Source organism: Collinsella sp. OM07-12 (assembly GCF_003438275.1).
In the GTDB taxonomy this organism is placed as follows: Bacteria; Actinomycetota; Coriobacteriia; order Coriobacteriales; family Coriobacteriaceae; genus Collinsella.
The window spans coordinates 1-56,202 of sequence record NZ_QSTQ01000016.1; the positions used below are offsets into that span (position 1 = coordinate 1).

Below are 56,202 nucleotides of genomic sequence, written 5' to 3' on the forward strand. Positions count from 1 at the left end.
ATGACGGGGCAGAATGTCAATCCTGGTCTAACAGAGCCTTATTTATTCGAGGAGTATCCATTATGTTCAATGCGGTTGGCGGGAGTCGAAGGGCGCCAAGTGCCAGGTGCGTCACTTCTTTGCAAATTAGCTGCATGGACCCGCGCACGGTGGGGGATGTGCAAAACTAGCGGTTGATAAATCGCTTTAGCGATATGGCGCATTGCTTTGGGCGCTTGTTTTGGTATTTGGAGAAAGGGGACGGTTCCATGGCTCTTTGGGGCGGTCGTTTTGAGGCAGGCGTGGCCGAGGTCACGCAGGAGTTTGGCGCGTCGCTGCCGGTCGACAAACATCTTTATAAGCAGGATATCGCCGGCTCTAAGGCACATGCCAAGATGCTGGCCGCCCAGGGCATCATCACTGCCGAGGACGAGCAGGCGATCTCCGAGGGCCTGATCGGAATTGAGCAGGATATCGATGCCGGTAACTTCACCTTCGATATCAACGACGAGGACATTCATATGTCCATCGAGAGCGAGCTGACGCGCCGCATCGGCGAGGCCGGTAAGCGCCTGCATACCGGGCGTTCGCGCAACGACCAGGTTGCGACCGATACGCGCCTGGGCGTCAAGGCGCTCGCCAAGGAGCTCATGGAGGCCAATCTTTCGCTTCGCCATGTGCTGGTGGATGCCGCTAAGAAGTACGACAAAGTGATTCTACCTGGCTACACGCACATGCAGCATGCTCAGCCCGTGCTGCTGTCGCATCATCTGCTGGCGTATTCCTGGATGTTCGCGCGCGACTTTACGCGCCTGAAGGCCGCCTTTGATGCCGCTGACAACTGCCCGCTGGGTGCTGCCGCTCTTGCCGGTACGAGCTATCCGCTCGATCGCCAGATGACGGCTGCCGAGCTTGGCTTTGCGGGTGTGATTCCCAACTCGCTCGATGCGGTTTCCGACCGTGATTTCCTGCTCGATCTGCATTACGCCGGCTCCGTCATGGCCATGCACCTGTCGCGTCTTTCCGAGGAGATTGTGCTGTGGTCGAGCTCCGAATTCGGCTTTATCACGCTTTCCGACTCCTATTCCACCGGCTCGTCCATCATGCCGCAGAAGAAGAACCCCGACTTTGCCGAGCTTATCCGCGGCAAGAGTGGCCGAGTCTATGGCAACCTGGTGCAGCTGCTTGTAACCATGAAGGGCCTGCCGCTTGCTTATAACAAGGACTTGCAGGAGGACAAGGAGGGTGCGCTCGATACCGCTCACACGCTCATGCAGTGCCTGTCCGTTATGGCCGGCATGATTTCGACTTGGACCGTCAACGAGGATGCCATGGCGCGCGAGTGCGGCGTGGGGCACCTTGCCGCCACCGACGTTGCCGACTACCTGGCTAAGCGCGGCTTGCCATTCCGCGAGGCGCACGCTGTGGTGGGGCACCTGGTCCTGATGTGTGAGAAGCGCGGCTGCAATCTTGAGGACCTGCCGTTTGAGGTGTTCCAGGAGGCGAGCCCGCTTTTTGAGCGCGATATTACCGAGGCGCTCGACATCCCGTCGATCGTTGCCGCGCGCACGACCGAGGGCGGCACCGCTCCTGCCGCCGTTGCCGTGCAGCTGCAGCGTGCCGAGGCGCAGCTCGTGGCCGATGAGGACGTGGTTGGATCGCTGACCAAGGTCGTCGAGATGGGCCACGGAGCTAATTAGATTATTGGATGCGTCTGTCTGGTGTGTTCATCATATCTTGCCTTTACGGGTGCCCGCTACGGTGGGCACCCGTTTTGTTATAGAGAAGGAAGGGGCTTGTCGAGAACTTCTGTAGGACCTTTGGGCAGGTTGTGAAGGGGGGTACGTTCACAGGCGGCAACCGGCCGTCCGCTCGGTTCGGTGCGGTTGATGGGCAGTCGGATGGTACTCTAGTCGGGCTTCGAAACAGAAGTGACACATATGGAACGCTTCAATTAATTGCAGCGATTCAATAAACATCTTTTTGTTTAACTGCAGCTAAAACTCTGTTACGATGCAGTCCAGGCGAGTGCCGGAATGGGACTTGGGCACGCGCGAACCTACTTGAAAGGCTACCTTATGGCTATCGAGAAGACCTTCATCATGATTAAGCCCGACGCCGTGCGCGATCGCAAGATCGGCGAGATCGTTGCTCGCATTGAGCGCAGCGGCCTTGTCATCGAGCGCATGGAGATGACCACGCTCGAGCGCGCTACCGTCGAGGAGCACTACGCTCATCTGGCCGACAAGCCTTTCTTTGGCGGTCTCTGCGACTTTATGACAAGCGGTCCGGTCGTCAAGATGGTCGTTTCCGGTCTTTCTGCTGTCTCCAAGATGCGCACTCTTATGGGCGCTACCAACCCGCTTGATGCTGCCCCCGGCACCATCCGCGGCGACTTCGCTGTCGATGTCAACGCCAACGTGATTCACGGCTCCGACTGCCTGGAGAACGCCGAGATCGAGATCAAGCGCTTCTTTGGCTAAACCAGCTTTGACTCCTTAAAGCTGTTAGCGTGTGGCTTAGGCGCCGCGGAACTCCATCCGCGGCGCCCTTTTTATCCCAGTAGATTTTTGGGACATGGCTAGAAATCTACCTTTTGTCGCACATGGACTGCGAAAGGTAGATTTCTAGGCATGCACCAAAAATCTAATAAAGAGCCCCCGCCCGGATTGCGTTCCGGACGGGGGTTTTCGTTGGCGTATGGCGTTGTAGGTCTTTAAGCTTCGTCGACGACCTTGAGGCCGCGGGTCTGGTCGATCTCGTTGAGGAGATTGACGCGACGCTCGTGACGGCCGCCCTCGAACTCGGCATCGAGCCACTCGTCGACGATCATCTTGGCGAGCTCGGAGCCCACGACGCGGGCGCCAAAGGCGAGCACGTTGGTGTTGTTGTGCATGCGCGAGAGCTTGGCGCTGAAGGGCTCGGAGCACACGACGGCACGAACGCCCTCGACCTTGTTGGCGGCCAAGCTAATCCCGACACCGGTGCCGCAGATCAGGATGCCCAGATCGACGTCGCCGTTGGCTACGGCTTTGCCCACCTTGTAGCCGGCGATGGGGTAATCAAAGCTCTCGGAGGTGTCGGTGCCAAAGTTCACGACCTCGCAGCCGCGCTCCTTCAGGTGCTCGGAAATGATGTTCTTGAGCTCGACGGCGGCGTGGTCGTTGCCGATACCGATCTTCATGAGTGGTTCCTCTCTGGTCCGTGCGGCGGAATTGCTAAAGGTTTTACCGCGTTCGACTGCATGATAGCGCGTCTTTTGCCTAAACACTCGGGCGTTTTTTGGTCAAACGCTTTAGCGGACGCGAACATCAGCCCATCACGAAAAATGCCGCCAATTTGCTTCTGGCGGCCGTCTGCCGGAACTCGACTTGCGGTTTTTGGTGCCTTGTTATCAAATGGAGAAGTTGATACTTGCGAGAGCAACCCGTTATACATGTAGGAGATACCTATGCCTACCGATTCCATCCGTGATACCGCGTTTTGTGATGTTTTGAACCGCGAGCTTGTCTGTGCGCTCGGCTGCACCGAGCCCATTGCCGTTGCCTATGCGGCGGCGCTGGCGAGCCAGACGCTCGGTTGCGAACCCGAACATATGGATGTTGCCTGCTCAGGCAACATCATCAAGAACGTAAAGAGCGTGACCGTGCCCAACTCGGGCGGTATGCACGGTATTGAGGCCGCGGCCGTGCTGGGTGCCGTGGGCGGTGACGCCAAGAGCGCGCTCGAGGTGCTCGAGAGTGTTGGCGATGCAGACCGTGCTCGCGTGACCGAGCTGCTCTCCGATGCCGACTACTGCGATGTGTCGCTTGTCGAGGGTGTGCCCAACCTCTACATTAAGGTGACTGCCACGGCCGGAGGTCATACTGCGGTCGTCGAGATCACCGACCATCACACCAATGTTACGTGCCATACACTCGATGGCATTCCGATGTGTGGCAAGTCGGCGGGGGAGTGTGCCGCCTGCGCCGAGCGCGTCGTGGCCGAGCGTGCCGCCGATACGCCCATGTCGATTGAGTCTATCATTGACTTTATCGAGGACGGCGACATCGAGGGCGCCCGCGCTGCCGTTGAGCGTCAGATTGAGCTGAACGGCGCTATTAGCGCCGAGGGCTTGGTGAACGCTTGGGGCGCCGAGGTGGGCCGTACGCTGCTGGGCGCTCGCGCCGACGATGTCGCCTGCCGTGCGCGTGCGCGTGCGGCCGCCGGGTCTGACGCCCGTATGAACGGCTGTGCGCTACCGGTCGCCATTGTGTGCGGCTCGGGCAACCAGGGTATTACCTGTGCGTTGCCCGTTATGGAATATGCCGATTACCTGCGCTGCGACCACGAGCGCCTGGTGCGCGCCGTGATGCTGTCTGATCTTATTGCCGTGCATATCAAGAGCTATATTGGTGCGCTCTCGGCGTTTTGCGGTGCTATTTGCGCTGCGTGCGGTGCCGGCGCGGCGATTACCTGGCTGTGCGGTGGCACGCGCGAGCAGATCGGCGCGACGGTCTCCAATACGCTCGGTAACGTGGGCGGCATCGTGTGCGATGGCGCCAAGGCAAGCTGCGCCGCTAAGATTTCCGCTGCCGTTGATGCGGCGATTCTGGGCCACGATATGGCCATGCAGGGCCGCGGCTTCCGTGCCGGCGAGGGCCTGATTCAGGATACGGTGGAAGAGACGATCGCCAGCATGGGCTATGTGGGCCGCGTTGGCATGAAGGATACCGACGTCGAGATCCTCAACATCATGATCGGCAAGACCATCGTCGACTGCTAGGGGCTCTGGGGCACTGCATCTTGTTGTTGAAACTATCGCGCTTGTGGCTGTAAAGCACCTGTCTGCATTGCGGACAGCGAGGATCTCGCGGTATGTCACCAGGTCGTTCTCGCGCTTGATGCGCTCGAGGACGGTTGCGACAACAAGCGCCGCTATCGCCGGCAGGAACGTCGCAGCCGCGGCGACGCCGGCGCCCCAGGTGCCTTCCATCCAGTTAAACGCCGGCGACAGTATCAGCGCGAACGCCACCGCCAGCAACGCAAGCATCAGCACGGCCAGCCATAGCATCCGCGTTCCCATGCGCTTGCGATCTCTTTCGACTGCCTCTTCCATAACGGTCACGTCTCCCTTCACGAGCGTGTCTATGGAGGTGTCGAATAGGATGCTCAGCATGAGCAGGCTCTGGACGTCCGGATACGTCTTGTCCCGCTCCCAGTTCGAGATCGTCTGACGCGACACGTAGAGTTTCTCGGCGAGCTGTTCTTGGGAGAGCCCCATCGCCTCGCGCCTCGTCTTGATCTGGTTGCTGATGTCCATTGTCACCTCCCGGTCGTGAAGGAGCGTCCCGCGAACACGCCGGGTGCGCTATCGAATCTGTTGTACATCATATGCGGCAAGGCTTGCCGGGCGCTGCAAAAACTGTTTTGCACGGGGTTTACCTGCATGATTGTTGCTGCGATGCGTGCCATCGCCGCGGGGAGATTTGGCTTGTGGAGGCTTGCGGGGCGATGGCTTAGCGATGTTGTCGAGCAATCGTCCAAGTGCGCAGGCCCATGGCGGCGTAGCCGATTGCGGTATAGGCAACCCCATGGAACGCAAGGTCCCGGCTGCCCTCGACCGCGAGGGGAAACAGGAGCGCGGATCCGATTCCGAGCGCCGCGGGTATCCAGAAGAGCGTCCTCGCGGAGTTCGCGGCGAGCAGGCCGAGGGCGATCGCAGTTACGGGGAGCACGAGGTAGATCAGCGTCATCATGGCGATCATGCCGGCATCGGATGGGACGATGCTCACCAGGAGGACGGGGATTGCCCAGCAGGCGCCAACGATTGCGATCAATGCGATGAGGGACGCGCGTACGGTGACGTTCATGGGGCACCTCCTAACGGGAATCGCCCCCATTCTGGCATACATCTTCAGAATGGGGGCAAAGGGGGATACCATTTCGGGGAACGGGTGCGTACCCGCGCTTTTAACTCAACATCTTGGCGAGCATGCCGATGCCAACACCCACGAGGCCGCCGGCGATCGCGCCGAGGACGATCTGCACCGCGTTGCGGGTCCCCTTCACCCAAGGGTTCATCTCGCGCTCACGGCGCCCCTCGAGCGTGTCGCGATCGACCTGCTCGCCGCGGCTAAACGCCAACACCTCGCGGTACGTGACGAGGTCGTGCTGCTTCTTCATGCGTTCCATATACACGAACGCCACGAGCATCACGACGAGCGCCACGGCGGCAAACGCCGCGGTGGGCGCGATGTGCATGCCCCAGCCCCATTCGAACTGGAACGCCGCCCACGCGCTCAGCACCAAAAACACGACCGCGCTCACGACCGTGATTGTGGAGAGGGCGTTGTACTTCTTGACCGCTTCGTTCATTACCTGTGCCATGGTTTCCACATCTCCTTTGATGAGGGAGTCCACGGTCACCCCGAACACGTTGGAAAGCAGCAGCAGGCTCTGGACATCCGGATACGTACGGCCGCACTCCCAGTTGCTGATGGTCTGGCGCGACACGTAGATGCGCTCCGCCAGATCGTCTTGGGACAGTCCGAGCTCCGTGCGATGCTCCTTGATGTGCGAGCCCAGCTCCATGCGTTTGCTCCCTAGAGGGTCGGGGTGACCCCTGTCGAGAGCCACCATGTCATTGACGCGAGCATCGTACCATCAAAGGTCTTTATATTTGACCCCCACGGGGCAAAATCGAGCTGTCAAAAGGCTTTATATACGACATCTAGCTGGGAAAAGAACGGTCCCCAAAGGCGGATGCCTCCGGGGACCGGTTGGTGCGTATAGAGGGGGCGAGCTTGCTTTGGGTTGGTGTTGGCCCCACCGCTCGGCTCGACTTTGGAGCGGCGGGGCTCAGCTCTGCCTCGACCGCGGCGCGGGGCGCGGCTTTGTCCCGACGTCGGCAGCGGCCGAGCCCTGTCTTCCCAGCTTAGCCCTCCTCGCCTTTGGGCGCGTCCTTGGATGAGGGCTCTTTCTTCGGCAGCCTTCCCGCGCGTTTGAGGGCGTCTCGCAAGATCCATTCCACCTGACCGTTGGCGCTGCGCATCTCATCGTCCGCCCAGCGTTGGACGGCCTCCCAGATAGCGGGGTCTATACGGAGTGGATACTGCTTGCGTGCCATGACGTGCCTTCTTGTCGAATGTGCAATTTTGCACCCGTCCCCAAATTACTCATTGGTGTTGGGGTTAGTACAGCGAGCCTGCGTTGAGCACCGGGTGCGCCTCGGATTCACCGCAGAGCACCACCATGAGGTTGCTGGCCATCTGCGCCTTGCGCTCGTCGTCGAGCTCGATGGTGCCGCCGGCAGCCATCTCCTTCACGGCCATGTCGACCATGGAGACCGCGCCCTCGACGATCTTCTTGCGTGCGGCGATGACGGCCTCGGCCTGCTGGCGGCGCAGCATCGCCTGGGCGATCTCGGGGGAGTAGGCGAGGTGCGTGAGACGTGCATCGTCGACCTCGACGCCGGCGGGCGCCAGGCGCATCGCGAGCTCGCGGCGCAGGGCTTCGGAGACCTCTTCCACATTGGCGCGCAGCGTGATGGCGCCGGCGGCATCGGACTCGTCCTCCAGGTGGTCGTAGGCGTACACGCTCGCCACGTGGCGCAGCGCCGTCTCGGCCTGCATGGCGACATAGCTCTGGTAGTCGTCGACGTCGAAGAGCGCCTTGGCGGTATCGGCGACGTGCCACACCACGACGGTTGCGATCTCGATGGGGTTGCCCATTTTGTCGTTGACCTTCAGGCGCTCGCCATTCAGGGTGCGCACGCGGGTGGAGATGGTGGTGGGGTTGCCCTTGGCGGCCTTCTGCGCCGCGGCCTTGGCGGCCTTGGAATCGCTCATCTCGAGCTCGATCATCTCGCCGATCCCGGCCGATCCGCCCATGCTCTTGCTAAAGAACGGGTTGGCCCAGAAGAAGCCCTCGTCGCGGACGGTGCCCACGTACTTGCCGAACAGGATGCACACGCGCGCCTGGCCGGGCTGCAGCGAGAAGAATCCGTTGAGTGGGATGAACCACAGGCAAAACGCGAGGATGCTGAGGCCGAGCCCCCATCCGTAGACTGCGGGCGCGTCGACGCCGTCGGGCGTGCTCGCGAGCCCGATGGTGCTCCAGATAAAGAGGCCGATGATGGCGATGAGCGCCACCGCCACGGCGACGAGCATGCCGTAGCCCGACTTGGCCTTGAGTTGCTTTTCCACGCTCATTGTGAGTTCCTTTCACGACTGCGCCGGCGTTTGCGTGACGTCCCCGGCGCCGCGCTCCAGATTGCGATGGGGAGGAGGCGAGTCCCCGAGCAGTCCGTGCGACTGCTGATTGCATTGTGATATCACATTGAGACCAAGTCAAGGAGAATCGGATGCCGTCTCTCATGGCATAAGTGGTTCGGGGCGCCCGGCATCTACGCTCCGTAGAGGTCTTCCTGTTGCATCTTGGCTCGCAAGTCCCTATAATAGCCCCACTCACGGCTGAAGGTTTACCTCGAGATTTGGAAAGGGGAGCTGCACCATGCTTGCTTCCATGAGGATTTGGCTCTAGCCACGGTCGCGTGAGCGACCGGTACTTCGCTGCATACCACCGATCGCATCAAAGGATTATTCCATGACACAACCGAATCCCTGCGCTTCTTGGAAGCGCTCGCTCGCCATCGTCTGGATCGGCGAGTTCTTCTCCGTGCTCACGAGCTCCATTCTGCAGATGGGTCTCATCTGGCACGTCACCCTCACCACCGGCTCCGCGAGCGCCCTGTCGTTCGTGAGCCTGGCGGCCTTCTTGCCCATGGCGCTCCTCGGCGCCTTCGCGGGCACCATCGTGGACCGCACGTCCATCAAGCGTCTCATGATCGGCGCCGATCTCTTCATCGCGGCCGTGAGCCTCACGCTTGTCTTCGGCTCGCTTCGGGGCGACCTCTCTGTCGCCGTTGTGGCGGCGGTGCTGTTCGTCCGTGCGCTGGGCAGCACGCTCCATACGCCCGCCTTCAACGCGCTCACACCGCTCATCGCCCCGCCCGAGGTGCTCGGCAAGCTGGCGGGCATGCTGCAGTTCATGCAGTCGGGTAGCTATATCATCGGCAACGCCATCGCCGCGGTGGTCTACCCGGCGTTTGGTCTGACCTTCATGATCGCGCTCGATGTCGCCGGCGCGGTGCTCGCGAGCATCGCGGTGGCGACCTCCGGCATCAAGACGCCGGCGCCCGAGCGCCATACGCCCGAGGAGAACGCCGAGGCGTCGCACCACGCGGTGCGGGCCTTCCTATTGGAGACGGCCAACGGGTACCGCGAGCTCAAACGCCATCACGGTCTGTTCGCCATGCTCTGGATCGGCTTCGCCTTCTCGGTCCTGTTCTCGCCCATATCCGCGCTGTTCCCGCTCATGGTGTTCGACCATTTTGGGGGTACCACTACGCAGTCGGCTATCGCGGAGATCGCGTTCTCGGTCGGCATGATCGCGGCGAGCGGCTGGATCGGGGCGACGGGTGGCCTTAAGAACCGCGCGCTTTCGTGCACGCTGGCCATCGGCCTCTTCGGAGCGGGCACGCTCGCGGGCGGCCTCGTGCCCCCTTCCGCGCTCGTTGTGTTTCTGGGGCTTACGTTCGCGATGGGGGTCTCGAGTCCGCTGTACAGCGCGCCGCAGATGGCGCTCATGCAGGAGCGCGTCGATCCCGAGTGCATGGGCCGCGTCTTCGGCCTGTACGGAGCGGTCTGCAGCTGGGCCATGCCCGTGGGGCTCGTCGCATCGACCTTGTTCGCGGACGCCATCGGCGTAAGCGCGTGTTTCGTGCTCATCGGTGCTGCAATGGTGATCCTAGCAGGCATCACCTGGGCGATCCCGAGCATCCGCAAGATTGGGTAGCGCTCTGGCGGAGTGCGTTTCGTTTCGGACGGCTCGTAGGGTCGCTGCGACGTGAAGGGTGGTCGACGGTGCGCCTGCGAGGGCGTCGTCGACCACCCTTTTGTTTAATTCGTCTGGCCCGGCGCCGATCATCATCTGTTCGCCGGGCGATTGCGATGCCGCCGCTTGCCGATACGCGGCTCCTTACGTTGTGCGCATCCCATCGTTCTGGCAGCGTTTCCTGCAGTTAATCTCCAGAGCCCAAGGCGGTGGCCCCTATGAGTAATCTGCTCGAATCCATTCTGCGCGTCGGTATGACCGTGTTCATTGTCGGCCCGCTCACTGCATGGGTCGCCCGCCGCGGCGCGCGCGAGCGCAGCGAGGCAACGGACAGCCTCGATTGCTTCACGGTGCGCATGCCCGCAGCCATCCGCACGATCATCGCCTGCTGCGCCGTCGCGTTCGAACTGCTCATGCTGGGTGTCTACGTCTGGCAGGGCGTCTCGCTGGGCGAGTGGGACCACGAACTTGTGTGGTTCGGTCATGCCATGGCGCTCGCGGGTATGGCTATCTGGGCCTTGCTGAGCATCCCGCGTATCGACGTGGACGGTGGGCGCATTCTCTCGCGTAACGCCTTCGGCATCCGCAAGGAGACGACGTTTGGCAACATCACCCGTGCAACGCTTCACGCGCAGATGATGAGGATCGACCTGTTCGAGGGCGACCGGAAGTTCTGCTCGATAAGCCTCGAGGGGGTGTGCTCGCTCAACCTCCTCGCCCGTCTGGAGGAAGAGGGCATCGAAGTCTCGGACGCCGTCGACGGTCCCATGACCAAGGCGGGCCTGTGTTGGTCTGCCATCAAGCCGTTGACGATTGTTTTCAACGGCATGGCCCTCGTCTTCTCGCTCGTCCTCGCCTTCATGGCGGTCTTCACCGACGAGGGTGCGCGCCTGCTCGTGCTCATCCCGTTCCTGTTCCTGTTCATAGGGGGGTTCCTGCCCCTGCTCATGCTCGGCATGCCGGCCCGCGGCATCCTCGAGATCGGCAGGCAGGAGCGCGCGCTCGGTTTCTCCTTCTCCGAGGAGATGGCAAGCCGAGGTGCCACGGGTACTTCGCTTGTCGATGACGATTGGTTCATCGAGATCAGCAACGCCCGCGTCGTGGCGTTTCGCCGCGATTACCTCAAGAAGATCACGGCGCACGAGAACAGCGAGAGCGGCGACCGCTGCACGGTGACCACGAGGGGTGGTCGCAAAATCAAGGTGTATGCAGCGGGCAGCACGCTCGAGGACCTGCGCACGTGGTTCAAACAGAGTGCCAAGGTCAGAAGCACACTCGACCGCGCGGGGGACGCACTCGAGGCGACCGTTTGATTGGGTTGCCTGCCAAGGATCCAAAACGGGAAGGGGCGCTGTCGGCGCCCCTTGTCATACCAGGCCCGCTGGCCAGCGAGAGGCCTGCAGGTCGACATGTCCGTTGGCGAGGAAGGCAACGCCTTCGTCCTCGAGCAGTGTGCGCTGCGCCTCGGGCCCACCGAAGGCGAACCCCTCCGCGAGGCGTCCGTCGGCGAATACGATGCGATGACAGGGGATGGTGCCGGGTTCCGGATTGACGTGCAGGGCGTATCCCACGTATCGGGCTCGACGGGGCTCACCAACGAGCTTGGCGATCTGACCATATGTGGCAACCATGCCGCAGGGCACCTGGCGTACCATGTCGTATACGCGGTTGAAGAATCCGTCGGTGTCCCTGTCTGCCATGCCGCCCTCACTTTCAATCGATATCGCCATTGTAGTCAAGAAAGGCGCCCCACATGTGCGGGGCGCCTTTCCAAAGAGGTGTTGCGCGAGGGGAGGGAAGGCGCAACGTTCGTGTCGAAGGTCTTTAATTCGCCTGTGCCTTCATTAAGTTAACTATAGCTAATTCTCTGAGACCCAAGTCGTAGACCGACGAGCACACAGCCTCTCCATAAGTTAATCAAGGGTTACAAATAGAAAGACACAGTGACATGTGGTCGTTAGGGTTCAAGGAATCGCTCGATGAGTTCGGAGAACGCACCCTCAGTCCCAGCCGTTTCAAGGACGACATCGCAATACGGCCGCACGTCGTCGGTGACATTCGCCACGCCGACGCCCAGTCCCGCCGCCTTGATCATGGAGAGGTCGTTTGCGGAATCACCAACGGCGATGACCTCGGACATCGGAATTCCCAGCATATCGGCAAGGCGCGTGAGCCCCGTCCCTTTGTCAACGCCTGCGGGCATGAGTTCGAGGTAGCGCTTGGAGGAGAAGGTGATGTCAACGCCGAGTCGCTCGGCCATCGGCGCGAGCTTGCGGCCCAATTCCTGCAGCTCATCGAAGTCCCAGTCGACGTACAGGATCTTCACGATGCCACGGCCTTCAAGGAATGAGAGGTCGGGATGGTCAGATCCGCGAAAATGAGTGACCCCGGTGATCGATTCCAGATAGTCGCGCTCCCGTGTGGGTGCGTCATTCACGAACACGTGGCCGTCGGCGACGTTGACGTGCATGCAGAGTCCGAGTTCGAGCCCCTTTGCATAGATCGCGTTCGCGCATTCGTTGGAAAGGCCGCAGGTGGTGAGCGGGGTGGGGTCTCCCACGCGGTTGATGAAGCCGCCGTTATAGGAGAGCACATAGCCGTCTTCGATCAGCTCGCGGGCCTCCCCCGAGAAGTTGTCCATGATAGAGGAATACCATCGCCCGCTCGAAGGGACGAACAGCACACCGAGCTCCCTCATGCGTTTGAGTGCTCGGAGATTGGACGCCGGGATGGCGTGGTCGGCATCGAGAAACGTCTCATCCATATCGCTGGCAACAAGTCGGTACATGCAATCCCCCATACAACGTAAAAAACGAGGCGGGCTTATTATCGCCCACCTCGTAAGACCTTGGCTATGTCGAAGGCGTGGACACGTGAAGATGGCCCATTCGCGTGTCGCGGCGCGTTTCCGCGAGCCGGATGGCTTAGTACACCATGCCCATGGCCTCGCGCACCTCGGCGAGCGTGGCCTCGGCGACCTCGTTAGCGCGGCGGTTGCCCTCGTGCAGGACGTCCTTGACGTAGTCCATATCCTGCACGAGCTCCTCGCGGCGCGCGCGGATGGGGGCGAAGTGCTCGTTCACGCTTTCGGTGACGTACTTCTTGAGCTGGCCGGAGCCGCCCATGCCGATCTCTTCGGCGATCTCGACCTCGGAGCGGCCGGTGCAGATCGCGGCGGTGGAGAGCAGGCCGGATACGCCAGGGCGCGCCTCGGGATCGAACGTGATCATACGCTCGCCGTCGGTCTGGCTCTTCTTGATGCACTTGGCCGTCTCCTCGGCGGTCATCGAAATATTGATGGCGTTGCCGTAGCTCTTGCTCATCTTTCGACCATCCAAGCCGGGCAGCAGCGGCGTGTCGGACAGCAGCGCGTCGACCTCGGGGAACACCTTGCAGTAGCGGTTGTTAAAGCGGCGGGCGATGGTGCGGGTGAGCTCGATGTGCGGCAGCTGGTCGCGCCCGACCGGCACCACGTTGCCCTTGCAGAACAAGATGTCGCACGCCTGGTGCACGGGGTAGGTGAGCAAAAGGCCGGTGAGCTCATGGCCGCTGGCCTCCATCTCGGCCTTGACGGTGGGGTTGCGCTGCAGCAGGGCCTCGGAGACGAGCGACAAGAACGGCAGCATGAGCTGGTTTGCCGCGGGCACGGCGGAGTGCGTGTAGATCATCGTCTTGTCGGGGTCCAGGCCGCAGGCCAGGTAGTCGATGACCATGTTGTAGACGTTGTCCTGGATGTTGTCGGTGCTGTCGCGGTCGGTGATGACCTGGTAGTCGGCGATGAGCACGTTGGTGTGCACGCCCATGTCCTGCAGCTCGACACGGCCCTTGAGGGTACCGAAGTAGTGGCCCAGGTGCAGGCGGCCGGTGGGGCGGTCGCCGGTGAGCATGGTGTACTTCTCGGGGTGCTGCGGCAGGTCGGCGCGGATCTGGTTGCTGCGCTCGAGGCTGACCTCATAGCTGAGCTCGTTGGGCATGCTGTCTCCTTTTGGGTTGAGTGCCTGGCCGGCATTGTCGGTCTTGGTTGAAGATGAAGCTACCAGAGAAACGGCGTCTCTTGCCGGAATCAACGAATGTTTTCGCCGTGTTGTCCCGCAGGGTCGTTTCCCTTCTTGGGAAGGAGCCCCTCGATATGCTCGAGCCGCTCCTCATGGGCCACGTGCGCCGCGCGCTCCTCGGCGGCGAAAGCGGGGTCTTCGGGCGTGACGATCTCATCTCGCTGTCGACTCCGGTACCACCGCGACGGCGCTCCTGAGCCTGCTCGTCGACAAGCCGGTGACTATCTACACCACCAACGGCTATGCATGTCGGTTTACGGGCGAGCTTGCTGCTAAGGTGGTGGTAATTGGCGGCGACTTCAACCCCGTTACCTGCTCGCTCACCGGTCTTATGGTTGAGAGCGCGCTGCGCGAGCTGTACTTTGACCGGGCGTTTATAGGTGTCAACGCGGTGGACGAGGACCGCGGCATCATGACGCCAGGTTATCCCGAGGCTATCAAAAAACGTATCGTGATGCAAAATTCCCAGGCGAGTTACGTACTCGCCGATAGCTCCAAGTTCCACGTGTTTTCAAATGTAAAGGTGTGCGACCTGGAGGGCTTTACTGTTATTTCCGACAGGCGCGACGCCAAAATCGGCGAACGCGTCAAAATGATCACGGCCTAGGACACTGGGGCATCGCATCTTGCCCTCAAGCCGTTGCCCACGTAACGAAGCGTGGGGCAAACGTGCGCCCCATTCCGGATTTGGGGACTAGCTTAGTTCGTCGGCTATTTGGTGCTCGTAGAAGGCTTCTACTACGGCGTTAAAGTCGCGGGCGAAGTCTTCCATAGTTCCGCGCCAGGTGGCTCGGCCGGGCTTTCCTTGGCCCACATAGGCGGTTTGAATGCCGCAGGCGGGGCTGGGGAAATCGCGCTTGGGGTCGTTGCCCACCATGAGAACCTCATGTGGCTCGAGCCCCATGACCTGCAGCTGCTCTAGATAATATGTGGCATCGGGCTTGCAGCGCGTAGCGTTGCCCATGTGCGTTACGAGCTCGAAGGGCGCGTCTGTCAGCTCGCCCCAGCCCATGCGGCACTCGATGGCGCCTTGAGGAAAGCTGGGGTTGGTGAAGAGCGCGCAGCGCAGCCCTGCGTCCTGTACGGCTTGAAGCGCGGCGTGCGCACCCGGCATGGCTTTTGCGTTGATGGCGTCGTCATTCTTATATGGAAGAACTTCGCGGTCGTAGTAGGTAAACGCCTCGTAGATGAGGGGGTCGGAGAGGCAGATGCCACACCGGCGCTCAACCTCTTCCTGGTAGAACTCAAGATTGGTGCGATTGTCCGTGCTGCTGCGGCGATTGGCGTTGAGGTCGACCAGGATGGTGCCGAGGCGTGCCATCGTGCCCCCGCGGCTGCGACGTCCGATATCCGCGAGCATCGACGAGACATCCTTAAAATAACGAAGGATGAACGCATTGAGGTTGATGCTAAGAAGCGTCTCGTCCATATCGAAAACGACTGCTTTGAGCACGCGGGCACCTTTCTCGAAAAATCGTTCCAGAATCGTATGTCTGGGATACTTTACCCCAAAGCAGTGTGCCTAGCTGCTCATCGTCAACTTGTGGAGACAGTCGTTCACAAGATTGCGAAAAAGTCTCCATACGAGTAAAAAATCGCAGTTCACGCTTGAAATCGAAGCGATTTCCCCGTAATCTATACAGACGTGATTGCATAAGCGTCACATCAGTATCTGTCGGCTCCCGAGTGTTCCTAAACGTTGTGTGCTTGTCGCACCCATCTGTAGGTCCTAGCAATCGGGGCCCCGTAGTTCGAAAGGGGTCCACCTTTGAGTGAGATTCAGAACTCGTCCATTTTCTCTCTTGACGATGTCAACGAGGAGGAGATGAACAACCTCATCGACGGTACGATTACCGACTTTGATGAGGGCGATCTCGTTAACGGCACTGTCGTTAAGATCGAGCATGACGAGGTGCTCGTTGACATCGGATTCAAGTCCGAGGGCGTTATCCCGGTCCGCGAGCTGTCCATCCGCAAGGACGCTAACCCTGCAGACATCGTTGCACTCGGTGATCCCATCGAGGCCCTGGTTCTCCAGAAGGAGGACAAGGACGGTCGTCTGGTCCTGTCCAAGAAGCGTGCCGAGTACGAGCGTGCTTGGAACCGCATCGAGGAGAAGTTCAACTCCGGCGAGAACGTCGAGGGCGAGGTTATCGAGGTTGTCAAGGGCGGCCTGATCCTCGACATCGGCCTGCGCGGCTTCCTGCCCGCTTCCCTCGTCGACCTCCGTCGCGTCAAGGACCTCACCTCTTACATGGGCACCCGCATCGAGGCCCGCGTCATCGAGATGGACCGCAACCGCAACAACGTCGTCCTCTCCCGTCGCGTCGTGCTCGAGGAGTCCCGTAAGGCCGAGCGCTCCGAGATCCTGTCCAAGCTCAAGTCTGGCATGCGTCTCCAGGGCACCGTTTCCTCCATCGTCGACTTCGGCGCCTTCGTCGACCTCGGCGGTATCGACGGCCTCATCCACATCTCCGAGCTCTCTTGGAACCACGTCAACCATCCTTCCGAGGTTGTCAAGGTCGGCCAGGAGGTCGAGGTCGAGGTTCTCGACGTCGATCTCAACCGCGAGCGCATCTCCCTGGGTCTCAAGCAGACCACCGAGGATCCGTGGCGCGCACTGGTCAAGAAGTACCCCGTCGGCGCTATCGTCGAGGGCACGGTGACCAAGCTTGTCCCGTTTGGCGCTTTCGTCGACCTGGGCGAGGGCATCGAGGGCCTGGTGCACATCTCCGAGATGGCCAACAAGCACGTCGATCAGCCTTCTCAGGTCACCCACGTGGGCGACAAGGTTCAGGTCAAGGTCATGGAGATCGACCTCGACCGTCGTCGTATCTCCCTGTCCATGAAGTCCGCTGCTGAGACTCTGGGCGTCGAGATCGAGGTTACCCCGCTGCCTTCCGAGAAGAAGGACGAGGAGACCGACGCCGAGTAAATCGGTTTGACGATCACTTGTTTTAAGGGATCCGTCCGTAATGGACGGGTCCCTTTTTGCATTTACTGCCGAGATGTTCGGTAGTGCCTGCGCGTAACGCTGCTTGGGCTGTTCGTTTGCTATTGGGTTGTCGGTGCATGAAAAATTGCCGACATCCCGCCTCGGGGAGGAGGCGGGAACGCACCGAGTAGACGGAGGGGTGCGGAGCGCGGTCGCGTCTCGACTGACGACGTTGCCCATCGGCGTTCCTATTGTACTGCATGACATGGTTCTTGGTTTATCGTGTCGAGCGCTTGTGTTGTGCCGCTGCCTATGCTGACGGTGTGCTACACTCTTGCACTGCTGAGTGGGCCAGACGGTCGCGCGATGTGCTGCTTGCAGCACGCGTGAGGAAAGTCCGGGCTCCAGAGGGCGGGATGCCGGCTAACGGCCGGGCGGAGTGATCCGACGGAAAGCGCCGCAGAAAAGAAGACTCCCACCTGCGCCGCAAGGCGTAAAGGGAAAAGCTGAAACGGTGGTGTAAGAGACCACCAGCGTCGTGGCAACACGGCGGCTTGGCAAGCCCCATCCGGAGCAAGCGCGAATAGGAACGCTATGGGCCGGCCCGGTCCGCGTTCGGGTAGCGTGCGTGGAGCTGCACGGTAACGTGCAGGCAAGATAAATGACCGTTCACGACAGAACCCGGCTTACAGGCCCACTTGGCATTTTTGTTACCCTGACAATCGGTACGGTCTTTGCCGTATTATTGAGGCTGTTTGTTGCTTTGCTTGTTGTTGAGGGGCTTTGTTGGACAGCTATTTTACTCTGCAATCGAATATTGAGGCTTCGGGTGAGTTTGTGGACCGCAAGAGCCGGTTTATTGCCCAGCTGGTCCATATTGAGTCTGAGGATGAGGCGAATACCTTTATCGAGATGGTCCGCAAGCGTCATTACGATGCTCGACACAATGTTCCCGCTTGGATTTTGGTCGATGGACGCGAGCGTCAGAGCGACGACGGTGAACCGAGTCGAACCAGCGGCATGCCGACGCTCGAGGTGCTTCGCGGTGCTGGGCTCAAAAATGTTTGCTGCGTGGTAACGCGCTATTTTGGTGGCACGCTGCTGGGGCCTGGTGGCTTGGTGCGCGCCTATACCGCGGCGACGCAGGCGGCGGTGGCGGCGGCTCAGGAGTCCGGGCAGATCGTCGAGATGACGAGCGTCGTGCCTGTTGACGTGCGTGTGGCCTATCCGCAGTATGAGCAGGTGCTTCGCTTGGCGCAGGATTCGGGTGCCAAGGTTTCGGATACCGATTACGCGGATGCCGTGACGATTCATTTGGTGTTTAAGGCGGGGGAGCAGGAGTCGTTTTGCGCCAAGATGCGCGAGCTTATGGCCGGTCGCGAGGAGATCGAGGTCGGCGCTCCCGAATTTGCTGAGTTCTAACGGCGACGGCCGGCGTGCTTTTGGATGGATCCCAAGCGTGCCGGCCGTCGTTTTCTGTTGCTGCCGTTTACTCGGCGAGCTGCTTTAGCATATCGCAGGCGATCTCGACGGCATCGTCGATGCAGCCGGGGCAGCTGCGGAGCGGACCCTTATCCGATCCGATGCCCTTGAGCGTGCCGCAGACAGTCGTCGTGTTCTTCTCGCCAAAACGCTTGGCGATCTCGCGCGACAGCTTGTAGGTCTTGCCCTTGGACTTGGGGTTTTCCATGCCGTCGCTCATTACAAAGCCCATGATTGCCACGGCGCCCGAGATGGCGCCGCAGGTTTCGGTCATACCGCCCATGCCGGCGCCAAAGCCCTCGGTGAGGGTAAAGGCGACCTGGGGGTCGAGTCCGACGGCAGGCGCGAGCGTGCAGGCGACGGCCTGTGCGCAGTTAAAACCGCGGGCGTGGTATTCGGCAGCCTGAGCTTGGCAGGCGGCGGCGTCGAGCTGGGCAGTATCGATTTGCTTCATCGTTGTCTCCTTGATCACGGTGTACCCGCCTATGGTACCCTTGCTGGCGCACTCACTCATCGAGACCCAGCGCATATCTTATTGTTTTTCGCCATCGAACACTTTCTTAAGATTTGGGACAAATAAACCTGATTAATTTGTCCCATAACCTATTGGCGGGATGGGTTGAGAGGGGTGCGGGGTAGCGGTATCGTGAACCGAATAAAACAAAACCCAAGTAAGGGAGTTGGATATGAGCGAGCAGACCATCGGTACGACGTGTGTTCAGGGCGGTTATCGCCCGGGTGATGCAGAGCCGCGTCAGGTGCCTATCTACCAGTCAACCACGTGGAAGTACGACACGTCCGAGCACATGGGCAAGCTGTTCGACCTGGAGGAGTCGGGCTACTTCTACAGCCGTCTGCAGAACCCCACGTGTGATCTGGTTGCCGCCAAGATCTGCGAGATGGAGGGCGGTACCGCTGCGATGCTCACGAGCTCGGGCATGGCTGCGAACTTCCTCGCGATTTTTAACGTGGCCGGCTCCGGCGATCACGTGGTCGCGAGCTCTGCTATTTACGGCGGTACGTATAACCTGCTCGCCCATACCATGGGCCGCATGGGTCTGACCTGCACGTTCGTTGCCCCCGACTGCACCGATGAGGAGTTGGAGGCAGCGTTTGAGCCCAACACCAAGCTCGTCTTTGGCGAGACCATCGCCAATCCCGCCCTCGCCGTGCTCGATATTGAGCGCTTTGCCAAGGCCGCGCATGACCATGGCGTGCCGCTGATGGTCGACAACACCTTCCCGACGCCCGTGATGTGCCGTCCCTTTGAGTGGGGCGCCGACATCGTTACGCACTCTACCACCAAGTACATGGATGGACACGCTGCCTACCTGGGCGGCGTGATCGTCGACCACGGCCAGTTTGACTGGATGGCCCATGCGGACAAGTTCCCGGGTCTCACCACGCCCGACGAGAGTTACCACGGCGTGACGTATGCCGAGAAGTTCGGTCGCGAGGGTGCCTTCATTACCAAGGCAACCGCTCAGCTCATGCGCGACCTTGGCCCCATGCAGAACCCGCAGGCGGCGTTCTTCTTGAACAGCTCGCTCGAGAGCCTGCATGTGCGCATGCCGCGTCATTGCGAGAACGGCCTAGCGGTCGCTAAGTTCCTGCAGAGCCATCCCAAGGTGCGCTTTGTGAGCTATCCGGGTCTGGAGGGCGACAAGTACTATGACCTGGCTCAGAAGTACATGCCCAACGGTACTTGTGGCGTCGTGAGCTTTGGCTTTAACGGTGGTCGTGCGGCGGCCGAGACCTTTATGAAGAGCCTTAAGCTCGCCCAGATCGCTACGCACGTGGCCGATGCGCGCACCTGCTGCTTGCATCCGGCAAACGCCACCCATCGCCAGATGAACGATGAGGAGCTCATCGCCTGTGGCATCTCCGCCGACATGGTGCGTCTGTCGTGCGGCCTCGAGGACACGGCCGATCTGATTGCCGACCTTGAGCAGGCGCTTGAGCAGTGCTAGGCTAGCGTTCGCACAAGGCGCCGATGCTGGCAGAAAGCTTCGGTGACCTTTCGTTCCGATTCCGTAGGCGGGACCCCAATCGCGACTGTTTGCAGACGATTGGGGCCCCGTTTTTGCGTTGGGCCACTCGAAAGGATGGATATGGAGAAAACTGCAGAGCAGCTGCGCCGCGAGCACATTGCCCTAGAGGGCGACACCCATGGCAAGAACAAATGGGCGATTCTGTTTACCGTGCTCATCATGACGTTTATGTCGTGTCTGGATTCGACCGTCGTGACCGTGGCGTTGCCCGTGATGCAAAAGGAGCTGGGCGTGGGCCTCGACCACATCCAGTTGGTGAGCTCGGTGTACCTGCTTGCGACATGCGTGGCTATGCTGCCGTTTGGCCGCTTGGGCGACGTGCGCGGCAAGGTGGGCGTATTCCAGCTGGGTGTAATCGTCTTTACGGTCGGATCGTTGCTGTGCGGGCTGTCGGCCTCGCTCGAGGTTCTTATTCTGGCTCGCATTGTCCAGGGCGCCGGTTGCGCGGCGGCCATGGCCAACAACATGGGCATTATTACCGAGTCGTTTCCGGCGCGCGAGCGCGGCCGCGCCATGGGCATTCTCGCGACCTTCGTGGCCCTCGGCATGATGTGTGGCCCCGTGCTGGGCGGCATGCTGGTGGCAAGCTTTCCCTGGGAGAGTATCTTCCTCATCAACCTGCCCATTGGCGTCATCTCGTTTATCGTGGGGCTCTACACGCTGCCGCATGTTAAGCCGGAGGCTGGCGAGCGCCCCATGTCCCTGATCGAGGCCGCTCGTCGTTGCTTTGCAAATTCGGCCTTCACCATCAACCTCGCCTGCATGCTCATCGTGTTCGTTGGTATTGGCGCATCAGAGTTTATCCTGCCGTTCTATTTTCAGGATGCCCACGGCTTTGGTTCCGACATTTCCGGATTGCTCTTTTTGGCGCTGCCGATGGTGAATGCCTTTATCGGCCCGCTTTCGGGAACGGTTTCGGACCGTGTTGGCTGCGAGGGTCCCACGGCGGTCGGCCTAGGCGTGTACGTATGCGGTCTTTTTGCGGTAAGCACGCTCGACGAGCACTCTTCCATCCCTGTGATCGTGTGTTGCGTCGCGTTTATGTCGTGCGGTACGTCGATTTTCCAGAGCCCCAATAACTCGCTGTATATGGGCTCGGCTCCGCGCGAAGCGCTCGGCTTTGCGGGCAGCCTGGGTAGCCTGGCGCGCTATGCGGGTATGGCAGTGGGCATTACAGCGGCATCGCATATCCTGTATGGGCAGATGAGCGTGGCGATGGGCGAGGCCGTGACCAGTATTGTTGCAGGTCGTCCGGATGTGTTCCTGTTTGGTTTTCGCTCGGTATTCTACGTGCTCATGGCTGTGGCGGCAGCGGGCTTTGCGCTCGCCATGGTGCGTTTGGTGAGGATGCGCGCCCGCCATTAGCTTGCGAAGGCGGCTATCGGCCCATTGAAAGTAGCTAAAAGAGCCCCGTCCCAAATCAGCTGGTCTTGCGGCTTTATGGTGCGCAGGGGCTTGTGGGGCGGGCGGGGGTCGGTCCGTGGTAGACTACCGAACAACGTTTATTAATCGCGCGGCATCCTTGCCGCGAGAAGGGGTTGCGTCATGCAGGAGCTTGAGGATCGTATTCGCCATGACGGCATCGTAAAGGCCGGTAACGTCCTTAAGGTTGATGCCTTCCTCAACCACCAGTGCGACGTTGAGCTGTTTGACCACATGGGCGCCGAGTGGGCCCGTCTGTTCGAGGGCGTCGAGATCAACAAGATCCTGACGATTGAGACTTCGGGCATTGGCATGGCCTGCATCGCGGCTCAGCATTTTGGCGGTGTGCCGGTGGTCTTTGCCAAGAAGGCACAGTCCATCAACCTCGACGGCGAGCAGTATGCCACGACCATCTACTCCTTTACCAAGCAAAAGGAGTACCCGGTCATCGTTGGTAAGCGTTTCCTGTCCGAGGCCGACAAGGTCCTGATCATCGACGACTTCTTGGCCAACGGCTGCGCGCTCGAGGGTCTTATCAAGATCTGCGAGGCTGCGGGTGCCGAGGTATCCGGCATTGGCATTGCGGTGGAGAAGGGCTTCCAGGGCGGTGGTGATAAGCTCCGCGAGCGTGGCTTTCGCGTTGAGAGCCTGGCCCGTATCGCCGATATGGACTGCGAGACCGGCGAGATCACCTTCGCCTAAGCGCGCAACACAAGCGATTGGTATGCGATGTGACAAAGGGACTGTCCCTTTGTCACATTTTTTGTATGAGGGGAGGCGTTGATATGGATGAGAACAAGATGGGATGGCGCGAGTATGCGCGCTATGCCGCGATGTCGGCTGAGGAGTTGGCGCGCGATTGCGAGGTGCAGGTGTTTCGCGCGACAGGTCCGGGCGGTCAGGGCGTGAACACGACGGACTCGGCGGTGCGCATGAAGCATGTGCCCACAGGGATTACCGTGACGGCGCGCGAAAGCCGTAGTCAGTTCCACAATCGCGCGAGCTGCCTGCGCAAGCTGCGCGCCGAGCTTGAGCGTCGCGGGCGTCCACCGTGCCGACGCGTAAAGACCAAGGTGCCCCAGCGCTCTCGCCAGCGCAGGCTCAACGATAAGCACTTCAATGCCATTAAAAAGGCCAACCGACGCAAGCCGGGCAGGGACGAGTAGTCGCTTGTTCCACTGGTCTTGCTAGCGGGTGGGGTGCCAAACTTGGAGGGCGCCGCCGAGGACGTCGACCTCGATGCGCGAGGCGACAACGGGCTCGCCATCGGCTTGGATGGGGTAATCGGGCTGCTCGAAGGTGAGCTCGGCATGGCAGCAACGGCGCATACGAACCGGCGGCAGCTTGGTGTGGTGGCCGTCCTTGGCCGAAAGAAACATGGGTAGGGCAACCGCGCGGGGGACGGGGCCGCAGGCGTAGCATACGTCGAGTATGCCGTCGCAGGGGTCGGCATCGGGGCAGATGCGATAGCCCGAGCCGTAGGTGGGGCCCAGCTGAATCGCCATGATAATCGCCCGCACGCGCTCGGCGGGGGCGCCGTCAAAGGTGACCGTCATGGGGTAGTTACGATAGCGCAGGCCAAACTGTTCAAGCCCTGAGAGAGTGTAGAGCGGAGCACCCGTCAAGCCGGTCTTCTTGCGCAACTCGGTGGTGCCCAGGCCGATGGCGGCATCGATGCCGACCGAGAGCGTCTGGTCGTAGTACTTCACCGAGGCCTCGCCGCTTCCGCTTGCGGGATTCCATGAGCGAATGCGCCCGATGTCCTGACGTTGCAGCTCGCAGGTGAGCAGCGCGCCAAAATCCCTACCTGAGAAATCGTCGATCCCGAGCGTCTGGGCAAAATCGTTGCCGGAGCCCACGGGCAGGACGGCAAGGGCGGGACGGACGGCCTCTTCCTGCGTCATGAGCCCATTGACAACCTCGTGGATCACGCCGTCGCCGCCGAGTGCGATAACCGTGCGGTAGCCCTGGGCCTGTGCGGCAAGTTCCTTGGCATGCCCCATGCGCTCTGTCAGCACCAAGTCAAACTGGGACGCGCGCGCCGTCATGTCCAAAAAGCGTTGCAGGCGCTCGGCAACCTCGCGCGCCGCGCCCGACTGGGCAGCGGGGTTGGCGATGATGAGCGTGCGACCAAAATCAGTTGCGTGCATGGGGCGACTCCCGGCGTGTGGCATGACGGTGCGGTCGCGCTCAGGTCGAATTGCCCCCGATTGTGGCTGCACGGCGAATACTAACGTCTACTCTATCAGGTCGTTGTGGCGCTCGATAGCCTCTGCCACCGTGTGACCCTCGTCCACGATAAGCGAGCGGCACTTAGGGGACACAATGCGCTGGGCGGGATACACGCCACGGTGGCCGCCGGTTAGGTAGCTGATAAAGGCCACGATGACAAAGAAGCCCGCGGCCGTTCCATGGAACAGGTCGATAGCCATCATGCAGGTGGTGATGGGCACGTTGAGGCCGGCGCAGAAGACGCCGAGCATGCCGAGGGCCGCCATAAAGCTCGGGTCGAGTCCGGCGAGGCAGCCAATCCATCCGCCGAGCGCCGCACCGATGCCAAACAGGGGCGTGACCTCGCCGCCTTGGAAGCCGGCACCCAGGGTGAGCGCCGTCACGACGAGTTTGATGGCCGCATCGGCAAGGGTCGTGTTGCCGGCGAAACCGGCGCCCGAGAGCCAGGTGGCAAGGCCGGCATACTTCCAGGCGTCGAGTATCGCGTAGGCCGCGAGCACCACGAGCGCGCCCACGAGTGCGCGAGCAAGGTAGTTGGTGATAAAGCGACCGTACAGGCTCTTGACGGTTCGAACCGACCAGGCAAAGAGACGTGCCGTCAGGCCAAAGATTATGCCTCCGATAACGACGATGGCAACCGTTCTGGGCGTCATGTCGGGAACGCTGGCGATGACGTTGCTCTCGTACTGGGTGCCCATAGCGAGTGACGTAAAGTAGCCGGTAAACGAGGCGACCAGGCAGTAGATGCCCGCGGTGTAGTCGATCTTGCCGATAAAGCACATCTCCATGCCAAAGAAAGCTCCGGCAAGGGGCGAACCGAATACGGCGCCAAAGGCCGATGAGATGCCGGCGAGCATGAGGTCATGGTGGTCATGCTTTTTGAGGTGGGCGAGGCTCGAGATGTTGCTGGCGATGGTGCCGCCAATCTGCACTGCGGCTCCCTCGCGACCGGCCGATCCGCCCGTTAGGTGCGTGAGCGTGGAGCAGACGAAGGTGAGGACGGCCATGCGCATATGGATGAGGCGTGTGCCCAGAGCGGAGTCGATGACCAGGTTGTTGCCACGCTTGGCGGCAAGACCGTGGTTCTTGTAGACCCACGCGGTGGCCACGCCCACGACGGGGAGCAGGGCGTAGACCCACGCATGGTGCTCTCGATAATCGGTCGCGATATCCAGCGAGGCCAAAAACGCCCAGGCGGCAACGCCCATGGCGAGCGAAACGACAACGACGAGCGCGAGCAACTTGGCACTCGCGAGCATGTTACGGGCATTGCGGCGCGTGTCGGCGGCCAAGATCTGCTCAGAGCGGGTGAGCTGGTTGCGACCGCTGATGATCAAGTCGGCCGGAGAGAAGGTTCTGCCGTCTTTGTCCTGACGGGCGTCATCAGACGGGTCGAGTGTATTTTCACGTTTATCGATAAAAGCCATAACGTCCTCTTATTTGTTGTGATGCATGCATTATAGGACGGCGCCCTCAGTCTCAAGGCGATTGGCAGGTTTCGGATCTGTTGCGAGAGGTGCGTAGCCGACAGGTGTATTTGCCGTTGCGGGCCATGTCTTGAGCGGGCAGCGGGGGATTATACTGAACCAAACATAAAGAATCGGCGCTGCCGTTGCGCGCCGTGGCATGTAAGATCGCATCTCGATGCGTCCCGGCAAGGCCATCACGTTTGGCCTGCTTGGGGACAAGCCGTTTTTGGGCTTTCGGGCAATCCCGCGGCGGCGTATGCGGGCTTTGAGATGCTCGCCCGCCCCGCGATCCGCAAGATGCGCGGCTTTGCCGAGGGTACGCGTCCCGTGCAGCAGGCGATATTGACGCACGGCGTGAAGAAGCGCCAGGACCGACGCTTCTTCGATCGCGCCACGGTTTTGCGCGACCCCGAGACCGGTGAGCTGCTGGTGACCGAGGCCAAGACGCAGAATTCGGCGCTACTCGGCACGATGCAGCGGGCCAACTGCCTGCTGCGTATTGACGAAGGGCCGTGTGAGCTCAAGGCGGGAGATGTCGTGGACGTTGTGCGCGTCGACCTGCCCGAGGGAACGGTGCTATAGGAGGAACGCTATGGAGTTGAAGATATCGATCGTGACGTGCTCGGATACGTGCGATCTTGCCCAGGACGAAGCAGACGCTGTGCTCGAGGAGCTTATCGAGGCGCAGGGATGGACGGTCGCCTCACATGTGGTCGTGCGCGACGACGTCAGCGAAATCGGTGATGCCATTGTGGAAGCCGCCGATGAGTGCCACGCCAATGTCGTGCTCACCTGCGGCGGAGTAACCTTACGGGCTGCTCCGCCTTTTTATGCAGCGGCAGTGCGGGCCGTCTCGTGGTTATTGGTAAAAGAAAATTATCAGGCGAGAGATATTTATCATAAACATTATTCGCGCGAAAGCATAATCTAGTAACGGTGAAGGTTGACGACACCGAGCGCTTCGAGGGAGAGACGAACCCAGCGTTTACCTCGAGCCTGGAGAGTGCGGTTGACACTTCGGGCGTGAAGGCCGAGTACTCCTGCGTCGCCGATGAGAGTTCCCCGGCGGGCGAGTACCAGATCGAGGCGACGGTCACCGACCCGAACTTTGATGTCACGGTTGAGCCCGGTACGCTGACGGTGAAGAAGAAGCAGGAGCCTGTCGACCCGGACCCGGTGGTTCCCGATTCGGACAAGCCCGATGGACCCGATCCGGACAAGCCGGATAAGCCGGGGCCCGGCAACCCGGACCCGGATAAGCCCGGGACGCCCGATTCCGACCAGTCGGATTCTGGGGATCCGGCAAAACCAGGTAGTTCGGCTGACTCCGCAGCCGATAAGGCAAGGGGCGATGGTGCGGAAAACCCAGGACAGAAGGCTTCGTCCAAGTCGGGCGCTCAGCAGCTCGCCGATACGGGCGATCACGCGCCATTGGCAGTCGCCGTGGCTGCGGGCGCCGTTGCGCTTATCGCAATAGCGCTCGAGCTGCTGCGTCGTCGTCGCTCGGACGCGTAACGGCTCAAAAGGGGTGGCTAGATTGAAGCTTTGCACGATTTAGTCTGCTAAAGCATATATACTTGCGGGACGGGTCTTTTGCCCGTCCCGTTTTTGTCTCGACTCGAAAGGTGGTCCCATGGCCTCATCCGCTCCCCGCGGCCTGCGCTCCGACCATGTCCTCACTGTCGGCATTGCCCTGTTCTCGATGCTCTTTGGTGCCGGCAACCTCATTATTCCGCCGCTGCTGGCGCTGCAGGCAGGTTCTGCCACGCCGGTCGCCATGCTCGGCTTTCTCATCGCCGCCATCGGCCTGCCCGTCATGGGCTTTATCGCCGTGGCACTTGCCGGAACGGCGCGCGAGCTTGCCGGCCGCGTGCACCCCAAGTTTGGCGAATTCTTTGTCGCGGCGGTGTATCTGGCCATCGGCCCGTGCTTGGCCATCCCGCGCACGAGCTCAACAGCCTTCGAGATGCTGGTGCCGCTGCTGCCCGAGGGCGTCTCGCTCGCCACGGCTCGCCTGGTGTTCGCCGTCGGATTCTTTATCGTCGCATTTGCGCTCACGCTGCGTCCCGGCGTCATCACGCGCGTGCTCGGCCGTATTACGGGCCCCGCGCTCATCGCCCTTATCTTGTTGGTCGTGGGTGCCGCCGTGGTCTCGCCGCTGGGTCCCGCTGCCGCGCCGCAGGCTCCCTATAATGCCGGCGTTGCCGTGCAGGGCTTTTTGACCGGCTACCAGACCATGGACCTGCTCGCCTCGCTCGCCTTTGGCATCATCATCGCCGAGATTATCCACGAGCTGGGCGTTACCGATGACAAGCGCGTTGCCTTCGAGATTTCGCGCTCCGGCGTGATCGCCGGTGTGCTCATGGCCATCATCTACTGCGGCCTAGCACTTGCCGGCACGCAACTCAGCACCGTGATGCCCGATGCCACCAATGGCGCCGCCATCCTCGCTCGCTCTGCCTCCATGCATTTTGGCCTTGCCGGCACGGTCGTGGTCTTTGCGATCTTCTTCCTCGCTTGCATGAACGTGTGCATCGGGCTCATCAGCTGCTGTTCGCGCTATTTCTGCGAGACGTATGTGGTCAAAGGGGGAGCGGAGGCTTCCGAGGAGGCCATGCGCCGTCCCTTTGCGGTTCTCGCCTTTGTGTTCGCGGCGTTTTCGTGCGTGCTCTCCAACGTGGGTCTCGACATGATCCTCATGTTCTCGGTGCCCATGCTCAACGCCCTGTACCCCGTCGCCATCGTGCTGGTGCTTATGGGTCTGGTGCACGGTTTTTGCGACGCGCATCCGCAGGTGTGGGTCTGGGTCGGCGGCGTTGTCGCGGTCCAAAGCGTGATCACCTCGGTCCGCGATGCGTTCTTTACGGGCGCGTGGCTGCCGTTCGATGCGCTGCCGCTGGCAGACATTGGAGCCGCGTGGGCGCCGGTTGCCGTGGTGGCGTTTGTGATCGGCCTGCTCCACAGCCGGTTTGTCGCACATTCGAGGAGCTAGGGTATCGTCACTTGCACAGGCGGGGAGACTCCCCTATAATTTCCTTCGCTTTGGGACACGCAAGGTTTAGACCTTAGCTGCTCAACACCTTCGGGACGTGGCGCAGTTTGGTAGCGCGCCTGCTTTGGGAGCAGGATGTCGCAGGTTCAAATCCTGTCGTCCCGACCATATCTTGCGGGCGTAGTTCAATGGTAGAACCCCAGCCTTCCAAGCTGATGACGCGGGTTCGATTCCCGTCGCCCGCTCCATAAGAATTGTTTTAACGGCTTTGGTTTCCTTTGGGAATCAGAGCTGTTTTCGTTTACGCACCGGGCGACGGGAATCGAACCCGTCAGGGTGCGGAGCTGAGAAAATGCGTGAGCATTTTCCAGCGCAGCACGCAAGGGCCGAAGGCCCGCAGCGAAACAAGGATTTGCGAAGCAAATCCTTGGACTTCCCGTCGCCCGCTCCAAGCTATATAATCGCAGGCCAATATGCTAATTTGGCTCGCGTTTGTTTTTGCCCATCTTCGCGGGACATGTTTATGACCAATGTTTGTCCCACATCGTACGAAAGTAGTGATTGCCATGGCACAAAGTAAGGCAGAATATCCCACTCCCGACTGCCTGGCGCCCGCCGCGATCGAGGCCAAGACCGAGGCTGCCGGTGTTGCCAAGGTCAGCCTGCCGGTCTCGAAGGCCATTTTGCTCGCCATGTTCGCCGGCGCGTTTATCGCCTTCGGCGGCCTGTTCTTCACGGTCTTTCTGAGCGATCCCACGCTTGGCTGGGGCGCCCAGCGCTTCGTGGGCGGTCTTGCTTTTTGCCTGGGACTGGTGCTCGTGCTCATTTGCGGCGCGGAGCTGTTTACCGGTAACTCGCTTATGGTCTGCGCGCTTAAGAGCAAAAAGATCACGCTCGTCCAGATGCTTAAGGCTTGGGCTATTGTGTGGATCGGCAACTTTGCCGGCGCCCTGTTCGTTGTCTTTTTGATTTACATGGCAGCTATTTATAAGCTCAACGGCGAGGCCGTCGCCAACACCATGGTGAGCGTCGCCGCCGGTAAGGTTACGATCGACGCCGTTACCATCTTCTTCCGCGGCATTCTGTGCAACATCTTTGTCTGCCTGGCCGTATGGATCGGCACTGCCGGCAAGACCGTGGTCGATAAGGTCGTGGGCATTTTGCTGCCTATCGCTGCCTTTGTGGCCTGCGGTTTTGAGCACTGCGTTGCCAACATGTACTTTTTGCCCATGGGCATTTTGATGCATTCCTGCGGCTATGGAGCCGATGTCGCCGGCGCCGATGCCCTCAACGCCGCCGGGCTGGCGCTCAACCTTTCGGTCGCCACGCTGGGCAATATCGTGGGCGGCGCCCTGATCGTGGCGCTGGGCTACTGGTTTATTTACGCCAATAAAGAGGCCTAAAGGACCCAACCCATAACCGACCAAAAAGGGACAGGTTTATTTTGGCAGGTTTTGGACGAGGCGTTTCGCCGTCTTGTCGCGAGCTGCCATAATGGACCTGTCCCTTTTGCATACGTCTCGTCACATTTTGGCCGATGACGACCAAAGGGGACCCGCTTTTTATTGAACATGTCGAAAGGCTTTCCATGAGCGACTGCGAATCCATGCCTGCCGAGGTGCGCGACCGCCTGCGCTCCATTCCCGCCGCTCACGAACTGCTGGCCGAGTGGCCGGTCATGAAGGCTGTCGGCGATGCGGGCGACATGATTGTGCGCGAGGCGATTGATGCCGAGCTCGATGCCGAGCGCGAGGCGATCCGCTCTGGCACCCCCGCTAGGAATAAGCGCGAGCTCGCCTTGGCCATCGAGCAGCGGTGCCACCGACTGTCGCTGCCGACCCTGCGCCCTGCCGTCAACGCGACGGGCGTTGTGATTCACACCAATCTGGGCCGCGCTCCGCTTGCTCCCGCAGCGGTGCAGGCGGTGACCGATGTCGCCCGCGGCTACAGCATGCTTGAGTATGACGTCGCGACCTGTGCCCGTGGGGGCCGCAAAGAGCACGCCGCGCGTCTGCTGCGCAAGCTTCGCGAGGCTCAGTGCGAAGAGGTCGTGGAGCTGCAGGTTGTCGAGGGCGCCTCTACTCCCGGCGGCGGATCGCTGCCGACTGTCGAGCTCCCAACATTTTGCGTGCCGTCTGCCCTGTCGATGGGCGCCTATCCGCCGATGGCCTAAAGCGCGCCTTGGTTCAGGAGCCCGATACGCCGGTCGTGACACGCGTGCGGCACGACCAGGTGCTGTTTGACGTTCGCACGCTTTTGCACGACACCGACCTTGATCTATGTGCGTCTGCGTTGGTGGATGCCGTGCGGGCAGGTTTGCGCCGATGACGGCGCGCGAGCTTGTCGAATGTCCCGTTGTCGTTGGAACAGCGGGACACGTCGACCACGGAAAGTCGGCCCTTATCGAGGCACTGACCGGCAAAGATCCCGACCGTCTGGAGGTCGAACGCCGCCGAGGCATGACTACAGAGCTCGGTTTTGGCGAGCTCGGGCTTCCCGGTGGCAAGATTGTCGGCCTGGTCGACGTGCCCGGGCATGCGCACTATCTGCGCGCCATGGTGCAGGGCGCCACCGGCGTGGACGTAGCGTTACTGGTGGTTTCGGCCGTTGAGGGCGTGATGCCGCAGACCCGCGAGCACGTTCGGGTTCTGGAGCTGTTGGGTGTGACGCGCATGGTCGTCGCGCTCACGATGCGCGATTTGGCCAACGACGAGATTGCCACGCTGGCGGAGCTCGATGTCGAGGCGTTTCTGGACGGGACCGTGTTTGCGGGGGCGTCGATAGTGCCGGTGTCCTCCAAGACGGGCGAGGGCCTGGACGAGCTGCTTACGGTGCTCGATAACGCGGTTTACTCGTGCTGGTCGGAGCACCTGGAGGCAGCCGTGGGCTCGGGCGCCGCGCCCCGTCTTCCCATCGACCGTTGCTTTAGCATCCGCGGCACCGGAACCGTCGTGACGGGTACGCTGCACGACGGTCCCGTTTCGGTTGGCGATGAGCTCGTTGCGCTGCCGTCGCAAACGCGCTGTCGCGTGCGCGGGGGCAGGTTCACGGGGATACCCAGTGCGCGGTTCCCGGCCAGCGCGTCGCCCTGAACCTGGTGGACGATGGCGTGGCGGGCCTCAAGCGCGGCGAGATGCTCGGCGTCGAGGGTCGCGTGGGCCAGACGCTGCGCTTTTTGATGCAACTGACATATGTGGGGCGCGATGGCGTGCGATCCAGCGTTCTTGCTTCGGGTACGCGCATGCACGTCATGGCGGGCGCGGCCGAGGTGCTCGGCCGCATTATGCTTTTGGACGACGAGCCGCTCCTCGCGGTCGGCGAGACGCGCGTGGCGCAGGTGCGCCTGGAACGGCCGCTGCCGTTGCGTGCCGGCGATCATGCCGTCATTCTGTCGTATTCGCCAGTTTCGCTGCTTGGTGGCGGACGCGTTCTGCTTTCGCGCTGTCGCCGCGCGCGGGCCCTATCGGCGGGGGAGCGCGCGCGGCGTGTGCGCCGTCGACGGCGCCGAGGTGTTCGACCCGCATTCCGCTGCTGCGGCGATACGCATGGTGCGCGAGGCTGGCCAGCGTATCGTTGCCCTGTTGGACGAGGCGGGTCTTAATGCGCCGACGCTTCCCGAGGTGGGCGAGCAGTTGCAGCTCGATCGCGACACCATGACGCGTGCACTGCGCGAGCTTTCGCTCAACCACTCGATCGTTAAAGTCGAGCGCGACGTTGCCTTGTCCGCCGCCGCCGAGGCCCATGCGCGTGAGGTTGTTGCGACGGCTATCGAGGCTGCTGGCGGCGCCGCCACCACGAGTGTGCTGCGTGAAGCTCTGGGCGTGTCTCGCAAGCGAACCGTCAGCATCTTGGAGCACCTGGATGCCGTGCGCTTTACAGTGCTCGACAAGGAGGCCGGCGGTCTGAGATCGCTGCGCTAGCGGTTTCCGCATCGCTCTTTTCGATTGCGGCATATTCGGTTTGGTAACAATACCGCCACGCTTGGGAACGGATGGGCCCCGGTGGGCCCCGCGGTCCTCAAAACCGTTGCGAGGCGTGCAAAACGTCTTGGATGTGTTCGATTCACATACGTTCCCGCCAACGCATCTCGCCAAAACCACCACAAAGGTGCCTGTCCCCTTTGTGGTGGTTTCGAAACGTGCGAGAAACAGCTTTGAAACACGCGATTTGCACGTCAGGCGGTCAAAAACCCATCTACCTGCATCGTAATCAAAATGAAACATCCGCCCGCGGTCTTATTCGTAACTTTGCCGCAACAGTGCGATATTATCCATACACGATAAAGCTCGCGGCGCATAGGGTGCCGCGACCGACACTTTCGTTTCCCATCATTGGAGGAAGCATGAGCTACACGCAGAAAGTTCTCGAAGAGCTCAAGGCCCGCTATCCCGAGCAGCCTGAGTTCATCCAGGCCGCGACCGAGATCCTCGGCACCATCCAGCCGGCGCTTGACGCCCACCCCGAGTACGAGGAGGCCGCCCTGCTGGAGCGCCTCGTCGAGCCCGAGCGCATCGTCATGTTCCGTGTTCCCTGGGTCGACGACCAGGGTAAGGTTCAGGTCAACCGCGGTTACCGCGTCGAGTTCAACTCTGCCATTGGACCCTACAAGGGCGGCCTGCGCTTTAACCCCACGGTCACCCTGGGCATGCTCAAGTTCCTGGGTCTGGAGCAGATCCTCAAGAACAGCCTGACCACCCTTCCCATGGGCGGCGGCAAGGGCGGCTCCGACTTTGACCCCAAGGGCAAGTCCAACAACGAGATCATGCACTTCTGCCAGTCCTTCATGACCGAGCTCTATCGCCACATCGGCCCCAACACCGACGTTCCCGCCGGCGACCTGGGCGTTGGCGGCCGCGAGGTTGCCTACATGTTCGGTCAGTACAAGCGCCTGACCAACGAGTGGACCGGCGTCCTCACCGGCAAGGGCCTCTCCTTTGGCGGCTCGCTCGCCCGTACCGAGGCCACCGGCTACGGCCTGGTCTACTTTGTGGACGAGTACCTCAAGAGCCGCGGCGACTCCTTCGAGGGCAAGAACGTCGTCGTTCACGGCTCCGGCAACGTCGCTATCTACGCCGTCCAGAAGGTTTCCCAGCTCGGCGGCAAGGTGCTGGCCTGCTCCGATACTCACGGCTGGGTCGAGGATCCCGACGGCATCGACTACTCCGTGCTCGAGCACGTCTACAACCAGAAGCGTTCCGGTCACGATAAGGGCGTCACGCTCGCCATGTATGTTGACGAGAAGCCCAACGCCGTGTGGCACGAGGGCGACGGCCGCGGCGTGTGGCAGCTGCCCTGCGACATCGCGCTGCCCTGTGCTCGCGAGAACACGCTGCTGCTCGAGGACGCCCAGGCGCTCGTCGCCAACGGCTGCAAGGTAGTCGGCGAGGGCGCAAACATGCCCACGACCATCGAGGCCACGACCTACTTCCAGGAGAACGGCGTCGCCTTTATGCCTGGTAAGGCTGCCAACGCCGGTGGCGTGCTCGTGTCCGGCCTGGAGATGAGCCAAAACGCCGAGCACCTGTCCTGGACCTTCGAGGAGGTCGACGGTAAGCTCGAGCAGCTCATGCGCGGCATGTTCCACAACGTGGACGACACCGCCAAGGAGTATGGCCAGGAGGGCAACTTTGTCATGGGCGCCAACATCGCCGGCTTCCTGAAGGTCGCCGACGCCATGCTCGCTCAGGGCGTCTGCTAAATCCAGCTCAACATAGCTCCGTTCAGCACCAGCTGATGCACCTAAGGCTCTCGACCATATCGGCCGGGAGCCTTTTTCTATGGTGGCGAGGGTCGTGCGCCCTCGTTTGGTACACTTAGAGGCACTGGACAAGTAAAGAGATGGGGGAGAACTTGCTCAAGTTCGGTACCTACGTCCGTGTTGGAAACGCGGCCGAAGCCTATGAGCTCTTGCAGTAAAACCGCAACAACAAGATTGTGGGCGGCGGCATCTGGATGCGCCTGGGATCGCGTCGCGTGGCGACGGCGATTGACCTTTCGGCCTGCGGACTCGATCAGATCGAGGAGACCGAGACCGAGTTTCGCATCGGCGCCATGTGCACCCTGCGCCAGCTCGAGCGCCATGCCGAGCTCAACGCGCTCGTCAACAATGTGTTTGATTGCCGTCCACGACATTGTGGGCGTGCAGCTGCGCAATACCGCCACGGTGGGTGGCAGCATCTACGGCCGCTTTGGCTTCTCGGACGTGCTCTCCGCCTTCCTCGCGCTCGATTCCTATGTTGAGCTGACGGATGCCGGCCGCGTGCCGCTCGCCGAGTTCGTGGACATGGGTTACGTGCGCGACGTGATCGAGCACATCGTGGTCGTCAAACACGACTACCGCGCGAGCTACGAGGCCGTACGCTTTAGCTACCCACACTTCGAATTTGGCCCCGAGCTCGAACGCCTTGGTGGGGTAGATAAAAAAGCCCCGTCCCAAATTAGCTACCCTGAGCCATCGGCAACTCGTGGTGAGGTCGTGAGCCAAAAACGTGTGCGTGCGCTTGCCGCTCGTATCTGCTATCATTCCTAGTCTGTGCGCTCATGCGGGCGTGGCGGAATTGGTAGACGCGCCAGATTTAGGTTCTGGTGGGATTCCCGTGAAGGTTCGAGTCCTTTCGCCCGCACCAACGCACTTGCGTCGGCTCCCGCCGTCGCGACTCTTTGTTGCATAAAAGGTACCAGCACCTCAGATAAGCTGGGCAGTATGAGGAGGAACGTGTTGAACATCACCGCTTCTGACGTCAAGGACGCCAAGCTCACCGCTACGGTCACCATCCCGGCCGCCGACGTCGACGCCGCGATCAAGAAGGCCTACAAGGACACCGCCAAGAAATACCGCTTCCCGGGCTTCCGTGCCGGCAAGGCCCCCCGTCCGGTTATCGACTCCGCTCTTGGCGCCGAGGCTACCCTCGCTCAGGCCACTAACGACCTGATCGCCGCCAACGAGCCCGCCGTCCTCAACGAGCTGGACATCGTCCCCACCAAGAACGGTGACTACAAGGAGCTCGACCTCGCCAAGGATCACGAGGACTACACCTACACTGTCGAGTTCTCCCTGCGTCCTGCCGCTGAGCTCTCCTCCTTCGATGCCGTCGAGATCGAGATGCCTCCCGCGGAGGTCACCGAGTCCGAGATCAACAACCAGGTCGAGATGCTCCTCAACTACCGCGCCACCTTCGAGGACGTCGAGGGCCGCGCCGTCGAGGCTGACGACTATGTGACCGTCGACCTCAAGGCCGTCGAGAACGCTGATAACTTCGCCGCCGAGGGCCGTATGCTCATCGCCGGTAGCGACAGCAACCCCAAGGAGTTCAACGAGGCCCTGATCGGCGCTAACGTTGACGACGTCAAGACCGTCACCTGGACCGACGAGGTCGAGGAGGGCGAGGAGGCCGAGACCCACACCGTCGAGGTCACCGTCAAGGGCATCAAGGTCCGCAACACCCCCGAGCTCACCGACGAGCTCGTCAAGTCCGACTTTGGCTTCGACAGCATCGACGCCATGCGCGACGCCATCAAGCTCGAGATCGAGCAGGACAAGGCTTCCCGCCTCCCGGCCGAGAAGGAGAACCGTTGCGTCTCCGCTCTCGCCGAGCGTCTGCAGCTCGAGGAGATGGACGCCGACTACGAGCAATCCGTCTTTGAGGAGCTTGGCCAGAACTTCCTGTCCAACCTTGCTGCCCGCGGCATGACCCTAGACACCTGGCTGCCCGCTTCCGGTCTGACCATGGAGCAGTTCATCGGCGACCTGCACAAGCAGGCCAACGACGTTGCCCGTGAGTCCCTGGCGCTCGACGCCCTCGCCCGTGAGCTCAAGATCGAGGTCACCGAGGACGACATCAACGCCGAGTTCGAGAAGGCTGGCGTCAAGGACGTCGAGGCTTCCAAGGCCGAGTTCATCGCCGATGGCCGCATGCCCGCCGTCCGCGAGTCCATCCGTCGCTCCAAGGCCGTCGATCACCTGGTCGAGAACGCCAAGGTGACCGAGGTCGACGAGACCGCCAAGGACGCCGAGTAATTCTCGCCACCTTGTCCGCGAGCGCATGCGTGTGCCCGTGATGGGGTAAAGTTATAAGCCGGTTATCCGGTTGCTTCGTACGGTGCCAGCCAATGCATAGCATGCGGGCACCGTACGTTTATCTAGAACCAATTTGGTCCGCAAGAGAGAAATGGAGATGCGTATGATCGCTAAGTTCGATTCCGCCCTCGTGCCATACGTTATCGAGCAGACGCCGCGCGGTGAGCGCAGCTACGATATCTATTCGCGCCTGCTCAACGACCGCATCATCTTCTTGGGCGAGGAGATCAACTCTGTCAGTGCCAACCTGGTCGTTGCCCAGCTGCTGCATCTTGAGAGCCAGGATGCCGAGAAGGATATCTCGCTCTACATCAATTCGCCCGGTGGCGAGGTATACTCCGGCCTGGCGATTCTTGACACCATGAACTTTATCAAGCCGCAGGTCTCCACCATCTGTGTCGGTATGGCCGCGTCTATGGCCGCCGTGCTTCTTTCGGCCGGCGCCAAGGGCAAGCGCTTCTGCTTGCCGCACTCCAAGGTCATGATTCACCAGCCCAGCGGTGGCGCCCAGGGCCAGCAGACCGAGATTGAGATCGTTGCCGAGGAGATCAAGAAGACCCGTCGCGAGCTCAACCAGATCCTGTCCGATGCCTCGGGCCAGCCCATCGAGAAGGTCCAGGCTGATACCGAGCGCGACAACTACCTGACCGCTGCCGAGGCCCTCGACTACGGCCTGATCGACCGCATCGTCACCTCGCGCGACCTCGCCGCTAAGGACGCCTAGGATGGCCGGTAACATGCAGGACAACTTCGACGAGAACGGCAACCCTATCCGCTGCTCCTTCTGCGGAAAAGAGCAGGGACAGGTTCGTCGCCTTGTTAAGGGCCCGACCAATATCTTTATCTGCGACGAGTGCGTCGCCGCCTGCTCCGAGATCCTGGAGGAGTCGCTGGCTTCGGACTTTATGGACGCCGCCCGCAACGGCAAGCTGCCGGGCTTCCTCAACGATCACGGCCAGGCTGCCGGGCAGCCTGCCGTGGATCCCGAGGCCGAGGGCTTTGAGCTCGAGGACGATGCCCGCCAGGTCATTACGCATGTGCCGACGCCGCACGAGATTTATGACGAGCTTTCGGCCTATGTCATGGGCCAGGAAGATGCCAAGCGCGCCATGTCGGTTGCCGTGTACAACCACTACCGCCGCGTGATTGAGGGCGGCGCTGCGCTTTCGGCCTATGACGACGGCTCGGACGCGCAGCTCGACGACGATATGGACGAGGTGGAGCTCGCCAAGTCCAACATTTTGCTGCTCGGTCCCACCGGTACCGGTAAGACCCTGCTTGCCCAGACGCTCGCGCGCATCCTCGAGGTGCCGTTTGCCATCGCCGACGCCACCGCGCTTACCGAGGCCGGTTATGTGGGCGAGGACGTGGAGAACATCCTGCTCAAGCTCATCAATGCTGCCGATGGCGATATCGAGCGCGCACAGGTGGGCATCATCTATGTGGACGAGATCGACAAGATCGCCCGCAAGGCCGAGAACCTGTCCATCACCCGCGATGTTTCGGGCGAGGGCGTTCAGCAGGCACTGCTTAAGATTCTTGAGGGCACGGTGGCAAGCGTTCCGCCCACCGGCGGCCGCAAGCATCCCCAGCAGGAGCTGTTGCAGATCGACACGACCAACATCCTGTTTATCTGCGGCGGTGCCTTTGTGGGTCTGGACAAGATCATCGCCGACCGCGTGGGCAACAAGGGCGTGGGCTTTAACTCCGAGATCGCCGGCCCCACCTCGGTCGACGAGAACGACCTGCTGCGTCAGGTGCTCCCGCAGGACCTCAACGCCTTTGGCATGATCCCCGAGTTTGTGGGACGTACGCCGGTCGTCACCCAGACGCAGGCGCTTGACGAGGACGACCTGGTGTCGATCCTGACCGAGCCCAAGAACGCCGTGGTGCGCCAGTACCGTAAGATGTTCCAGCTCGAGGACGTTGAGCTTGAGTTTGAGGACGCGGCCCTGCACGAGATCGCCCGCATGGCGCTCGCCCGCAAGACCGGCGCCCGAGGCCTGCGCTCCATCTGCGAGGACGTGCTGCAGCAGACGATGTTCGACCTCCCCAGCGAGGAGGGCGTAGCCAAGGTCGTCGTGACCGAAGCTTCCGTCAAGGGCGAAGAGCAGCCCCAGCGCATCTACGGCTAAACCAGCCAAAAACGTGCTTGCAAATAGCCTCCGACCACCCGCGGTCGGAGGCTATTTTATATATACGCAATAACCCCAACTACCTGTGCTATTCTGTGTGTTTGTTTAAGCCAAAGCGAAGTCAATTCAGACTGAAGTAATCGATACCTAAGGGGAGGAATGTAGGCCCGTTTTTCGTAGATTCCGCACGAGCCGAAGACCACTTAATGTGGTCTTCGAGCGAGCCCAGGACCTGACCGAACGAAAATCGGGCCTACATTCCTCCCCGGCGGGACAGGGAGAGATATATGGAAGAGATGCCCAAGAACTACGATCCGTCGACCAACGAGCCGGCGATCCTGCAGAAGTGGCTCGACGGCGGCTACTACAAGCGCCGTGAGGGCGTGGGCGACTGCACCGTCACCATTCCGCCTCCCAACGTGACCGGCAAGCTCCACATGGGCCACGCCACCGACGACTCCATCCAGGACGCCATCATCCGCATGGCCCGCATGCGCGGCAAGTCCACGCGCTGGGTGCTGGGTACCGACCACGCCGGTATCGCCACGCAGACCAAGGTCGACAAGAAACTCAAGAGTGAGGGCATCAGCCGCCTGGAGATTGGCCGCGACAAGTTTGTCGACGCCTGCTGGGACTGGACCCACGAGTACGGCGGCATCATCGTCGAGCAGATCAAGCGCATGGGTTGCTCCGTCGACTTCGACAACGAGCGCTTTACCATGGACGAGGACTACGCCCAGGCCGTGCGCAAGGTGTTCTGCGACTGGTACCACGACGGCCTGATCTACCGCGGCAAGCGCATCGTCAACTGGTGCCCCAACTGCACCACCGCCATCTCGGACGACGAGGCCGAGTACAAGGACGAGAAGGGCCGCCTGTGGCACCTGCGCTACCCGCTGACCGAGCCGGTCAACGGCCAGGACTACATCGTCGTCGCCACCACGCGCCCCGAGACCATGCTCGGCGACACGGGCGTTGCCGTCTCCCCGAAGGACCCCGAGAAGGCCGCCTTTGTGGGTAAGACCGTTAAGCTCCCCATCGTCGACCGCGAGATCCCCATCTTTGAGGATTGGCACGTCGACGCCAACTTTGGCTCCGGCTTCGTTAAGGTCACCCCGGCCCACGACCCCAACGACTACGCCATGGGTCAGGCCCACGACCTGCCGCAGATCAATATCTTTGACGAGCACGCGGTGGTCGTTGAGGGCTACGGCGAGTTCACCGGCATGAACCGCGATGAGTGCCGCGAGGCCGTCATCAAGTGGTTCGACGAGCACGGCCTGCTCGACCACGTCGACGAGCACGATCACTCCGTCATGCACTGCTACCGTTGCGACTCCGCCCTGGAGCCGTGGCTGTCCGAGCAGTGGTTCGTCGCCGTCGACAAGCTCAAGGGGCCGGCGCTTGACGCCGTCAATTCCGGCAAGGTCACCTTCCACCCCGCGCGCTGGACGCAGACCTACACCACCTGGATGGAGAACCTCAAGGACTGGTGCATCAGCCGCCAGCTGTGGTGGGGCCACCGCATCCCCGTGTTCTACTGCGAGGACTGCGGCTGGGAGGACGCCCTCACCGAGGACACCGACGTGTGCCCCAAGTGCGGCGGCCATCACGTGCATCAGGACGAGAACGTGCTGGACACCTGGTTCAGCTCGCAGCTGTGGACCTTCGCCACGCAGGGCTGGCCGCAAAAGCCGGAGCTGCTCGAGGGCCATCACCCCACGACAGCGCTCGTCACTGCACGCGACATCATCGCGCTGTGGGTTGCCCGCATGGTCATGAGCTCACTGTACTTCCTGGACGAGGTGCCGTTTAAGGATGTCGTCATTTATCCGACGATCCTGGCCAAGGACGGCAGCCGCATGTCCAAGTCCAAGGGCAACGGCGTTGACCCCATGGACCTTATTGGCATGTACGGTGCCGACGCCATGCGCTACAACCTGCTCACGCTGTGCACCAACAATCAGGACGTTAAGTTCGACGCGAACATCGATAAGAAGTCCAAGAAGCTCATCGACAGCCCGCGTACCGAGCAGGCCAAGTCGTTTGTGACAAAGATCTGGAATGCCAGCCGCTTCCTGCTCATGAACATGGAGGGCTACACGCCCGGCGAGCCCGTCGTGGAGACGCCGGCCGACGCCTGGATGTTCAGCCGTCTGGCCAAGGCCGTCAAGATGGTCACCGAGGGCATCGAGAACTACACCTTTGGCGACATGGCCCGCGGCGTGCAGCAGTTCTTCTGGAACGAGGTCTGCGACTGGTACGTCGAGGTCACCAAGGCCCGCCTGAAGGGCGAGGGCCGTCTGCAGGCGCAGCGCAACCTGATCTTTGTGCTCGACACCTCCATTCGCCTGATGCACCCGCTCATGCCGTTTGTTACCGAGGAGATCTGGGACAACATGCCGGCGAGCGTGCTCGACCTGGACGCCGAGGGTAACGTGGATCGCGCCGAGGCGCTCATGATCGCCAAGTGGCCCGAGCCCGCCGACTACGCCAAGTACGTTGACGAGCCCGCCGAGCGCGCGTTTGAGCTGTGCCGCACCGTCGTTTCCGCCGCCCGCGCCACCCGTTCGCGTTATCGCTTGAGCCCCAAGGCCGAGCTCGACGTGGTCGTGCGCGCCGGTGCCGAGGATATCGAGAAGCTCGAGAGCCTGCGCTCGACCATCGAGCCGCTGGCCAACACCACCTCGCTGGTCATGGGTACCGACGTTGAGAAGCCGGCCGCGAGCATCGCCGTGGTCGATAGCGGCGTCGAGGTCTTTGTGGTGCTCGAGGGCAAGGTTGACCTTTCGGCCGAGAAGGCACGCCTGGAAAAGGAGATCGCCGCGGCTCAGAAGGAGCTCGCCGGCTGCGAGAAGACGCTCGCCAACGAGGGCTTTGTGGCCAAGGCCGCGCCTGCAGTGGTCCAGAAGAAGAGGGACCGTGCAGCTGAGCTCAAGGAGATCCTGGCGGCGCTGACTGCTCAGGTTGCTGACTTCTCGTAGGGCTTACTGAGGGGCGCGTCCCGATGCTTTGCTCTCCGCTGCGGACTCCTATTCCGCCGTTCTAACGAACGGCGGCTGACTCGACGCTGCAAACGCCTCTGATGGCCAATCTGCCGTTCAACTTCGGGTGCATGGGCATAAGCCCTATGCGCCCTTGTTTTACGGCACCTTGGCTCATCAGAGGCGTTTTCGCTGACTATCCTCAACCTATACTGTTTTATTTTTCTATGAATGGCGGTTCTGAATATGCCTAAGCGTTCTGGCTTGTATACCGTTCCTTTTGAGTTTGATTTGCTTTCGTTTGGTGAAGCTGTGGGGCTGGCTGCTGATACGGGGCGGATTTCTGGGGATGCTGGGCCTCTGCTTGAGACGGTTGTCGATATGCTCGATGAGCTGGGGCGTCCGGACGAGTATTTCGATTGCATTCAGGTTGCTGGTACCAATGGCAAGACTTCGACCACGCGTTTTTCGGCTGCTATCCTTCGCGGCGAGGGGCTTAAGTGCGCACTGTATACGTCGCCGCAGCTTGTTCACTATCCCGAGCGCATGGAGGTCGATGGGCGCGTCGTGAGTGACGAGACCTTTGCCCGTGGCGTTTCGGCGGCTGTCGAGGCGGGGCGTCGCGTGAATGCGCACCGTGTGGCGGCGGGGGAGCGCGCCTATTCCATCACGCCGTTTGATCTGCTGACGGCTGCCGCACTGGTAGTGTTTGCCGAGGCTGCGGTGGATGTTGCCGTGCTCGAGGTTGGCATGGGCGGCCGTTGGGACGCCACGAGCGCGACCGATCCCGTCGCCGTTGCCATTACGGGCATTGGGCTCGATCACACGCGCATTTTGGGCGATACGCTCGAGGCCATTGCGGGGGAGAAGGCTGCGGTTATCAAACCCGGGCGCTTGGTTGTTTTGGGCGAGGGCACGCACGAGGCGAGCGTTCAGCGCGTGATGGATGCCCGTTGCCGCGAGTGCGGCATCGTGCCGCTCGTGGTGAGCCACGCCACGACTAAGGTGCCGGCGCGTGTGGGCGACACGGTGGAGTTTAGCTGCACTACGCCGCGTGCGATCTATGCGTCGAGCATGGTGAAGCCGGCGTATCAGCCGCAGAATGCAGCGTGTGCGATTATGCTGTGCGAGGGTTATCTGGGCCGCGAGCTCGACCATGACAAGCTTGATGCTTCGCTTATGGGCTGCCCCACGCCGGGTCGCTTTGATGTGCTGGGAACCGATCCGCTCAAGTTGATCGACGCCTGTCATAATCCCCAGAGCTGCGAGAACTTTGTGAGCGCGCTGGACGAGATCGATCCGTGCGTGGAGAACCGCCCCACGCTGCTGTGTGCCGCGCTGGCCGATAAGGACGTGGCGGGCATCGTTGACGTTCTGGTTCCGGCGTTCCCCCGCGTGGTCGTGACCCAGACCGATTCCGATCGCGCCCTGCCGGCGGAGGAGCTTGCCGCCCTGGTGGACGCCGATAAGCTCGCGGGCGTGTACGCGAGCGTGCCTGAGGCCCTCGCGGCCCTCGATGCCGCGGGCGAGTCCTTCGTAGCAGCCGGCACCATCACCCTAGCCGGCGAAGTAGCCGGCCTGCTCCGTTAACCCATCCTGGAGGGTAGCTAATTTGGGACGGGGCTTTTTTAGCTACCCTACCCGGAGTCTTCGAAGCAGGAAACCACATTTGACATAGGGCAGCTAAAAAAGCCCCGTCCCAAATTAGCTACCCAAGTTTCCTCTTCAGTTGGGGATGAGCCTAGTCTAGGCGCGTAGCTTCGTGGGGGTAGGCGTTGAGAATCTCGACGCCGTTCTCGGTCACCAGGGCTAGGTCCTCGATGCGGACGCCGGTGCGGCCGGGGAGGTAGATGCCCGGTTCGATGGAGAACGTCATGCCTGGCTCTACGACCTGCTCGTTGACCAGCGAGACGTCGCCCGGCTCGTGGTCCTGCAGACCGATCGAGTGGCCCAGGCGATGCGTAAAGTACTTGCCGTAGCCTGCGTCCTCAATCACGTCGCGCGCGGCGCGGTCCAGGTCGCACATGCGAACGCCCGGTGCGATGAGTGCCTCGGCGGCTTCGTTAGCGCGGCGCACGATGTCGTAGATGTGTGCCGTCTCCTCGTCCGGCTCGCCCCAAAAGAACGTGCGCGTCATGTCCGAGCAGTAGTTGCGATGGCGTCCGCCAATGTCGAAAAGCACCACGTCGCCGCGCTTGAGCACGGTGCCGTTGGGCTCGTGGTGCGGGTCGCCGGCGTTGGCGCCAAAGCTCACGATGGGCGGAAAGCTAAAGCCCTCGCAGCCGTGCTTGCGGTACAGGCCGAGCATTTGGTCGGCAATTTCTCGTTCCGTCACGCCTTCATGGACGAGCTTGATTGCATCGGCCATCACGGCGTCGTTGGCTGCCGAGGACACGCGCATGAGTTCCTGCTCGGCGGCGTCTTTGTAGGTTCGCGCGGCGGTCACGGCAAAATCACCCAGGAAAAACTCGCTGGCGGCATGGCGCTCCATGAGCGGCATCAAAAAGCCGGAACGCATGACAGTGTCGATGCCGAGCGGCTTGGTCGGATCGATCTCGCGAGCGATGGCATCGGTCACGACATCGGTATCGGTGTGGTAGGCAACGCGGGCATTGTCATACTCTGGCAGCTGGTGCAGGGCGTTGACTAGGATCACCGGCTCGGCGCCGCGCGCGAGCAGCACGCCGCAAAAACGCTCGAACATATCGGCATAAAAGCCGGTCAGGTAATAGATCGACCACGGGTCGTTTACGAGCAGCTGTGCGCCGGGGTGCTGAGCCTCGAGCGCATCGAGCACGCGCGCCACGCGCTGGTCATCGACATGTGCCATGAAACATCCTTTCGCTAGGGTGCCACCATGGTATCCCAAGCCCGGCACATAGGGACGTTCCTTTTATGCCGGCACTTCGGGACACTCCTTGGCATGACCAGCCTATCAAGCAGTAAAAGATGTCAAAAGAGGCCCATTCCAAATGGGCTGGTTTCAAAAGTATGGTGGATTACGGGGCTGGACCTGTATTATTTGACCATGGGAAAAATCGCGAGATTAAAACCGCAGGTAGACGGCTTATCAAATATCGAAAAATGTCTGTATGGATGGGGGGTCTCCGAATTAGCCCCGTAATCCGGCATAGTTTTGAAATGGCACTAAAGTAGGCACAATCTTAATTCCGATTCCAAGGATAGTTGCGGTGGAATAGTTCCTGGATGCCGGGGTTTTGGCGGAAATCAGGAACTATTTCACCGCAATTGAGGAGGGGCGGGGTGGATGGCGGGGTAGCTAAAAGAGCCCCGTCCCAAATTAGCTACTCGATGTCCATGCTGGCGATTAGGTTGATGTTGGTGTCTAGGAGGTTCTCAAGCACGACGTCTCCCATGCGGATGGGGGCGTTGACGACTAGGCCTCGGATGAGGTTCATGGCTTGGGCGTGGAGTTCTAGCGGGATGGCTTCGGATGTGCGTACGGGGAGCAGGGCTTCGTCGCCGCCGGAGACGGCCACGGTCGTCGTGAGCACGCGCATAGGGCAGGTGAGCTCCTGATGTGCGAACTTATCGCCGCGCGGGCAGTTGTTGCCGGTTACGGAGCGCACTTCCACCACGGCGCTATTGGCGTCGCGCTCCACCTTTACGGTCAGAAGGCATTCGGATGGGCAGGTCGTGCAGTTGAACTGCAGCGTTTCGATCACGTTATCGCTCATAGTCTATGCCTCCTCGACGGGATCGACGGATAGGACAATCTCGCTGGCGCCCAGGTCGAGCGCTTGCTGGATGACCTTTGCCGGCAGCGGGAAGCTTTCCATAACGCTCGGCTTAAACGCGCGGCCCTTGCCCGCAAACAGTTCCTCGTCGCCTGCCAGAATACGCACGCGGGCGGCGTCGACCGGTCGGCGCACCCGGAAGTTGAGCTTGGTGAGCGCCACAGCCGTAATGCGTCCCGGCAGTGCGTATCCCGCGATGCCGGCTGGGGAGACCGTGAGCTCGCAGTCCGGAACGGCGCCCACGCCGGTCCCCAGCGCGTACGCCGCTGCAGCTGCGCCAGCCCTTTCGGACTCGGTCGTCACGTTGTCGGCCAGGTCGTGCACGTGCAGCACGTTGCCGCAGGCAAATATGCCCGGCACGCCCGTCTGCAGGCTCTGGTCCACCACGGCGCCGCGCGTACGTGGGTCCAGCTCCACGCCCGCGGCAACCGAAAGCTCGTTCTCGGGAATCAGGCCCACCGAAAGCAGTAGCGTGTCGCACGGAACGATGCGCTCGGTTCCCGGAATGGGTGCAAGATGCTCGTCGACCTGGCTTACCTCGACAGCCTCCACACGATCGTGCCCGATCACACGCGTGACCGTGGTAGACAGATGCAGTGGAATGCCAAAGTCTTCCAGGCAGTTCTTAACATTGCGACGCAGGCCGTTGGCGTACGGCATGAGCTCGTACACACCCTCGACCGAAATCCCCTCGAGCGTGCAGCGGCGCGCCATGATCAGCCCGATGTCGCCCGAGCCCAAAATGACGGCGCGCGAGCCGGGTTTGAGGTTCTCGATATTGATGTATCGCTGCGCTAGGCCGGCCGTAAACACGCCGGCGGGTCGGCTGCCGGGGATCTTGATCTCGCTGCGCGTGCGCTCGCGGCAACCCATGGCAAGGACGACCGCGCGCCCGATGAGCTGCAGCATACCGGTGGGGCTCATGAGCGTGACGGTGTGGACCGCGGCGTCTTCCGCGGACTCGCCCGAATCAACCCCTATCACCATGCTGTCCAAGAACAGCGCAATGTTGGTCGCGCGCACCTGGTCGATAAAGCGCTGCGCGTACTCGGGACCGGTGAGTTCCTGCTTAAAGTGCGACAGTCCAAAGCCCGGGTGAATGCACTGTCGCAGGATGCCACCCAGATGCTGCTCGCGCTCCACGATGGCCACGTGCGCGCCGGCCTTATGCGCGGAAAGCGCGGCCGCCATGCCGGCAGGTCCGCCGCCGATAACGACCACGTCGAAGGCCTGCGTTGCCACGGCCTCAACGCCATCGCCATCAATCGCGCTCGATTTGAATTCCGCCATCCTAGCGCACCCCCTTCAAAGGTCCCTCAACGAGCCATGAGCCAGCGTCCTCCAACAGCACCTCGCTGGGGTCGCAGCCCAGCTCGCGCGCTAGGATCGCCACTACGCGGCTCTGGCAAAAGCCACTCTGGCACCGACCCATGCCCGCACGGCAGCGCCGCTTGACGCCCTCGACCGAAACCGCACCCGGGCGGCATCGAATCGCGGCCACGATTTCGGCCTCGGGCACTGTCTCGCAGCGGCAGACGATCTGCCCCCATGCAGGGTCGGACTCAATGAGCTCCTCCTTGCGTGCAAGCGGCGCTCGGTCGAAGTCGTCCGGCGCGTGTCGAATCGGATCCCAATCGGCCCGTCCGCGCAAAGCAACGCCCGCCTTGCGCATCACGTGCTCCATGCGCTCGGCAATGGCTGGCGCGCTTGCCACACCCGGCGACTGAATGCCCGCCGCCTGGAAAAGCCCCGGCACCACGGCCGACTGTCCAATAAAGAAGTCGTTCGTTCCCTGAATGACCGGACGCCCGCCGGCAAACGCGCGCACCACGCGGCGCGTGTCCAGATCGGGCACCAGCTTGCGCGCGCCGGTCAGCAGCGCGTTCACATCGCTCGCATAGGTCTGCGTGTCGCCCGGCTCACGCACGGCAGCCGTGGCGGTGATCACGGTGTTGCCGTGGACCGTGCCCGTGACGATAACGCCCTTGGACAACGGCGTGGGCACGGGGTAGAGCGGCATAAGCGCACGCGGCTCCTTGTCCAGCACCACGATGTTGCCCTGACGCCAGACCATCTGGAACTCCTCGGCGCCCGCCATATGCGAGATGTCGGCGGCGCCGTTGCCCGCGGCGTTGATCAGGTAGCGGCAGCGCACGCTGCCAGCAGGGGTCGCCAGCGTAAAGCGCGCGTCGTCGCCCGAGCCTGCGACTTCAATCGCCTCCACCGGTGCGGAGCGCATAAACGTCACCCCGTTGGCCACGGCGTTCTCCAGCGCGGCGATGGCAACCTCAAACGGGTCGACAAAGCCAGTGGAGGGGCACCACAACGCGCACGTTGCATCGGCACTGGCGCGCGGCTCTAATTCGTGGATGCGGTCGGGTCCGATGATCGACAGCTCGGGCACGCCGTTGGCAAGGCCGTTGCACCGCAGCTGCTCCAGATGCGCGCGGTCCTCGTCGTTAAAGCCCAACACCATCGATCCGGTGCGACGGAACAAAAAGCCCAGCTCCTGCGCCCACGTACCGTACAGCTCACAACCACGAGCGTTGACCTGGGCCTTAACCGTGCCCGGCGCCGGATCGTAGCCAGCGTGCACCAGGCCGCCGTTGGCCTTCGACGCGCCCAGCGCAATATCGTTAGCCGCCTCGACCACGCAAATGGACAGGTCATAGCGCGCGAGCTGCCGCGCGATGGCGCATCCGGTGATGCCCGCGCCGACAATCGCGATATCAAACGTTTCTGTCACAGTGCCTCCCAGACGAGTTGACAGGCTGTCAATAAGACTATCCTACGGTCTGCACACCCTCAGTGCGGCGGCAATGCGGCGAACAGCCCCGCTGTACCCGCTAACGGCAGACGAGGGGAGACTCAGTAACGTCGATAACCTCGTCTGCCGACAGCTACGGCAACCGTTTGTCTCGACCTGTAACAGTAAGAGAGGAATTACGGTCCTACGTGTTACAGATCGAGATTGAAGTTGGGGAGGGGCCCCTGCGTCTCGATCTGTAACACCTAGACCCGGATTCCGCTTCCACCAGTTACAGATTGAGATGTTTGTGTCCGCGCCAGCCCCGCCCCTAGCCGTGGTCCCATATAAACAAACCCCGTGGTAAACTTGACCATACTGTAAATATTCCGAAAGGTACCCGTAATGTCCAAGTACATCTCCGAGCTCATGTCGCCGCAGCTCATGGGCGTCGTCTATGCCTTCGTTGGCTTTATCATCGCCCTGTATGTGCTGTCGGTCGTCTATGTGTTCATCGACGCTCGCCGCCGCGGCGCCAGCGCCTACGTGGCATGGGGCATCATCGCCCTCATCCCGTTTGTAGGCCTCATCGCCTACCTGGTCCTGCGCCCGCACTCCTATGCGTCCGACCGCGAGGAGCAGGAGCTGGACATGGCCCTGCGCGAGCGCCAACTTGCCCAGTACGGCACCTGCCCGCAGTGCGGCGCGCCCATCGAGAAGGACTTCGTCGTCTGCCCGGTGTGCGACACCCAGGTTCGCAACGTATGCCCCAGCTGCCATCGCCCGCTCGATGCGCACTGGAAGGTCTGCCCCTACTGCCGAACTCGCATTCAGTAGCGCATCCATCGCCGGGCCGGCCGCAAGCCACGGGCACCGCGCATCCCGTGCGAGCCACACGCGCAACCCGCCCCACACGATGAAGCATGCGTAGAAAATCGCCCGCCGTGCCATTAAGGTGCGGCGGGCGCTTGTATACCAAGGCAACCTGCCTATAATGATGCAAGTCAAAAACGCCGAGCGCATAGCACGCACTTGCATCAGGCATCCGAGAGGAGAAAACATACCCATGAAGGCACTCTACAATGACGGTTCGGTGGCCGAGCTCCCGCAGGACGAGGTCACGCACGTCATCCGCCACTCCGCCGCGCACATCATGGCGCAGGCCATCAAGCGCCTATACCCCCAGGCCGACTTTGCCTACGGCCCCGCGACCGACAACGGCTTCTACTACGACGTCGACCTGCCCGAGGGCGTCAAGATCAGCGAGGACGACTTCCCCGCGATCGAGGCCGAGATGAAAAAGATCGTCAAGGAGAATCTCAAGTTCACCGTGTACGAGAAGCCCCGCGCCGAGGCCATCGCCCTTATGGAGGAGCGCGGCGAGAAGTACAAGGTCGAGCACATCGGCGACCTGGACGACGACGCCCGCATCACCTTCTACCAGCAGGGCGACTACATCGACATGTGCGTCGGTCCCCACATCTGCTACACCAAGGCCCTGAAGGCCTTTAAGCTTACCGGCGTCTCGGGTGCTTACTGGAAGGGCGACAAGGACAACAAGATGCTCACCCGCATCAACGGCGTCGCCTTTGCCACCAAGGAAGAGCTCGACGAGCACATGCACATGCTGGAGGAGGCCAAGAAGCGCGACCACCGCAAGATCGGCCGCGAGATGGACCTCTTTATGATGCGCGACGAGGCCCCTGGCTTCCCGTTCTTCCTGCCCAACGGCATGATCCTTAAGAACACGCTGCTGGACTACTGGCGCGAGATCCACCACAAGGCCGGCTACGTGGAGATCTCCACGCCGCTCATCATGAACAAGCAGCTGTGGAAGACCTCGGGCCACTGGGACCACTACAAGGACAACATGTACTCCACCGTCATCGACGACGAAGAGTACTGCATTAAGCCCATGAACTGCCCGGGCGGCGTGCTGGTGTACGCCTCCAAGCCGCACTCCTATCGCGAGCTGCCCATTCGCGCCGGCGAGATTGGCCTGGTGCACCGCCACGAGCTGCGCGGCGCCCTGCACGGCCTGTTCCGTGTGCGCTGCTTTAACCAGGACGACGCCCACCTGTTTGTGCGTCCCGACCAGCTGACCGACGAGATCGTGGGCGTGGTCAACCTCATCGATTCCGTGTACCAAAAGTTTGGCTTTAAGTACCACGTTGAGCTTTCCACCCGCCCCGAGGACTCCATGGGCTCCGACGAGGACTGGGCGCGCGCTGAGGAAGGCCTGCGTACCGCTCTGGAGCAGCTGCACATGGACTACGAGGTCAACGAGGGCGACGGCGCCTTCTACGGCCCCAAGATCGACTTCCACCTGGAGGACTCGCTCGGCCGTACCTGGCAATGCGGCACCGTCCAGCTCGACTTCCAGATGCCGCTCAACTTTGACCTGGAGTATGTTGACGCTGACGGCACCAAGAAGCGCCCCATCATGCTGCATCGCGTGTGCTTTGGCTCCATCGAGCGCTTCATTGGTATTCTGATTGAGCACTTTGCGGGCAAGTTCCCCACCTGGCTGGCCCCCGTGCAGGTCAAGGCACTTCCCGTCTCTGAGAAGAGCCGCGACTACGCTCACGAGGTATGCGCCAAGTTGGAGGAGGCCGGCATTCGCGTGGTCTGCGACGATCGCGACGAGAAGATCGGCTACAAGATCCGCGAGGCCCGCAGCATCGACCGCGTGCCCTACATGCTCATCCTGGGCGAGAAGGAGGTCGAGGCCGGCAACATCTCCGTCCGCGATCGCTCCAACGAGACCGTTCAGATGAGCGTTGACGAGTTTGTTGCCAAGGTGCTCGAGGAGATCAAGACTCGCGCCTAAGGCAAACTTCACAACAATTAACAAAGGCGACCGTCCACAAAGGGCGGTCGCCTTTTTTCATGACGAAATTAGAAAAGCCGCTGGTTGAGCGGCTTTTTTTGTTGCACAAAAAGGTACAGGTTTTTATAGAGGGGTATGGAGATGTACCTACTAGCAGTACATTTTGCGTAATCTGGGCAAACGCTGATTAATTGCTCGTATAATGTCGTCAGTCGAAAGATACAAAAACCTGTACTTTTGCGACTGCGCCTAGCTGCGAGCGAGAAGCCTGTTCTAAACGCCCCTGCATTTGCGTGCATCGCAAAGCCAAAAGAGGGGGCGAGAACATGGAACAGACGGCACGGCGCCAAGAGCAGTTGCCGGGCGCTTTTAACGGCGCCACCATCAACAGCCAACACGGCCGCGTCCGCTGGTATCTGGTCCACACCCCCAACGGTAAAGAGCGTGAGACCTGCGAAAAGGTCCGCCGCATTATCCCGCACGAGCTGATGCAGGACGCTTTTGTGATGCAAAAGGAGTTCTGGTTTAAGCGGGATGGCGCCTGGTCGCTCCAAACCAAACCTATGTACAAGGAATATTTCTTCGTCGCCACGCACGATGCCGCTTCTCTCGATAGGGCCCTGGCTCAGCTGAGCTTTGGCTGCCGCATCGCCGGCAGTAGGGAGCGGGCGTACATGCCCATGCCGGACGATGCGCAGGACTGGTACCGCAGCGTGCTGGACGATGACGGCGTGGTACGCAACAGCGTCGCGCGCATAGAAGACGGCGTACTGCACATAGAACAGGGTCCCTTGGTGGGGCAAGAGGCCCGAGTTAAAAAGATCGACCGTCATAAGCGCTGGTGCCTGGTGGACGTAGGCGAAGGCGACTCCGCATTTAGGGAGCTGCTTGCGCTCGACGTGCCCAGCAAAACGTAAGGGAGACGTTGCACCGGCAAATCATTCGTTTTTTGAATTCATGGACGGGGGGGGGGTTCCTGGGGACAGGGACGTAAGTTTTATCGTGACTGCTAATAAAGAAGTGACAGAGAGCAATGCGCCCGTAGGGGCGGCGCTGATTGCTCAGGCCATGGACCGGCGTGAAGGCGCCGGTCGATATAAGGCCATGCAATCCATCATGGACTGGGACAACTCGCGCCTTGCCTACCGCGCCGTCAAGCGCGCCTTCGACATCGTGTTCAGCGGTTGTGTGCTGGCCGTCATCGCCATTCCGAGCCTGATTTTGGCTGCGGCCATCCGCCTGGAGAGCGCGGGCAACCCCTTCTATAGCCAGATCCGCGTGGGCCAGACCCGACCCGACGGCAGCCTGACTACCTTCCGCATGTGGAAGTTCCGCAGCATGTACAAGGACGCCGACGAGCGTCTCGCCGAGCTCAAGGAGCAGAACGAGATCGCCGGCGCCATGTTCAAGATGAAGGACGACCCGCGCGTCACCAGGATCGGGAGGTTCATCCGCAAGCACTCCATCGACGAGTTCCCGCAGTTCCTCAATGTGTTCCTGGGCCAGATGTCAGTCGTGGGCCCGCGCCCGCCGCTGCCGAACGAGGTCGCGGAGTACACCGAGTACGACCTGCAGCGCCTGGCCGTAAAGCCTGGGATCACCGGCTGGTGGCAGGTGACGGAGCGCAACGATACCGACTTCGACGGCATGGTCCGCCGCGATCTTGAGTACATCGCTAAGCGCGGTGTGGCCACCGACCTGAAGATCGTAGCGCTCACGGTCGTCGAAATGATAACGGGGGGGGGTGCCTGCTAGAGGCATCTCCCGAGACTTTTTCGTTGGCGGGGTGCTAGCCCATGCCTAGGAAACCTACGGGGACCCTCTTCTACCGCATATGCAAGAGAACATTCGACATAGCTTTCAGCGCCGGATGCACCGCGGTGCTGGCGATTCCCATGGCCTGTGTCTGCGCTGCGATATGCGCGGAGTCACCGGGCTGCCCGGTCTACACGCAGGAGCGCGTGGGCAGGGGAGGCCGGGTGATCCGCGTGCTTAAGCTCCGCAGCATGGTGGCAGACGCCAGCGACGTACACAAGTACCTGAGTCCCGAGCAGCTGCACCAGTGGGAAGTTGAGCGCAAGGTCGACGATGACCCGCGCATCACCAGGGTGGGCAGGTTCATCCGTAAGTGCTCCATCGACGAGGTGCCGCAGTTCCTCAACGTGCTCAAGGGCGATTTGTCCGTTATCGGACCACGTCCCATCACACGTGATGAGCTGGAACAGCACTTCTCCGACGAGGAGAAGGAAGAGCTGTTGAGCGTTGCCCCGGGCATCACGGGCCTATGGCAGGCCACTGAGCGCAACGGCGCGACCTTTGAGAGTGGCCTGCGCCAGAAGATCGAGCTCCATTACGTGCGGAACCGTTGCTTCGGAATGGACTGGAAATGTTTTACAGGCACTTTCGGTGCCATGTTTGGAAAAAGGAGGACTGGGCGATGACCATGGATGCAAAGCCCTTGGTGAGCGTGATCATCCCGCTCTACAACTGCGAGAAGTATCTTCCCGAGGCCTTGGACTCGCTCGTCGCGCAGACGGTGCCTGACTGGGAGGCCATCCTCGTGGACGACTGCTCCGCGGACGGCTCCGCGGCGATGGCCGACGCCTACGCCGCCCGCGACCCGCGCTTCCGCGTTTTTCGACAGCCCGAGAACGGCGGCGCTGCCAAGGCCCGCAACAGAGCCCTCGAGAACGCGCGCGGCCGCTTCATCGCCTACCTCGACTCCGACGATTACTGGATGCCGGAGAAGCTCGAGCGCCAGCTCGGCTTCATGCGCGACCGCCGCATAGGCGCGTGCTTTACCTCCTACGAGACGGTGAACGAGGACGGGGATCATCGCAACTACGTCCACGTGGACGCCGAGGTGGGCTACCACCGCTTCCTCACCAAGCCGCCCACGTGCAGCCACACCGTCATGTTCGACACCGCCGTCGTGGACCGGGCGCTTCTCGTGATGCCCGACATCCGCAAAAGGCAGGACGCCGCCACATGGCTCCAGGTCATCAAGGCGGGCCACAGGCTGCACGGCCTCGACGAAGTACTCGCGGCGAACCGTAAGCGGGCGGGCTCGCTCAGTTCGAACAAGCTCTCCGCCGTCCGCAACACATGGATGCTCTACAGACAGATCGAGCGGCTGTGGCTACCGTACGCCGCCTACTGTCTGTTCTGGCAGATGTTCCACGCAACCCTCAAGAGAATAGGAAGTTTTTAAATGTTCACAACCCTTTACGAAGATCTGCTCGCAGGTGACGCCAAGCTCTCGCTCGTAGGCCTCGGCTACGTTGGCATGCCCATCGCCGTCGAGTTCGCCAAGCACGTCCCCGTCATCGGCTTCGACATCAACGAGGCCAAGGTCGAGCAGTACAAGCAGGGCCACGATGCCACCAATGAGGTAGGCGACGAGGCCCTGGCTCACACGACCGTGGACTTCACGGCCGACCCGACGCGCCTAGAGGAGGCCCGCTTCCACATCGTGGCCGTGCCCACGCCCGTGAACCAGGACAAGACGCCCGACCTAACGCCCGTCATCGGCGCGTCGGAGACGCTGGGCAAGCACCTGAAGCCCGGCAGCATCGTGGTCTACGAGTCCACCGTCTACCCGGGCGTCACCGAGGACGTCTGCGTGCCGATTCTCGAGCGTGAATCCGGCCTCAGGTGCGGAGAGGACTTCAAGGTGGGCTACAGCCCCGAACGCATCAACCCCGGCGACCGCGTGCATACCCTTACGACCATCCGCAAGGTGGTCTCGGGCATGGACGACGAGTCCGCCGAGCTCATCCGCAGGGTCTACGACATCGTGATCGCCGCTGGGACCTTCCCGGTCTCGACCATCAAGACCGCCGAGGCCGTGAAGGTCGTCGAGAACTCGCAGCGCGACATAAACATTGCCTTCATGAACGAGCTCGCGATGGTGTTCGACCGCATGGGCATCGACACCTCCGAGGTCATCGAGGGCATGAACACCAAGTGGAACGCCTTGGGCTTCCGACCGGGCCTGGTGGGCGGGCACTGCATCGGCGTCGACCCCTACTACTTCACCTACGAGGCCGAGAAGCTCGGCTACCACAGCCAGATTATCCTTTCCGGCCGCAAGGTGAACGACGGCATGGGCGGATTCGTGGCCGACGCGGCCATCCGCGAGATGGTACAGGCCGGGCTTGCCCCCGCGAAGTCGCGCGTGGCCGTGCTTGGACTCACCTTCAAGGAGGACTGTCCCGACGTGCGCAACTCCAAGGTGGACGACATTCTCGCTCGCCTGCGCCAGTACGGCATCGCGCCCCAGGTCTGCGACCCCTGGGCTGACCCGGCTGACGCCAAGGCTGCCTACGGGGTTGACCTTGTTCCCATGGAGGAGCTGCGCGACCTCGACTGCCTCATCGTCGCGGTGGCGCACCGCCAGTTCCGCGATATGAGCAGCGACGACGTGAAGGCCCTCTTCGCCGACAAGCCCGACGCCGAGAAGGTGCTCGTGGACGTGAAGAGCGTCCTGCCTAAGGCGGAGTTCGCTGGGTACCGGTACTGGAGGCTGTAGTGCGGCAGAAGACCACGACGATATGTTACTTAGCGAATGCCGACAACTACCACACCTACAAGTGGGCGTCCCAGTTTTCGCTCCGGGGCTACGGGGTTCACGTCCTCTCCCTTGAGGAGTGCCGCTCCGAAGCCATCCGCGAACTGAAAAACGTCACCGTCCACTACCTGCAAAACCCCAGCGCCCGCCAGGGTTCGGAGTTGCAGAAGCTCGGCTACCTCTCCACCGTCGGCGTGGCGCGCCGCCTCATCGAGGAGCTGGACCCCGACGTCGTGCACGCTCACTATGCCTCGAGCTACGGGCTTGTGGCGTCGCTCGCGTGCAGGCGCCCGTACTACCTCTCGGTCTGGGGCTCCGACGTCTACGATTTCCCGCGCAAGTCCCCACTGCACCGCGCCGTCGTCCGGCGCTCGCTCGCCAAGCCTGCCTGGCTCATGTCCACGAGCCGCGCTATGGCCGAGGAGTGTGCCAAGTACACGGGGCGCGACTTCGAGATAACGCCCTTTGGCGTGGACATGGGGCTCTTCTCGCCTCGCAAGCGTGAGCCCCACGAGGGCCTCGTGGTGGGCACCGTGAAGGCGCTTGAACGCAAGTACGGCATCGACACGCTGCTGCGCGGCTGCGCGCTCCTGCATGACCGCAGGCCAG

51 protein-coding genes, 4 tRNA genes, 1 other RNA gene and 2 pseudogenes (1 of these 58 only partly in view) are annotated in these 56,202 nt (G+C 61.5%); 41 read left to right on the top strand and 17 right to left on the bottom strand.

Annotation, left to right across the window (positions count from 1 at the left end; genetic code table 11):
• Window positions 1-248: 248 nt before the first annotated feature.
• On the top strand, window positions 249-1,679 hold the full coding sequence (argH, locus tag DXB98_RS06830) for an argininosuccinate lyase (protein WP_117743597.1): 1,431 nt from the start codon (window positions 249-251) through the stop codon (window positions 1,677-1,679).
• A gap of 378 nt (window positions 1,680-2,057) precedes the next feature.
• Complete coding sequence (gene ndk / locus DXB98_RS06835) at window positions 2,058-2,462, top strand: nucleoside-diphosphate kinase (RefSeq protein ID WP_055251725.1); 405 nt, start codon at window positions 2,058-2,060, stop codon at window positions 2,460-2,462.
• 233 nt (window positions 2,463-2,695) lie between these two features.
• Here ndk and rpiB read toward each other — a convergent pair whose 3' ends face one another.
• Window positions 2,696-3,163, bottom strand: a complete 468-nt coding sequence (gene rpiB, locus DXB98_RS06840) for a ribose 5-phosphate isomerase B (protein ID WP_055251633.1) — start codon at window positions 3,161-3,163, stop codon at window positions 2,696-2,698.
• Between the two features lie 267 nt (window positions 3,164-3,430).
• On the opposite strand from rpiB, the gene DXB98_RS06845 reads away from it, so the two are divergent.
• Window positions 3,431-4,744, top strand: a complete 1,314-nt coding sequence (locus tag DXB98_RS06845) for a serine dehydratase subunit alpha family protein (RefSeq protein WP_117743598.1) — start codon at window positions 3,431-3,433, stop codon at window positions 4,742-4,744.
• A gap of 414 nt (window positions 4,745-5,158) precedes the next feature.
• Here DXB98_RS06845 and DXB98_RS10515 read toward each other — a convergent pair.
• From DXB98_RS10515 to DXB98_RS06870, 5 genes and pseudogenes are all read right to left on the bottom strand, one after another.
• A pseudogene (locus DXB98_RS10515) lies at window positions 5,159-5,281 on the bottom strand (helix-turn-helix transcriptional regulator); the annotation flags it as partial.
• Between the two features lie 196 nt (window positions 5,282-5,477).
• On the bottom strand, window positions 5,478-5,831 hold the full coding sequence (locus DXB98_RS06855) for a hypothetical protein (protein ID WP_117743599.1): 354 nt from the start codon (window positions 5,829-5,831) through the stop codon (window positions 5,478-5,480).
• A gap of 100 nt (window positions 5,832-5,931) precedes the next feature.
• Window positions 5,932-6,552: a helix-turn-helix domain-containing protein gene (locus DXB98_RS06860; protein ID WP_117743600.1), complete on the bottom strand. Its 621-nt coding sequence runs from the start codon at window positions 6,550-6,552 to the stop codon at window positions 5,932-5,934.
• Window positions 6,553-6,895: 343 nt separating this feature from the next.
• Entirely contained in the window at window positions 6,896-7,087 is a 192-nt protein-coding gene (locus tag DXB98_RS06865; RefSeq protein WP_117743601.1) for an Arc family DNA binding domain-containing protein, read from the bottom strand.
• Window positions 7,088-7,151: 64 nt separating this feature from the next.
• Complete coding sequence (locus DXB98_RS06870) at window positions 7,152-8,171, bottom strand: SPFH domain-containing protein (protein ID WP_117734981.1); 1,020 nt, start codon at window positions 8,169-8,171, stop codon at window positions 7,152-7,154.
• 394 nt (window positions 8,172-8,565) lie between these two features.
• Between DXB98_RS06870 and DXB98_RS06875 the strand changes: the two genes are divergently transcribed.
• Together DXB98_RS06875 and DXB98_RS06880 are read left to right on the top strand one after the other, a co-directional pair.
• The gene (locus DXB98_RS06875) at window positions 8,566-9,816 is read left to right on the top strand and encodes an MFS transporter (RefSeq protein ID WP_117734982.1); all 1,251 of its coding nucleotides are present in this window, start codon (window positions 8,566-8,568) and stop codon (window positions 9,814-9,816) included.
• Between the two features lie 257 nt (window positions 9,817-10,073).
• The gene (locus DXB98_RS06880) at window positions 10,074-11,168 is read left to right on the top strand and encodes a hypothetical protein (protein ID WP_117743602.1); all 1,095 of its coding nucleotides are present in this window, start codon (window positions 10,074-10,076) and stop codon (window positions 11,166-11,168) included.
• 54 nt (window positions 11,169-11,222) lie between these two features.
• Here DXB98_RS06880 and DXB98_RS06885 read toward each other — a convergent pair whose 3' ends face one another.
• The 3 genes from DXB98_RS06885 to trpS form a co-directional block, all read right to left on the bottom strand.
• Window positions 11,223-11,555: an MGMT family protein gene (locus DXB98_RS06885; RefSeq protein ID WP_117743637.1), complete on the bottom strand. Its 333-nt coding sequence runs from the start codon at window positions 11,553-11,555 to the stop codon at window positions 11,223-11,225.
• 257 nt (window positions 11,556-11,812) lie between these two features.
• The gene (locus tag DXB98_RS06890) at window positions 11,813-12,643 is read right to left on the bottom strand and encodes an HAD-IIB family hydrolase (protein ID WP_233505115.1); all 831 of its coding nucleotides are present in this window, start codon (window positions 12,641-12,643) and stop codon (window positions 11,813-11,815) included.
• 136 nt (window positions 12,644-12,779) lie between these two features.
• Window positions 12,780-13,829, bottom strand: coding sequence for a tryptophan--tRNA ligase (gene trpS, locus DXB98_RS06895; protein ID WP_117743604.1), 1,050 nt, complete (start codon window positions 13,827-13,829; stop codon window positions 12,780-12,782).
• A 298-nt stretch (window positions 13,830-14,127) separates the two neighbouring features.
• On the opposite strand from trpS, the gene DXB98_RS06900 reads away from it, so the two are divergent.
• Entirely contained in the window at window positions 14,128-14,517 is a 390-nt protein-coding gene (locus DXB98_RS06900; protein ID WP_233505116.1) for a hypothetical protein, read from the top strand.
• Window positions 14,518-14,604: 87 nt separating this feature from the next.
• Here the strand turns inward: DXB98_RS06900 and DXB98_RS06905 are convergent, their stop codons facing one another.
• Entirely contained in the window at window positions 14,605-15,363 is a 759-nt protein-coding gene (locus DXB98_RS06905) for an HAD family hydrolase (RefSeq protein ID WP_117743606.1), read from the bottom strand.
• 315 nt (window positions 15,364-15,678) lie between these two features.
• Here DXB98_RS06905 and rpsA point away from each other — a divergent pair, with 315 nt between their 5' ends.
• From rpsA to DXB98_RS06920, 3 genes are all read left to right on the top strand, one after another.
• Window positions 15,679-16,845, top strand: coding sequence for a 30S ribosomal protein S1 (gene rpsA, locus DXB98_RS06910; RefSeq protein ID WP_022095232.1), 1,167 nt, complete (start codon window positions 15,679-15,681; stop codon window positions 16,843-16,845).
• 343 nt (window positions 16,846-17,188) lie between these two features.
• Window positions 17,189-17,550, top strand: an RNA gene (gene rnpB / locus DXB98_RS06915) — RNase P RNA component class A.
• A gap of 78 nt (window positions 17,551-17,628) precedes the next feature.
• Window positions 17,629-18,267 (top strand): YigZ family protein, encoded by a 639-nt coding sequence (locus tag DXB98_RS06920; RefSeq protein WP_199407141.1) that lies wholly within the window; start codon window positions 17,629-17,631, stop codon window positions 18,265-18,267.
• Between the two features lie 67 nt (window positions 18,268-18,334).
• Here the strand turns inward: DXB98_RS06920 and DXB98_RS06925 are convergent, their stop codons facing one another.
• Window positions 18,335-18,781 carry a C-GCAxxG-C-C family protein gene (locus DXB98_RS06925; RefSeq protein ID WP_117734986.1) on the bottom strand — a complete coding sequence of 149 codons (447 nt, stop codon included), beginning with the start codon at window positions 18,779-18,781 and terminating at the stop codon, window positions 18,335-18,337.
• A gap of 232 nt (window positions 18,782-19,013) precedes the next feature.
• Between DXB98_RS06925 and DXB98_RS06930 the strand changes: the two genes are divergently transcribed.
• From DXB98_RS06930 to DXB98_RS06945, 4 genes and pseudogenes are all read left to right on the top strand, one after another.
• Window positions 19,014-20,297, top strand: coding sequence for an O-acetylhomoserine aminocarboxypropyltransferase/cysteine synthase family protein (locus tag DXB98_RS06930; RefSeq protein ID WP_117743608.1), 1,284 nt, complete (start codon window positions 19,014-19,016; stop codon window positions 20,295-20,297).
• A 141-nt stretch (window positions 20,298-20,438) separates the two neighbouring features.
• The gene (locus DXB98_RS06935) at window positions 20,439-21,743 is read left to right on the top strand and encodes an MFS transporter (protein WP_117743609.1); all 1,305 of its coding nucleotides are present in this window, start codon (window positions 20,439-20,441) and stop codon (window positions 21,741-21,743) included.
• Window positions 21,744-21,923: 180 nt separating this feature from the next.
• A complete protein-coding gene (locus DXB98_RS06940; protein WP_117743610.1) occupies window positions 21,924-22,502 on the top strand; it encodes a xanthine phosphoribosyltransferase in 579 nt (192 codons plus the stop codon).
• 155 nt (window positions 22,503-22,657) lie between these two features.
• Window positions 22,658-22,966 (top strand): annotated as a pseudogene (locus DXB98_RS06945) (peptide chain release factor-like protein); the annotation flags it as partial.
• 21 nt (window positions 22,967-22,987) lie between these two features.
• Here the strand turns inward: DXB98_RS06945 and DXB98_RS06950 are convergent.
• Both DXB98_RS06950 and DXB98_RS06955 read right to left on the bottom strand, forming a co-directional pair.
• Window positions 22,988-23,950, bottom strand: coding sequence for a diacylglycerol kinase family protein (locus DXB98_RS06950; protein WP_117743611.1), 963 nt, complete (start codon window positions 23,948-23,950; stop codon window positions 22,988-22,990).
• Between the two features lie 87 nt (window positions 23,951-24,037).
• Window positions 24,038-25,459 carry a chloride channel protein gene (locus DXB98_RS06955; RefSeq protein WP_117743612.1) on the bottom strand — a complete coding sequence of 474 codons (1,422 nt, stop codon included), beginning with the start codon at window positions 25,457-25,459 and terminating at the stop codon, window positions 24,038-24,040.
• A gap of 312 nt (window positions 25,460-25,771) precedes the next feature.
• On the opposite strand from DXB98_RS06955, the gene DXB98_RS06960 reads away from it, so the two are divergent.
• The 20 genes from DXB98_RS06960 (at window position 25,772) to DXB98_RS07045 (ending at window position 43,279) form a co-directional block, all read left to right on the top strand.
• Window positions 25,772-26,083 carry a hypothetical protein gene (locus DXB98_RS06960; protein ID WP_233505117.1) on the top strand — a complete coding sequence of 104 codons (312 nt, stop codon included), beginning with the start codon at window positions 25,772-25,774 and terminating at the stop codon, window positions 26,081-26,083.
• Between the two features lie 10 nt (window positions 26,084-26,093).
• Window positions 26,094-26,432, top strand: coding sequence for a molybdenum cofactor biosynthesis protein B (locus DXB98_RS10450; RefSeq protein WP_233505118.1), 339 nt, complete (start codon window positions 26,094-26,096; stop codon window positions 26,430-26,432).
• 5 nt (window positions 26,433-26,437) lie between these two features.
• A complete protein-coding gene (locus DXB98_RS06970; RefSeq protein WP_117743613.1) occupies window positions 26,438-27,016 on the top strand; it encodes an MBG domain-containing protein in 579 nt (192 codons plus the stop codon).
• A 118-nt stretch (window positions 27,017-27,134) separates the two neighbouring features.
• Window positions 27,135-28,493 carry a branched-chain amino acid transport system II carrier protein gene (gene brnQ / locus DXB98_RS06975; RefSeq protein ID WP_117743614.1) on the top strand — a complete coding sequence of 453 codons (1,359 nt, stop codon included), beginning with the start codon at window positions 27,135-27,137 and terminating at the stop codon, window positions 28,491-28,493.
• 91 nt (window positions 28,494-28,584) lie between these two features.
• Window positions 28,585-28,661: transfer RNA gene (locus DXB98_RS06980), tRNA-Pro, on the top strand.
• A gap of 6 nt (window positions 28,662-28,667) precedes the next feature.
• Window positions 28,668-28,741: transfer RNA gene (locus DXB98_RS06985), tRNA-Gly, on the top strand.
• Window positions 28,742-29,059: 318 nt separating this feature from the next.
• Window positions 29,060-29,896: a formate/nitrite transporter family protein gene (locus DXB98_RS06990; RefSeq protein WP_117743639.1), complete on the top strand. Its 837-nt coding sequence runs from the start codon at window positions 29,060-29,062 to the stop codon at window positions 29,894-29,896.
• 185 nt (window positions 29,897-30,081) lie between these two features.
• Window positions 30,082-30,666, top strand: a complete 585-nt coding sequence (locus tag DXB98_RS06995) for a hypothetical protein (RefSeq protein WP_199407142.1) — start codon at window positions 30,082-30,084, stop codon at window positions 30,664-30,666.
• Window positions 30,667-30,817: 151 nt separating this feature from the next.
• Entirely contained in the window at window positions 30,818-31,585 is a 768-nt protein-coding gene (locus DXB98_RS07000) for a GTP-binding protein (RefSeq protein ID WP_158553169.1), read from the top strand.
• Window positions 31,586-31,602: 17 nt separating this feature from the next.
• Window positions 31,603-32,094, top strand: coding sequence for a hypothetical protein (locus DXB98_RS10195; protein ID WP_158553170.1), 492 nt, complete (start codon window positions 31,603-31,605; stop codon window positions 32,092-32,094).
• Window positions 32,039-32,413: a SelB C-terminal domain-containing protein gene (locus DXB98_RS10200; protein WP_158553171.1), complete on the top strand. Its 375-nt coding sequence runs from the start codon at window positions 32,039-32,041 to the stop codon at window positions 32,411-32,413. The genes DXB98_RS10195 and DXB98_RS10200 overlap by 56 nt, the downstream gene beginning before the upstream one ends.
• A 63-nt stretch (window positions 32,414-32,476) precedes the next feature.
• Window positions 32,477-32,573: transfer RNA gene (locus DXB98_RS10205), tRNA-Sec, on the top strand.
• 262 nt (window positions 32,574-32,835) lie between these two features.
• Complete coding sequence (gene gdhA, locus DXB98_RS07010; RefSeq protein ID WP_117743617.1) at window positions 32,836-34,191, top strand: NADP-specific glutamate dehydrogenase; 1,356 nt, start codon at window positions 32,836-32,838, stop codon at window positions 34,189-34,191.
• 408 nt (window positions 34,192-34,599) lie between these two features.
• The gene (locus tag DXB98_RS10305; RefSeq protein ID WP_233505119.1) at window positions 34,600-35,022 is read left to right on the top strand and encodes an FAD binding domain-containing protein; all 423 of its coding nucleotides are present in this window, start codon (window positions 34,600-34,602) and stop codon (window positions 35,020-35,022) included.
• A gap of 13 nt (window positions 35,023-35,035) precedes the next feature.
• Window positions 35,036-35,119: transfer RNA gene (locus DXB98_RS07020), tRNA-Leu, on the top strand.
• A gap of 89 nt (window positions 35,120-35,208) precedes the next feature.
• Window positions 35,209-36,510 (top strand): trigger factor, encoded by a 1,302-nt coding sequence (gene tig, locus DXB98_RS07025; protein WP_233505120.1) that lies wholly within the window; start codon window positions 35,209-35,211, stop codon window positions 36,508-36,510.
• A 163-nt stretch (window positions 36,511-36,673) separates the two neighbouring features.
• A complete protein-coding gene (locus DXB98_RS07030; protein ID WP_022095182.1) occupies window positions 36,674-37,294 on the top strand; it encodes an ATP-dependent Clp protease proteolytic subunit in 621 nt (206 codons plus the stop codon).
• Between the two features lies 1 nt (window position 37,295).
• Window positions 37,296-38,705 carry an ATP-dependent Clp protease ATP-binding subunit ClpX gene (gene clpX / locus DXB98_RS07035; protein ID WP_117743619.1) on the top strand — a complete coding sequence of 470 codons (1,410 nt, stop codon included), beginning with the start codon at window positions 37,296-37,298 and terminating at the stop codon, window positions 38,703-38,705.
• Window positions 38,706-38,992: 287 nt separating this feature from the next.
• Window positions 38,993-41,689, top strand: a complete 2,697-nt coding sequence (locus DXB98_RS07040; RefSeq protein ID WP_117743620.1) for a valine--tRNA ligase — start codon at window positions 38,993-38,995, stop codon at window positions 41,687-41,689.
• A 246-nt stretch (window positions 41,690-41,935) separates the two neighbouring features.
• Window positions 41,936-43,279, top strand: coding sequence for a folylpolyglutamate synthase/dihydrofolate synthase family protein (locus DXB98_RS07045; protein WP_117743621.1), 1,344 nt, complete (start codon window positions 41,936-41,938; stop codon window positions 43,277-43,279).
• 151 nt (window positions 43,280-43,430) lie between these two features.
• On the opposite strand, the gene DXB98_RS07050 is transcribed toward DXB98_RS07045, so the two are convergent.
• The 4 genes from DXB98_RS07050 to DXB98_RS07065 all read right to left on the bottom strand — a co-directional run bounded on the left by DXB98_RS07050 (window position 43,431) and on the right by DXB98_RS07065 (window position 48,193).
• Window positions 43,431-44,519: a Xaa-Pro peptidase family protein gene (locus DXB98_RS07050; RefSeq protein ID WP_117743622.1), complete on the bottom strand. Its 1,089-nt coding sequence runs from the start codon at window positions 44,517-44,519 to the stop codon at window positions 43,431-43,433.
• Between the two features lie 475 nt (window positions 44,520-44,994).
• Window positions 44,995-45,387, bottom strand: coding sequence for a DUF1667 domain-containing protein (locus DXB98_RS07055; protein WP_117743623.1), 393 nt, complete (start codon window positions 45,385-45,387; stop codon window positions 44,995-44,997).
• Between the two features lie 3 nt (window positions 45,388-45,390).
• Complete coding sequence (locus DXB98_RS07060; protein ID WP_117743624.1) at window positions 45,391-46,737, bottom strand: NAD(P)/FAD-dependent oxidoreductase; 1,347 nt, start codon at window positions 46,735-46,737, stop codon at window positions 45,391-45,393.
• 1 nt (window position 46,738) lies between these two features.
• Window positions 46,739-48,193: an NAD(P)/FAD-dependent oxidoreductase gene (locus DXB98_RS07065; protein WP_117743625.1), complete on the bottom strand. Its 1,455-nt coding sequence runs from the start codon at window positions 48,191-48,193 to the stop codon at window positions 46,739-46,741.
• Between the two features lie 405 nt (window positions 48,194-48,598).
• Between DXB98_RS07065 and DXB98_RS07070 the strand changes: the two genes are divergently transcribed.
• The 8 genes from DXB98_RS07070 to DXB98_RS07105 form a co-directional block, all read left to right on the top strand.
• Entirely contained in the window at window positions 48,599-49,030 is a 432-nt protein-coding gene (locus DXB98_RS07070; protein WP_055251579.1) for a zinc ribbon domain-containing protein, read from the top strand.
• 229 nt (window positions 49,031-49,259) lie between these two features.
• Window positions 49,260-51,023, top strand: a complete 1,764-nt coding sequence (gene thrS, locus DXB98_RS07075; RefSeq protein WP_117743626.1) for a threonine--tRNA ligase — start codon at window positions 49,260-49,262, stop codon at window positions 51,021-51,023.
• A 326-nt stretch (window positions 51,024-51,349) separates the two neighbouring features.
• A complete protein-coding gene (locus tag DXB98_RS07080) occupies window positions 51,350-51,940 on the top strand; it encodes a hypothetical protein (RefSeq protein ID WP_117743627.1) in 591 nt (196 codons plus the stop codon).
• A gap of 85 nt (window positions 51,941-52,025) precedes the next feature.
• Window positions 52,026-52,778 (top strand): sugar transferase, encoded by a 753-nt coding sequence (locus tag DXB98_RS07085; RefSeq protein WP_233505121.1) that lies wholly within the window; start codon window positions 52,026-52,028, stop codon window positions 52,776-52,778.
• A gap of 140 nt (window positions 52,779-52,918) precedes the next feature.
• The gene (locus DXB98_RS07090) at window positions 52,919-53,464 is read left to right on the top strand and encodes a sugar transferase (protein WP_233505122.1); all 546 of its coding nucleotides are present in this window, start codon (window positions 52,919-52,921) and stop codon (window positions 53,462-53,464) included.
• Complete coding sequence (locus DXB98_RS07095) at window positions 53,410-54,234, top strand: glycosyltransferase family 2 protein (RefSeq protein ID WP_117743630.1); 825 nt, start codon at window positions 53,410-53,412, stop codon at window positions 54,232-54,234. The genes DXB98_RS07090 and DXB98_RS07095 overlap by 55 nt, the downstream gene beginning before the upstream one ends.
• On the top strand, window positions 54,235-55,554 hold the full coding sequence (locus DXB98_RS07100; protein ID WP_117743631.1) for a nucleotide sugar dehydrogenase: 1,320 nt from the start codon (window positions 54,235-54,237) through the stop codon (window positions 55,552-55,554).
• Window positions 55,554-56,202, top strand: the 5' portion of a protein-coding gene (locus tag DXB98_RS07105; RefSeq protein WP_117743632.1) for a glycosyltransferase. It continues 470 nt past the right edge of the window; only the first 649 of its 1,119 coding nucleotides appear in the window; its start codon is at window positions 55,554-55,556; its stop codon lies beyond the right edge, outside the window. The genes DXB98_RS07100 and DXB98_RS07105 overlap by 1 nt, the downstream gene beginning before the upstream one ends.

What these genes read in the sequence shown, in the direction of transcription:
- argH (WP_117743597.1), top strand. Translation starts at nt 249, where the DNA reads ATGGCTCTTTGGGGCGGTCGTTTTGAGGCAGGCGTGGCCGAGGTCACG.
- ndk (WP_055251725.1), top strand. Translation starts at nt 2,058, where the DNA reads ATGGCTATCGAGAAGACCTTCATCATGATTAAGCCCGACGCCGTGCGC.
- rpiB (WP_055251633.1), bottom strand. Translation starts at nt 3,163, where the DNA reads ATGAAGATCGGTATCGGCAACGACCACGCCGCCGTCGAGCTCAAGAAC.
- DXB98_RS06845 (WP_117743598.1), top strand. Translation starts at nt 3,431, where the DNA reads ATGCCTACCGATTCCATCCGTGATACCGCGTTTTGTGATGTTTTGAAC.
- DXB98_RS06855 (WP_117743599.1), bottom strand. Translation starts at nt 5,831, where the DNA reads ATGAACGTCACCGTACGCGCGTCCCTCATCGCATTGATCGCAATCGTT.
- DXB98_RS06860 (WP_117743600.1), bottom strand. Translation starts at nt 6,552, where the DNA reads ATGGAGCTGGGCTCGCACATCAAGGAGCATCGCACGGAGCTCGGACTG.
- DXB98_RS06865 (WP_117743601.1), bottom strand. Translation starts at nt 7,087, where the DNA reads ATGGCACGCAAGCAGTATCCACTCCGTATAGACCCCGCTATCTGGGAG.
- DXB98_RS06870 (WP_117734981.1), bottom strand. Translation starts at nt 8,171, where the DNA reads ATGAGCGTGGAAAAGCAACTCAAGGCCAAGTCGGGCTACGGCATGCTC.
- DXB98_RS06875 (WP_117734982.1), top strand. Translation starts at nt 8,566, where the DNA reads ATGACACAACCGAATCCCTGCGCTTCTTGGAAGCGCTCGCTCGCCATC.
- DXB98_RS06880 (WP_117743602.1), top strand. Translation starts at nt 10,074, where the DNA reads ATGAGTAATCTGCTCGAATCCATTCTGCGCGTCGGTATGACCGTGTTC.
- DXB98_RS06885 (WP_117743637.1), bottom strand. Translation starts at nt 11,555, where the DNA reads ATGGCAGACAGGGACACCGACGGATTCTTCAACCGCGTATACGACATG.
- DXB98_RS06890 (WP_233505115.1), bottom strand. Translation starts at nt 12,643, where the DNA reads ATGTACCGACTTGTTGCCAGCGATATGGATGAGACGTTTCTCGATGCC.
- trpS (WP_117743604.1), bottom strand. Translation starts at nt 13,829, where the DNA reads ATGCCCAACGAGCTCAGCTATGAGGTCAGCCTCGAGCGCAGCAACCAG.
- DXB98_RS06925 (WP_117734986.1), bottom strand. Translation starts at nt 18,781, where the DNA reads ATGAAGCAAATCGATACTGCCCAGCTCGACGCCGCCGCCTGCCAAGCT.
- DXB98_RS06930 (WP_117743608.1), top strand. Translation starts at nt 19,014, where the DNA reads ATGAGCGAGCAGACCATCGGTACGACGTGTGTTCAGGGCGGTTATCGC.
- DXB98_RS06935 (WP_117743609.1), top strand. Translation starts at nt 20,439, where the DNA reads ATGGAGAAAACTGCAGAGCAGCTGCGCCGCGAGCACATTGCCCTAGAG.
- DXB98_RS06940 (WP_117743610.1), top strand. Translation starts at nt 21,924, where the DNA reads ATGCAGGAGCTTGAGGATCGTATTCGCCATGACGGCATCGTAAAGGCC.
- DXB98_RS06950 (WP_117743611.1), bottom strand. Translation starts at nt 23,950, where the DNA reads ATGCACGCAACTGATTTTGGTCGCACGCTCATCATCGCCAACCCCGCT.
- DXB98_RS06955 (WP_117743612.1), bottom strand. Translation starts at nt 25,459, where the DNA reads ATGGCTTTTATCGATAAACGTGAAAATACACTCGACCCGTCTGATGAC.
- DXB98_RS06960 (WP_233505117.1), top strand. Translation starts at nt 25,772, where the DNA reads ATGCTCGCCCGCCCCGCGATCCGCAAGATGCGCGGCTTTGCCGAGGGT.
- DXB98_RS10450 (WP_233505118.1), top strand. Translation starts at nt 26,094, where the DNA reads ATGGAGTTGAAGATATCGATCGTGACGTGCTCGGATACGTGCGATCTT.
- brnQ (WP_117743614.1), top strand. Translation starts at nt 27,135, where the DNA reads ATGGCCTCATCCGCTCCCCGCGGCCTGCGCTCCGACCATGTCCTCACT.
- DXB98_RS06990 (WP_117743639.1), top strand. Translation starts at nt 29,060, where the DNA reads ATGGCACAAAGTAAGGCAGAATATCCCACTCCCGACTGCCTGGCGCCC.
- DXB98_RS06995 (WP_199407142.1), top strand. Translation starts at nt 30,082, where the DNA reads ATGAGCGACTGCGAATCCATGCCTGCCGAGGTGCGCGACCGCCTGCGC.
- DXB98_RS07000 (WP_158553169.1), top strand. Translation starts at nt 30,818, where the DNA reads ATGACGGCGCGCGAGCTTGTCGAATGTCCCGTTGTCGTTGGAACAGCG.
- DXB98_RS10200 (WP_158553171.1), top strand. Translation starts at nt 32,039, where the DNA reads ATGGTGCGCGAGGCTGGCCAGCGTATCGTTGCCCTGTTGGACGAGGCG.
- gdhA (WP_117743617.1), top strand. Translation starts at nt 32,836, where the DNA reads ATGAGCTACACGCAGAAAGTTCTCGAAGAGCTCAAGGCCCGCTATCCC.
- DXB98_RS10305 (WP_233505119.1), top strand. Translation starts at nt 34,600, where the DNA reads ATGTGTTTGATTGCCGTCCACGACATTGTGGGCGTGCAGCTGCGCAAT.
- DXB98_RS07030 (WP_022095182.1), top strand. Translation starts at nt 36,674, where the DNA reads ATGATCGCTAAGTTCGATTCCGCCCTCGTGCCATACGTTATCGAGCAG.
- clpX (WP_117743619.1), top strand. Translation starts at nt 37,296, where the DNA reads ATGGCCGGTAACATGCAGGACAACTTCGACGAGAACGGCAACCCTATC.
- DXB98_RS07040 (WP_117743620.1), top strand. Translation starts at nt 38,993, where the DNA reads ATGGAAGAGATGCCCAAGAACTACGATCCGTCGACCAACGAGCCGGCG.
- DXB98_RS07045 (WP_117743621.1), top strand. Translation starts at nt 41,936, where the DNA reads ATGCCTAAGCGTTCTGGCTTGTATACCGTTCCTTTTGAGTTTGATTTG.
- DXB98_RS07050 (WP_117743622.1), bottom strand. Translation starts at nt 44,519, where the DNA reads ATGGCACATGTCGATGACCAGCGCGTGGCGCGCGTGCTCGATGCGCTC.
- DXB98_RS07055 (WP_117743623.1), bottom strand. Translation starts at nt 45,387, where the DNA reads ATGAGCGATAACGTGATCGAAACGCTGCAGTTCAACTGCACGACCTGC.
- DXB98_RS07060 (WP_117743624.1), bottom strand. Translation starts at nt 46,737, where the DNA reads ATGGCGGAATTCAAATCGAGCGCGATTGATGGCGATGGCGTTGAGGCC.
- DXB98_RS07070 (WP_055251579.1), top strand. Translation starts at nt 48,599, where the DNA reads ATGTCCAAGTACATCTCCGAGCTCATGTCGCCGCAGCTCATGGGCGTC.
- thrS (WP_117743626.1), top strand. Translation starts at nt 49,260, where the DNA reads ATGAAGGCACTCTACAATGACGGTTCGGTGGCCGAGCTCCCGCAGGAC.
- DXB98_RS07080 (WP_117743627.1), top strand. Translation starts at nt 51,350, where the DNA reads ATGGAACAGACGGCACGGCGCCAAGAGCAGTTGCCGGGCGCTTTTAAC.
- DXB98_RS07090 (WP_233505122.1), top strand. Translation starts at nt 52,919, where the DNA reads ATGGCCTGTGTCTGCGCTGCGATATGCGCGGAGTCACCGGGCTGCCCG.
- DXB98_RS07095 (WP_117743630.1), top strand. Translation starts at nt 53,410, where the DNA reads ATGTTTTACAGGCACTTTCGGTGCCATGTTTGGAAAAAGGAGGACTGG.
- DXB98_RS07100 (WP_117743631.1), top strand. Translation starts at nt 54,235, where the DNA reads ATGTTCACAACCCTTTACGAAGATCTGCTCGCAGGTGACGCCAAGCTC.